Origin of the sequence: Nonomuraea sp. NPDC049269, from assembly GCF_043197155.1 — a bacterium.
Taxonomy (GTDB): domain Bacteria; phylum Actinomycetota; class Actinomycetes; order Streptosporangiales; family Streptosporangiaceae; genus Nonomuraea.
Map to the genome: position 1 here is coordinate 57,068 of NZ_JBICSO010000015.1, position 55,891 is coordinate 112,958.

The window sequence follows — 55,891 nt, forward strand, 5'->3', positions numbered from 1 at the left end:
AGGAGCAGCTGACCGCCTGGGCGGTGGAGCACGACGTGAAGCTGCGCATGTTCCACGGCCGTGGCGGCGCGCTCGGCCGTGGCGGCGGCCCCGCCAACCGCGCGGTGCTCGCCCAGGCGCCCGGCTCGGTCGCCGGCCGCTTCAAGGTCACCGAGCAGGGCGAGGTCATCTTCGCCCGCTACGGCCACATCGCCATCGCCCGCCGCCACCTGGAGCAGGTCACGAACGCGGTGCTGATGGCCTCCTCGCCGTCGATCGGCTCCCGCACCGCCGCCGCGGCCGACCGCTTCCGCCCGCTCGCCGAGAAGGTGGCCACGGCCTCGGAGCAGGCGTACCGCGCGCTCACCGAGGACCCCGGCTTCCCCGAATGGTTCTCCCTGGTCAGCCCGCTGGAGGAGATCGGCTCCCTGCGCCTCGGCTCCCGCCCCGCCCGCCGCGGCCTCGGCGCCCCCCGCTCGCTCGACGACCTGCGCGCCATCCCCTGGGTCTTCGCCTGGGCCCAGACCCGGGTCAACCTGCCCGGCTGGTACGGCCTGGGCACCGGCCTGGCCTCGGTGGGCTCGCTCGACGAGCTGAAGGCCGCCTACGCCGAATGGCCGCTGTTCAACGCCCTGCTCGACAACGCGGAGATGTCGCTGGCCAAGACCGACAGATCGATCGCCGAACGCTACCTGGCACTCGGCGGCCGGGACGACTTCGCCCGCCAGGTCCTGGAGGAGTACGACCGGACCCGCACCCTGGTGCTCCAGGTCACGGGACACACCCGGTTGCTGGAGAACCGCAAGGTCCTGTCCCGCGCCGTCCAGCTCCGCGACCCGTACGTGGACGCCCTGTCCCACCTGCAACTCCGCGCCCTGACGGCCATGCGCACCGGCACCCCGTCCGACCGGGAGCGCGAGCGCCTGTCGACGCTGCTCCTGCTCTCGGTCAACGGGGTGGCGGCGGGCCTGCAGAACACCGGCTGAGGTTCAGCCGAGGCTCTCGAAGAAGGCGCGGATGTCGGCGGTGAGGGCCTCCGTGGCGGTGTGGGCCGTGTAGTGGCCGTGGGCCGGGGCGGGCAGGGTCTTCCAGGAGACGATGCCGGTGTGGTCGCGCTCGGCGAAGGCGCGGATGGACTTGAAGTCGCCCTCCGACATGGCCAGCGCGGTCGGCACGGTGGTCGGCTCCTTGGGGTGCTCGGCGCGGGCGTTCTCCCAGTACAGGCGGAGGGCCGAGCCGGCCGTGCCGGTGAACCAGTGGATCGCCGCGTTGGTCAGCACGAAGTCGTCGTCGAGGTCCTCGTCGAAGAGCTGGGCGAGCCAGCCGACCAGCCCGGCGGGTGAGTCGGTGATCGCGTGGGCGAGCGTCTGCGGCTGCTGGGACTGCAGGACGTTGAAAGCGCCCTTCTCCTTCCAGAACCAGTCGAGTACGGCCAGCCCGGCCTGGTCCTCCTCGCTCAGGTTCGCGAACTCGGCCGGGTCACCGGAGGGGAAGGAGAACACCTGCGTCACATGGACGCCGACGACGCGGTCAGGGGCGAGCCGGCCGATCTCCGGCGAGATCATCGAGCCGGCGTCGTTGCCCACCGCGCCGTAACGCTCGTAGCCGAGGCGGGCCATCAGCTCGATCCACGCCTTGGCGATGCGCTGGTTGTCCCAGCCCAGCTCGGTGGTCGGCCCCGAGAAGCCGTAGCCCGGCAGCGACGGCACGACGAGGTGGAAGTGGCGCGACAGCGGCTCGATGGCGTTGAGGTACTCGACGATCGAGCCCGGCCAGCCGTGCGTGAGGATCAGGGGCAGGGCGTCGGGGTTGTCCGAGCGGACGTGGATGAAGTGGATGTTCTGCCCGTCGATCTCGGTGGTGAACTGCGGGTAGGCGTTGAGCCTGGCCTCCTGCGCCCGCCAGTCGAAGCCGTCGAGCCAGTGGCTGACCAGCCGCAGAACCCGCTCGACGCGCACGCCCTGGTCGGCGCCGCCGATCTCGTCGGTGAAGCGGGTCATGGCGAGGCGGGTCCGCAGGTCGTCGAGGTCGGCCTGGGGGATCTCGATGCGGAAGGGGTGAACGCTCATCGCTGGCTCCTCGTCGGAACGGGTTGTTCTGTTCCAACTATAGCAGAACGGAATGCTTCATTCCACTAGAATCCGCTCCTGTCCCGAGTACACGTTGCACCGCTGCCCCCGCAGGAACCCGACGAGCGTCATGCCGAACTCCCTGGCCAGGTCCACGGCCAGCGACGAGGGGGCCGAGACCGCGCACACCGCCGGCACGCCCGCGACCAGCGCCTTCTGCATGATCTCGTAGCTGGCCCGGCCGCTGACCATCAGCACGTGCTCGGCCAGCGGGAGCCGTTCGCCGAGCGAGGCCCAGCCGACCAGCTTGTCCACCGCGTTGTGCCGGCCCACGTCCTCCCTGAGCGCCACCAGCGTGCCGTCGGGGCGGAACAGCCCGGCCGCGTGCAGGCCGCCGGTCTTGCCGAAGACGCCCTGGCCGGCGCGGAGCGCGTCCGGCAGGCCGTACAGGATGTCGGGGGTGAGTTCGAGCGTGCCGCGGGGGAGCGGCGCGCAGCGGTCGTGCAGGTCGTCGAGGCTGGCCGAGCCGCAGACGCCGCAGGCGCTGGAGGTGAGGAAGTGGCGGTCCAGCGTGGGCAGGTCGGGGATCGGGCCGTGCAGGCGTACGGTGACCGTGTTGTAGCGGGCCTCGGGCGGGAGATCCTCGTCGGTGCAGTAGGCGATGGCCGCGATGCCGCCGGGCCGGACCAGCCCCTCGCCGTGCAGGAACCCGGCCGCCAGCTCGAAGTCGTGGCCGGGGGTGCGCATGGTGATGGCGACGGTCTTGCGGGTCCCGTCCAGGGCGGTGAGGCGGATCTCCAGCGGTTCCTCGGTGGCGAGGTCGTCGCGCCGGTCGCGGACCGTGGAGCCGGACAGCTCGCGGACGCGGATGCGGGTGGTGGGACCCACGCGGGTCAGCCGGTCGCTCATAGCCGCCGCACGGTGACGAGCGCGTTGTAGTCGGGGATCCTGGCCTGGGGTGAGCGCCGGGTCTCGTCGAGGAGGACGTTCCCCTCCGGCCAGTGGATCTGCAGGTTGCCGGGCATCAGCGGCGCCCGCAGGACCTTGCCCTGGTACGACCGCGCGCCCGAACTCAGCTCGACCGCGGTGCCGTCGGGCAGGCCGAGCCGGTCGGCGTCGTAGGGGCTCATCAGCACGGCCTCGCGCATCGCGCCGTTGAAGCCGTCGCGGCGCTCGTGGACCATGCTGTTGAACTGCTTGCCCCGCCGGGTGGCCACCATGAACGTGCCGTCGGGGCGCTCCAGTGCGGGCGGCTCGACGGCGGAGAACACGCCGCGCCCGTCGGGGGTGTTGAAGCGGCCGTCGGCGAACAGGTGGCGCCCGCCGTACTGGACGTTGTCCCCGAACCCCTTGAGGCCCGAGATGCCCTGGTAGAACGGCACGGCCTGCTCGATCTCCTCGCGGATCCGCGGGGTCCCGGTGAAGCGGACTTTTGCCGAAATTTCGGGGTTCGTTTGGGCGGCCAGCTCGCCGAAGATCTTCCACTCCGGCCACGCCTCGCCGATCCGCGGCCCCTCGATCTCGGGCGAGAAGATGATCCGGCGCTCGGTGGAGGTCTCGGTCACCCCGCCGGTCATCTCGTAGCGGGTCTGCGCGGGCAGCAGCAGCACATCACCCTCGGACGGCACCAGCATCTGCGAGGACAGCACGATGTCGATGTGCACGCGGAGCTTGAGCCGGGCCAGCGCCTCCCGGCAGTAGCCGGGGTCGGGCAGCACCTCCAGGAAGTTGCCGCCCGAGGAGATGAGCGCGTCAAGATCGCCCGAGTGGGCCGCGTCGATCATGTCGGTCGCGGTCAGGCCGGGCACCGTCGGCACCTCAAAGCCCCAAATATCAGTAAATTTCGCGGCATTTTCTGGCGTGATCGGCAGGCCGCCGGGCAGGCCGGTCGCGTACGCGCCCATCTCGGCCCCGCCCTGCACCCCGCTGTGCCCACGGATCGGCATCAGCCCGCAGTTGTCGCGGCCCAGGAAGCCGCGCGCCAAGGCCAGGTTCACGATCGACCGGACGTTGTCCTCGCCGAACGCGTGCTGCGTGATGCCCATCGACCAGACCAGCACCGCCGACTTCGCCTCGCCGAGCAGCCGGGCCAGCCGGAGCATGTCGTCGCGGGTCGCCCCCGACAGCGCCTCCAGCTCCTCCCACGACTGCTCCGCCAGCGCCCGCCGGACCTCCTCGAAGCCGGAGGTCCGCTGGTCGACGAACGCCTTGTCCACCCAGTCGTTCTCGATCAGGTGCTTGAGCACGCCGTTGAGGAAGCCGATGTCGCCGCCCACGTTCACGCCGAAGAACTCGTCGGTGATCTTCGTCCCGAACACCGCCGACTCGGCGTTCGACGGCACCCAGTAGCGGTCCATGCCGGGCTCGCGATAGGCGTTGATCATGGCCACGCGGGTGCCGGCCTTCTTGGCGTGGTAGAGGTACTTCATCGCCACGGGCTGGTTGTTGGACGGGTTCGACCCGATGAAGACGATCAGGTCGGAGCCGATCCAGTCCGTGTAGGAGCAGGTGGTGGCCGCCGCGCCGATCGTCTGCTTGAGCGCGACGGTCGAGGGCGAGTGGCAGATGCGCGCCGCGTTGTCCACGCTGTTCGTGCCCAGCGCGCGTACCGCCTTCTGCGCCGCGTAGTAGTTCTCGTTCGGCATGCCGCGGCTGGTCAGGTAGGCGCCGAAGCGCGCGTCACGCAGCCCGTCGGCGGCCACCTTCAGCGCCGCGTCCCACGAGACCCGGCTGAAGCCCGGCTCGCCCGCCCGGCGCAGCATCGGGTACGGCAGCCGCCCCAGCTCCCGCAGCTCGGCGCTCTTCTTGCCGGCCAGCCCGGAGACGTCGCCCAGCAGCGAGACGTCCAACGCCGGCATCGTGTTCAGTGGCAGCAGCCGCAGCCGGATGTTGCACAGGTGGACCTCGTCCATCGTCCAGTCGCGCATGCCCCGCGTGCCCAGCGCGCACCCGTCGCACGTGCCCTGCTTGAGTATCCGCCAGGCGTAACGCCTGTTGCCCTTGACCGATCGAAACGCCTTCAGCAGCTCCAAGTAGTTGTTCGGCTTACGCAGGCCGAGGCCGAACGGCCGCCACGAGGCCCAGTTGCGCGGGTCCAGACGTCTGCTCATCTCCCCATCTTCCCCGCGGGCGGCGTCAGAGGACAGCGGAGGTTCGGCGAAGATGGAGGAATGCCCGACTCGCGCTACTCCGATCTCGACCGACCGCCCCTGTCCGAGGCGGCGCTCAACCGCGCCCTCATACGGCCCGGCAGCCTGTGGACCGGCGTACGTGTCGTCGAGAGCACCGGCTCGACCAACGCCGACCTCGCCCAGGCCGCGAAAGAGGGCGCGGAGGAGGGCCTGGTCCTGGTGGCCGAGTCGCAGCTCGCCGGCCGGGGCCGGCTGACCCGCACCTGGACCGCGCCGCCGCGCTCCGGCCTGACCGTCTCGGTCCTGCTCAGGCCCGAGGTGCCCATCGCCAGGCAGGGGTGGCTGGCGCTGCTGTTCGGTGTGGCGGCCGCCTCGGCCGTCCGCAGGCTGGCGGAGGTGGACGTACGGCTCAAATGGCCGAACGACCTGCTGATCGGCGAGCACAAACTGGCCGGGATCCTGGCCGAGCGGGCCGAGGACGCCGTCGTCATCGGGATGGGCCTGAACGTGTCGCTCAAGCCGGCGGAGCTCCCCGTGGAGACGGCGACCTCGCTGGCCATCGAGCAGGCGGCGTGCGTGGACCGGGATCCGCTTCTCAGAGCCGTGCTCAGAGAGGTCGAGCGGCACTACCGCGACTGGTCCGAGGCGGGCGGTGACGCCGACGCGTGCGGGCTGCGCGCCGCCTACCAGGCGTCGAGCGCCACGATCGGGCGGCAGGTCAGGGTCGAGCTGCCCGGCGACCGGCTGCTGACCGGCATGGCGACCGGCATCGACCAGGCAGGACACCTCCAGCTGATCGCGGACGGCAAGACGCACGCGCTTAGCGCGGGTGACGTCGTCCACGTCCGCGCGTCCTCGTAGCCGCGAACGCGCGGAGGTGGCACCATTTGCCCATGACCCTCCCTGACCACCACTTGACGCAGGGTGAACGGCGCATCAGGTCGTTCCACCCGCACTGGAAGCGGCTCGTGGTGCCCTTCATCGCGCTCGTGCTGATCGTCGCCGCCTCGGGCGTGGCGCTCTTCCTCATCCCCAGCACCTTCGAGTACGCCAACTACGCCAGGCTCGCCGTCGGCGTCGTCGCCGTGCTCCTGCTGACGATCTGGTCGTTCGTGCCCTACCTGCAGTGGAAGAACACCGGCTACGTGCTCACCACCCACCGCTTCACGATCAGCACCGGCGTGCTGAACAAGTCGACGGACGAGATCCCGATGGCCAAGGTCAACACGGTCAGCTCCGACCAGACCTTCTTCGAGCGCATCCTCGGCTGCGGCACGCTCACCGTCGAGTCGGCGGGCGATCGGGGGCAGATCGCCCTGCGCGACATCCCCCACATCCAGGACGTCAGGACCGACCTGTTCCGCCTGCTGGAGGACGCCTCCGACGGAGATATCGACGGCCATTGAACAGACCCACCGCTGAGGAGATCGACCGGCTGCTCGTCGGCATGCCCGCCCGCCACACCAAGTCGGGGGTGTCAGCGGCGGCGGGCGTCTCGCCGGAGCTGGCGGAGCGCATCTGGCGGGCGCTGGGCTTCGCCTCGCTCGCCGACGACGCGGTCGCGTTCTCCGACGGTGATGTCGACGCGCTGCGGCGGGTGAGCCGGATGCTCGACAGCGGCCTGCTCGACGAGCAGACCGTCATCCGGATGGCCCGCGCGCTCGGCCAGACCACGGCCAAGCTGGCCCAGTGGCAGGCCGAGATCATGATCGGCGCGATGCTGCCGCCGGGCGAGCGGCCTTCCGACGACGACCTGGCCCGGGTGCTCGACACGGCCCGGCTGCTGCTGCCCGACTTCGAGCAGGTGCTGATCCACGTCTGGCGGGCCCAGCTGGCCGCCGCGGGCACCCGGCTGCTGTCCGTCGCCGACCTCGACGAGGAGAACATCCCCGCCCGCGTGTCGATCGCGGTGGGTTTCGCGGACCTCGTCTCCTTCACCCGGCGGGCCCGCGAGCTCGACGAGCGGGAGCTGGCCGCGCTGGTCGAGGGGTTCGAGGCGCGGGCCTCCGACGTGGTGGCCGCGCACGGCGGCCGGCTGGTCAAGACGCTCGGCGACGAGGTGCTGTTCACCGCCCACACCCCGGCGGACGCGGCGGCGATCGCGCTCGACCTGGTGGAGGCGGCCGACCTGCGCATCGGCCTGGCCTACGGGCCGGTGCTGCCCATCATGGGCGACGTCTACGGCACCACCGTCAACCTGGCCGCCCGGCTCACCGCCATCGCCCGGCCCGGCACGATCGTCGTCGACGCGGAACTGGCCGACGGACTCGGCGACGGCCCGGGGTTCGAGCTACGCCGGATCCGGCGCCGCCCGGCCCGGGGACTCGGGATGGTGCAGCCCTACGCCTTGCGGCGATCATCCTCCTGACCCAAGATGGCTGCCATGCCGTACGAAGTGCAGGGTGTCATCGCCCGAGGTAAGGGCCAGGAAGTATCGGTCGAGACGGTGATCGTCCCCGACCCGGGACCGGGCGAGGCGGTGGTGGCGGTCAGGGCCTGCGGGGTCTGCCATACCGACCTGCACTACCGGGAGGGCGGCATCAACGACGACTTCCCGTTCCTGCTCGGGCACGAGGCCGCGGGCGTGGTCGAGGCGGTGGGCGAGGGCGTCACCGGGGTCGAGCCCGGCGACTACGTGATCCTCAACTGGCGGGCCGTGTGCGGCCAGTGCCGCGCCTGCCTGCGCGGGCGCCCGTGGTACTGCTTCAACACCCACAACGCCACGCAGAAGATGACGCTGGCCGACGGCACCGAGCTGTCGCCCGCGCTGGGCATCGGCGCGTTCCTGGGCAAGACGCTGGTGGCCGCGGGGCAGTGCACCAAGGTCTCCGCCGACGCGCCCGCCGAGGTGGCCGGGCTGCTCGGCTGTGGCGTCATGGCCGGGCTCGGCGCCGCGCTCAACACGGGCAACGTCACCAGGGGCGACTCGGTCGCCGTCATCGGCTGCGGCGGCGTCGGTGACGCCGCGATCCTCGGCGCGTCGATCGCCGGCGCCACGAAGATCATCGCGGTGGACGTGGACGACCGCAAGCTCGAATGGGCCCGCGGCTTCGGCGCCACCGACACGGTCAACTCGCGGGCGAACGACCCCGTCGAGGCGATCCGCGACCTCACCGGTGGCTTCGGCGCCGACGTGGTCATCGAGGCCGTCGGCCGCCCAGAGACGTACAAGCAGGCCTTCTACGCCCGTGACCTGGCCGGCACCGTCGTGCTCGTGGGCGTGCCGACACCCGAGATGCAGCTGGAGCTGCCGCTGCTCGACGTGTTCGGGCGCGGCGGATCGCTCAAGTCCTCCTGGTACGGCGACTGCCTGCCCTCGCGCGACTTCCCCATGCTGATCGACCTGTTCCGGCAGGGGCGGCTCCCGCTCGACAAGTTCGTGTCGGAGACCATCGGGCTCGACGGGGTCGAGGAGGCGTTCGCCAAGATGCACCGCGGCGAGGTGCTGCGCTCGGTGGTGGTCCTCTAGATGATCGACAGGGTCATCACCTCGGGGACGTTCTCGCTCGACGGCGGCACCTGGGACGTCGACAACAACATCTGGCTGGTCGGCGACGCCCGCGAGGTGGTCGTCATCGACGCGGCGCACGACGCGCGGGCCATCAAGGACCGCGTCGGCGAGCGTACGGTCAAGGCCATCGTCTGCACGCACGCGCACAACGACCACATCAACGCCGCCGGGGAGCTCGCCGAGCTGACCGGGGCGCCGATCCGGCTGCACCCCGCCGACCAGGTCCTCTGGGACCAGGTGTACGGCCAGGCGCTGCCGTACCAACCGCTGGCCGACGGCGAGAAGGTCGGGGTCGGCGGGATCGCGCTGGAGGTGCTCCACACCCCGGGCCACGCGCCGGGCGCGGTCTGCCTGTACGCGCCCGACCTCGGCGTGCTGTTCAGCGGCGACACGCTGTTCAAGGGCGGCCCCGGCGCGACCGGGCGGTCCTTCTCGTCGTTCGACACGATCATCGACTCGATCAGCCGGCGGCTGCTGACCCTGCCCGGCGAGACGGTCGTCCACACCGGCCACGGCGACTCGACGTCGATCGGGGCCGAGGCGCCGCACCTGGAGGAGTGGATCGCCCGGGGACAGTGATCTGTGTCCGACCTAACATAGGCAAGCCTTACCGAAGTGAGCTACTTTAGGTGTGCCTAACCTTGGCTCCCTTCGTCGCGAAAGGCTTGTCCCCGCATGTACGTATGTGTGTGTCGTGCTGTGACCGAGAACGAGGTCCACGACTGCATCGCCGCGGGTGCCAGGAGCGCCAAGCAGATCCGCGACACCACGGGTGCCGGGGGAGACTGCGCGACTTGTGTCAGAAAGATATGTGCGATCCTGAAGAGGTCTGAGGAACTCACGACCGCATAGCACGAGGGGCCCGTTCATGCAGGGCGACATTCAGATCATCGAGCTGCTCAACGAGCAGCTCACCGCTGAGCTCACCGCGATCAACCAATACTTCCTGCACGCCAAGATGCAGCAGAACTGGGGCTACACCAAACTCGCCGAGCACACCCGCGCCGAATCGATCGACGAGATGCGCCACGCCGAGCGCCTCACCGATCGCATCCTCTTCCTCGAAGGGCTGCCCAACTACCAGCGCCTTGGCACGCTGCACATCGGGCAGACCGTCGAGGAGCAGCTCCGGGCCGACCTGGAGGTGGAGGTGTCCGTCGTGGCCCGGCTGCGGCCGGGCATCAAGCTCATGCGGGAGAAGGGCGATGTGACCTCCGCACGGATCTTCGAGGACATCCTCGAGGACGAGGAGCACCACATCGACTATCTGGAGACCGAGTTGGCGCTCATGCGGAGCCTGGGCGAGCAGCTCTATCTCGCCCGCTACGCCGAGCCGCCCTCCGAGGACTGAGCCCCGGATTCGACGCGCCCGCCGGTACTCCCGGCGGGCGCGCGCCTTTCCGCGACACGCCGGACGGCACAGAAGGTTTTGCGATTCAGCAAGATCAGCCACCGCTTTTGTCCCCCGCGAATGCGGTAATTTAAGCGGGATCAACCGACATTTATCTGAGTTTGCCCAGGTCAATGGATAGGTCAACGACGAGTCAAACCGCGCGCTGTGACCGGGAAACGATCGCCTAAGGTCCTACGATCGCTTCATGACCTGCGTACTTCTCGCCGAGGATGACACCTCGATTTCCGAGCCACTCGCGCGTGCGTTGCGCCGTGAGGGCTATCAGGTTGAGGTGAGCCCCGACGGCCCGCAGGCCCTGGAAAGGGCCCTGTCGGGTGGCATCGACCTCATCGTTCTTGACCTCGGCCTGCCAGAAATGGACGGGCTGGAGGTTGCGCGCCGGATCCGCGCCGAAGGGCACGGCACTCCGGTCCTGATACTTACCGCTCGGGTCGACGAAGTCGACACGGTCGTCGGCCTCGACGCCGGCGCCGACGACTACGTCACCAAGCCGTTCCGGCTGGCCGAGCTGCTCGCCAGGGTGCGGGCGCTGCTGCGCCGGGGCACCTCAGAGACACCGGTGGTGCAAGGCGTCCGCATCGACGCCGACTCCCGCCGTGCCTGGATGGGAGAGAAAGAGCTGCATCTTACGACCAAGGAGTTCGACCTGCTCCGCGTGCTGGTCCGCGACGCGGGCAAGGTCGTCACCCGCGAGCAGATCATGCGCGAGGTGTGGGACACCAACTGGTGGGGTTCCACCAAGACACTCGACATGCATATTTCCTGGCTGCGCCGCAAGCTCGGCGACGACGCGGCGAAGCCTCGCTACATCACCACCGTCCGAGGAGTCGGCTTCCGCTTCGAACGCGAGTAGGAATGCGTCGCCGCCTGCTCACATCCACCCTGGTCGTCGCGGTCATCGCGGTGCTGCTGCTGGGGGTCCCCCTGGGCATCGTGGTCAGCCGCCTGATCGTCGACGAGGCGGCCCAGGAGCTCAGGGCGGAGGCCACGCGCCTGGTGGGGGAAGTCGAGTATGCCCGCATCCAGGACACACCTCTCGATCCTCAGCAACTCAAGCAGAAGTACCCCGACCGCTACATCCAGATCTACGAGCGTGCCACCCAGCCCAAGGCGACCATCGTCGGCGTTCCGCCGCCGTCCGGTCACCAGATGACCGAGGACGCCCAGTCCGAGAACGGTATCTACGTCCGGGTGAGCCGCGACAGGGACCAGGTCGAGCAGGACGTGCGAGCACGCCTGCTGCTGATCGTGGCCCTGGCCGTCGCGGCTCTGGCGGTGGCGGTCGGCCTTGCCATCGTCCAGTCACGCCGTCTGACGCTGCCCTTGCAGGACCTGGCGAAGATCGCCGACCGGCTCGGCTCCGGCGACGCCCGGCCCAGCAAGCATCGTTACGGCATTCCGGAGCTCGACCGGGTGGCTCAGGTGCTCGACCGCAGCGCCACCCGCATCTCCGACCTGCTCACCCGCGAACGCGAGTTCGCCACCGACGCCTCCCACCAGCTACGCACCCCGCTGACCGGCCTCACCATGCGCCTGGAGGAGATCGTCGCGGCCAGCGAACACCCGGAGGTCGTCCGCGAGGAGGGCGAGGCGGCCATCGTGCAGGCCGAGCGGCTCACCGCCGTGATCGACGAGCTGCTGGCCGCGGCCCGCCGCCAGCGCCACGCCCAGGCCAAGCCGGTCGGGATCGACGAGGTCCTGGTCCAGCAGGTCACCGAGTGGGAGCCGGTCTTCCGTGGCGAGGGCCGTTCGCTGCTGCTCGAAGGCTCGCGCGGGCTCAGGGCGCTGGCCACCACCGGTGGCTTCGGCCAGGTCATCGCCTCGCTGCTGGAGAACTCCCTGCGGCATGGCGGCGGCACCGTCACCGTCACCACGACCAGCGGCGACAACTATGTGGTGACCGAGGTGTCCGACGAGGGTCCCGGGATCGCCGACGACATCGCACCCAAGGTCTTCGAACGCAACGTCAGCGGAGCCGGAGGCACCGGCCTGGGGCTGACCCTGGCCCGGGCGCTGGCCGCCGCCGACGGCGGTCGGCTGGAGCTGGTGCGGCGGCGTCCGGCGACGTTCGCCATCTTCCTGCGACACGCTGAGGACAACGACCGGACCCGCGTGGTCAGCGGTCCTGCTTGACCCCTGGCAGCTCCGTGGGGATGGGCTCGGTGGCCTCCAGGAACACCCACTTCTTGTACGACCAGTAGCGGAACAGCGTGCCGAGGCCGACGCCCACGAAGTTGGCGAGGTTGAGGCTGAGCGCGTCGTGCAGGTGAAGCGTGTACTTGGTGAAACCGATCACCAGCAGCCCGAACAGCAAGGCGATGCCGTTGAGCAGGAAGAACAGGAAGTATTCGCGACCCAGGCCGGTCTGCTCGCGGTGCCGGAAGGTCCAGAAGCGGTTGCCCAGGTAGGCGGCCGTCGCCGAGATGATCGTGGCCAGCACCTTGGAGGTCAACGGACCCATGTCGAATGCCAGCAGGAACACGTTGTACATGCCGGTGTCGATGACGAAGGCGATGGCGCCGATCGTGCCGAACTTCGTCAGCTCATGCAGGAGAGCTGAGAACCGCTGGTAGAGCCGCTTGGCGAAGTCCACGTCTGCTACTCGGCCCTTCCGGTCGTGGCGCAAATCAGGTCATGACCACTTCAGCGTACCGGCCGTCAGACCAATGGTAGGCCACAGCCTGTGACATCCCATGCCTATCAACAACCCTATAAATATCGTGTTATGACCGACAATTACGAATAGAGAGCGTTACGCTGCGGTGGCAGATCGCCGGTGCGTGCCGGCGATGGGCTCAGACGGACCGCCGTCAGCAGACGGCCACGACCCTCGGGGTTCTCCTGTGCCGCTTCGACTGCTCGTACTCCTCGTCGGCCTGTCCGTCGTGGCGGCCGGTTGCGGCACCGCGGGCGTCGCCACGGTGGCGCCACCCGAGGATCCGACCTCCGCTCCGGCGTCCGCCCACAGCGTCGACACGGCTACGGCCGAACAGGCGTTCAAGCTGGTCGGCAGCCTTGACCAGGCATGGAAGCGGCGAGACTGCGCCGCCGTCGCCGACCTGACCACGTGGGTGGAGAAGACGCTGGGCGGTCGTGCCTGTGAGGCGACCCGGAACGGCCGCCCAGCCCTCTACAGCGATCCCACCTTCTTCCTGCCCGGCGAGGGCGACTGGTTCGCCGCCCTCGCGAGGAAGCCGTCGCCCGCGTACTTCGTGTTCCTGCGCGAGGGCGGGCGCTGGCGGCTCGGCGCGGGACCCATCCCCGCGCGCGGGGCGGCGCCGGAGACGCCGACCAGCATCACCCCCGATGCCGGGCTGGGCGGTCAGGCCCGGGTGGTCGCTCAGCGTCACCTCACCTACCTCACCGACCCCGCCGGGGTGGCGGGCGTGCGCTTCCCGCCAGGGGACCCGGTACGCGGCCTGCGGGACGAGCTCGGCGGGCTGCCCGAGCAGGTACGACCGGACCGGCTCGACGTCGACGTGGAGCTGCCCGAACAGCCCACGATGGCGCTCGTCCTGTCGGCCGACACCATGCTCGCCTTCGACGCGCTGCGCATCGTCTACCGGCAACGCCCGAAGGCGGGCAAGTCATCTCTCGCACATCCGCTGAAGAAGAACGCCGAGATCGTCGTGCTGGCCACGGTGATCAGTGCGGACAAGGGCCTGACCACGGTGGGCGTGCGACGCGGACCCGCCTGAGAGCGTTGGGTAAGCTCACCTGCCGTGAGTGCAAACAGTCCCATCGGGCCGGTCGTCGGCATGGTCGGCGCCGGCCAGTTGGCCAGGATGACGCAGCAGTCCGCCATCGCGCTCGGCGTCGAGTTGCGGGTGCTGGCCAACACACCTGACGAGAGCGCCGCCAGGGTCATCGTCGACACGCGGCTCGGCGACTACCGCGAGCTGGCCGACCTGCGCGAGTTCGCCAGGGGCTGTCACGCGATCACGTTCGACCACGAGCACGTGCCGACCGAGCACATCAGGGCGCTGGCCGCCGACGGGTTCGCGGTGCGTCCGGGGGCCGACGCGCTGGTGCACGCCCAGGACAAGGCCGTCATGCGCGAGCGGCTGACCTCGTTCGGCGCGCCGTGTCCCGCGTGGGCCCGCGCCTCCGGCATCGAGGACGTGTCGGCGTTCGCCGCCGAGCACGGGTGGCCGGTCGTGCTGAAGGCGATCAGGGGCGGGTACGACGGCCGCGGGGTGTGGGTCTGCCGGACCCCTTCGGAGGTCGAGGAGGCGCTCGAGAGCGGCGTGCCGCTGATGGTCGAGGCGTTCGTGCCGTTCGAGCGGGAGCTGGCCGTACTCGTCGCGCGCTCGCCCCACGGCCAGGGCGTCAGCTACCCGGTCGTGGAGACCGTGCAGCAGGACGGGATCTGTGTCGAGGTGCTCGCGCCCGCCCCCGGCCTCGACCCGGAGGAGGCCGCCGAGGCCCAGCGTGTCGCGCTGCAGATCGCGCACGAGCTCGGCGTGACCGGGCTGCTGGCCGTGGAGATGTTCCAGACGAGTGGCGGGCTGGTGGTCAACGAGCTGGCCATGCGGCCGCACAACAGCGGCCACTGGACGATCGACGGCTCGCGTACGTCGCAGTTCGAGCAGCACCTTCGGGCCGTGCTCGACCTGCCGCTCGGCTCGCCGTCGATGAGCGCGCCCGTCGTCGTCATGGCCAATCTGCTCGGCGGCGACGACCCTGACCTGTTCAAGCGGTACGAACACGTCATGGCCCACGATCCCGGCATCAAGCTGCACTTCTACGGCAAAGAGGTCCGGCCCGGCCGCAAGATCGGCCACGTGACCGCCGTCGGCGACGACCTCGACACCGTACGCGCCCGCGCCCGGCACGCCGCCGTCTACCTGACCACTGGGGAGTACACGTGAAGGTCCTGATTTCCGCGCTGTGGGCTGGGGGGTCGGCGTGACGATCGGCATCGTGATGGGCAGCGACTCCGACTGGCCGGTGATGAAGGCCGCGGCGGAGGCGGTGGCGGAGTTCGGCGTCCCGTTCGAGGCCGACGTGGTCTCCGCGCACCGGATGCCGGCCGAGATGATCGAGTACGGCCGGACCGCCGCGTCCCGCGGCGTCAAGGTCATCATCGCCGGAGCCGGCGGCGCGGCCCACCTGCCGGGAATGCTGGCCTCGGTGACACCGCTGCCGGTGATCGGGGTGCCGGTGCCCCTGAAGTACCTGGACGGCATGGACTCGCTGCTGTCGATCGTCCAGATGCCGGCCGGGGTGCCCGTGGCCACCGTGGCCGTCGGCGGGGCGCGCAACGCCGGGCTGCTGGCGGTCCGCATTCTCGGCGTTTCCGACCCTGAGCTGCGGTGGCGCATGGAGGAGTTCCAGGGTGAGCTGAAGGAGCAGGCGCACGCCAAGGGCGAACGCCTGCGCGCCGAAGCGGCCAACCTGCTCCGCTAGTGGCCCCGGCGGCGGCGCGGCAACTCGCCGGCCGCGCCCGCCGCCGGGTCCGGGGTCAGACCCCGGCGCCCGACCCCGCCCTCGACGACTGACGGCGTGCTACCAAGGTGGGTTTTTCAGGGGCGGCCGAGTGCGCGGTAGTGCCAGCCCGCGGAGCGCCAGGTTTCGGTGTTCAGGGCGTTGCGGCCGTCGACGATGCGGCGGGCCGCGACCACCTTGCCGAGCTCCTCCGGGTCCAGGTCGACGAACTCCGGCCATTCCGTCAGCAGCAGCACCACATGTGCCCCTCGGACGGCCTCAAGCGCCGACTCGCCGTAGTGCAGCTCGGGGTGGGCCTTTCGGGCGTTGCCCAGGGCGATCGGGTCGTACACGGTCACCTGGCCGCCCTGGGCGCCGATGGTGGCCGCCACGTCGAGTGCGGGGGAGTCGCGGATGTCGTCGGAGTTCGGCTTGAAGGCGGCGCCGAGCACGCCGACCGTACAGCCGTGGAACGAACCGCCCGCAAGCTCGCGGGCCAGGTCGACCATGCGGGCGCGGCGCCGCATGTTGATCGCGTCGACTTCGCGCAGGAACGTCAGCGCCTGGTCGGCCCCCAGCTCGCCCGCACGCGCCATGAACGCGCGGATGTCCTTGGGCAGGCAGCCGCCGCCGAACCCGAGCCCGGCGTTGAGGAACCGGCCGCCGATGCGGTCGTCGTACGACAGCGCCTTCGACAGCTGTGTGACGTCGGCGTGGGCGGCCTCGCAGACCTCGGCCATCGCGTTGATGAAGGAGATCTTGGTGGCGAGGAACGCGTTGGCGGCCGTCTTGACCAGCTCGGACGTCGCGAAGTCGGTGACCACCATCGGGATGTCCCCGAGCGGCTGGTACACCTCGCGCAGCATCTTCTCCGCCCGCTCGGAACGCACGCCGATCACGATGCGGTCCGGCTTGAGCGTGTCCTCCACGGCGTAGCCCTCGCGCAGGAACTCGGGGTTCCAGGCGAGCTCGACCTCAACGCCGGCCGGGGCGAGCCGGGCCAGCAGGTCGGCGAGCCGTTCCGCGGTGCCCACCGGCACCGTCGACTTGCCGACCACCAGGCACTCGCGGTCGAGGTGCGGGGCCAGCGACTCGATGGCGCTGTCCATGTAGGAGACGTCGGCGGCGTACTCGCCGCGCTTCTGCGGCGTGCCCACGCAGACGAAGTGCACGTCGCCGAAGGCCGCCGCCTCCTCGTACGACGTGGTGAAGCGAAGACGGCCCGAGTCGAGTCCGCGGCGTAGTACGGGTTCGAGCCCCGGTTCGTGGATCGGGAGCTCACCGCTGTTGAGCCGGCGAACTTTGTCGGCGTCTATGTCGAGGCCCAGGACGTCGAATCCGAGATCCGCCATGCAGGACGCATGCGTGATGCCCAGGTATCCGGTCCCGATCACCGTGAGGCGATATGGCACGAGAGAGCTCCTTTCGAGTGCCAGGCATAGTACCGGCCTTCGCTACCTCGTTCTGTGCCACCTGGGCATTTCCGCAAACTGTACCGACTAGTAGCAAGATGGTCGGACGTCCTAGTATTTGCCGCATGGACTTCCCTCTCTACGCGCCCGCCGAAGAGCACGACATGCTCCGGGAGACGATTCGAGCCCTCGCCGACGAGAAGATCGCCCCGCGCGCCGCGGAGACGGACGAGACCGAGGAGTTCCCCTGGGACGTCTACAAGGCGCTCGTGGCGGCTGACCTGCACGCCGTTCATGTGCCGGAGGAGTACGGGGGCGCCGGGGCCGACGCGCTGGCCACGGTGATCGTGATCGAGGAGGTGGCCCGCGCGTGCGCGTCGTCCTCGCTCATCCCTGCGGTGAACAAGCTCGGCACGGTGCCCCTGCTGCTGTCGGCGTCGGCCGATCTCAAGGCTCGCTATCTGGCTCCGGTGGCCCGGGGGGACGCGATGTTCTCGTACGCGCTGTCGGAGGGTGAGGCCGGCTCGGACGCCGCGGCCATGCGGACCCGGGCCGTGCTGGACGGCGACCATTATGTGGTCAATGGCACAAAAATGTGGATCACTAACGCGGGTGTGTCGGAGTACTACACCCTGATGGCGGTAACGGACCCATCGGCCGGCGCCCGCGGCATCTCCGCTTTTGTCGTGGAAAAATCCGACGAAGGCGTTTCTTTCGGTCCGAAGGAGCGGAAGCTCGGGATCAAGGGCTCGCCCACCCGGCAGGTGATCCTGGAGAACGTCCGCATCCCCGCCTCTCGCATGATCGGCGACCCGGGCACCGGCTTCAAGACCGCCCTGGCGACCCTCGACCACACCCGCATCACCATCGCCGCCCAGGCCCTCGGCATCGCCCAGGGAGCGCTGGACTACGCCATCGGGTACATCAAGGAGCGTAAGCAGTTCGGGCGGCCGATCGCGGACTTCCAGGGGCTGCAGTTCATGGTCGCGGACATGGCGATGAAACTGGAGGCGGCCAGGCAACTGACGTACCACGCGGCGGCCAAGTCGGAGCTGGCCATGCACGGGCAGCCGCAGAAGGACCTCACGTTCCTGTCCAGCGCCGCGAAGTGCGCCGCGTCGGACGCGGCGATGGAGATCACCACGGATGCGGTGCAGTTGCTGGGCGGGTACGGGTACACGCGGGACTTCCCGGTGGAGCGGATGATGCGCGACGCCAAGATCACCCAGATCTACGAAGGCACCAACCAGATCCAGCGCATGGTGATGGCCCGGCAGCTTCTCAAGTAGGCCACCGGGCGGTGCCTCACACCATCGTGATCACGAACTCCGGGAGACCGCGGCGAGGAAACCGCCGACGAACGCGTCGCCGAGCCCGATGGTCGTGGGCGTGGCGACGTCGAGGTCGAAGCCGGGCAGGCAACGGACGACCCCGCCCACGTGGGCTTCCAGAGCCGCGGCGAACTCCACCGACTCCGTTCGCCTCGGCCGGTTCCGCATGCGTTCGTAGTGGTGGTCCGTGTAGTCGTCGCCGTGGCAGTAGCGGGTGCTGGCGATCAGGATGCCCTCGTTCAGCGGCTCCGCGTACTCGCCGGCTCTCTCGCCGAATGCCGCCGACCAGTACTTGGTATGCACGACCAGGGTTTTCACGGGTATGAGAGCCCGCAGCGATTCGAGGGCGCGGGCCACCTCCGTCACGGAGAGCAGGTTGACGGCGTCGCCCAGGTGCGACTGCATCTCGTCTTCGTTCAGTCCGTAAACGTCGATGACTTCCAGAAGCGCGTCGTGGACCCGTTGACTGAGGCCCGGCTCGTGGAATCCGGCATCCTCGTAGTAGACGACCGCCTCGGCCGGAAGCTGTCGCATGTGGCTTCGCAGCGTGGACAGACGCAGGTCCAGTGTCCGCTGGTCCCGTACCGCGTTGAATCCCGAGATCAGGAAGACCCGTGCGTCCTGAAGCAACGAGCCCAGTTCGTCACTCAGCAGCATGGACTCGTTCGCCGGGTCGTTGACGTAGATCAATCTGTTCGGAAACGGCGCACGGATGTCGATGTCACCTGCCCGAACCCGCATGTCCTGGTCGTACTGCACGATCAGGTGCGGATAGAGGGTGTCCTGGTCGCCACTGCAGATGTAGTCGCAGCTTGCCGGCAGCAGGCGGCGGACGATGTCGTTGAGGCTGACCAGGTGCAGGGTGGAGGGTACGCCGAGCCGGCTCATCTCCATCGCCGCTCGAACGGAGGTTCCGCCCAGAGTTGTCCGGGTGGGGAACCGCCCCGCGAATGCGCTCAGGCATTCGGAGGAGGCGACGAAGTGCTCGCCTCCTCCCCCCTTTCTGAGGTAGGTGAGAATGGAGATGACCAGCTCGCGCTCGTCGGTCACGGTGACCGACGAAGTCAGCTCGGCATCGTGGATCTGATACTCACCGACGAGCTGCTCCAAGACCGACGAGGACAGCTTGAGTTCGTAGTCGACGCATCCCCCCAAGCCCAGGACCACAGGACTGGTCATGTCAGTACAGGGATGCCTTGCCGGTCGCCTCGAAGAGGTCGATCTTCTGTGCGGCCACCACCTTCATCGCATCGATGCACGGCGGCTGGATGGAGTTCGGCTCGCGCAGGCTCTCATCGGCCAGGACTTCGCGCATCTTCGTGTGGTAGGCCAGCTTGATGTCGCTGGAGATGTTGATCTTGTTGATGCCGAGCTTGACCGACTCCGCGATCTCGTCGTCAGGGTTGCCCGAGCCGCCGTGCAGCACGAGGGGGATCTTGACCCGATCCTTGATCTCCTTCAGCAGGTCGAGCTTGAGCTCCGGCTTCAGGTGCTTCGGGTAGATGCCGTGATAGGTGCCGATGGCCACGGCGAGACTGTCCACCCCCGTTGCCTTCACGAAGGTCACGGCGTCCGCCGGGTCGGTGTAGATGATCGCGTCGCTGCCGTCTTCGGCCTCGTTGTCGGTCTTGCCGATCGTCCCCAGCTCCGCCTCGACCGACAGGCCGACCGCGTGCGCGGTCTCGGTGACCTTCTTGGAGAGCGCGATGTTGTCCTCGAAGGACTTCATCGAGGCATCGATCATCACCGAGGTGAAGCCGATCTTGATCGCGGTCAGCATTTCCTCGTAGGTCGCGCCGTGGTCCCAGTGAATCGCGATCGGTACGGACGAGCGGTGGGCTCGCTGGGCCATCGCGACGATCACGTCCGGTCCGAGGTGCCGCACCTCGTCGGGGTGGATCCCGATGATGAGCGGTGCGTTCTTCTCTTCGCTGATGTCCACGATGCCGTTGAACATGGCGTAGTCGCTGATATTGAAGGCGGGTACGGCGAAGTATTTTTCGTTCGCCACGGCCAGGAGCACCTTGCCGGTCGTCAGCATTACTGTATTTCTCCTTCTGGGTAGAAAATTATCGCTGGGGGGTGAGGTGTCAGGCCTTGACCGCACCGGAGGTGAGGCCGCCAATGAATCGCCGCTGGAAGAGGAGGAACAACACGAGCACCGGGATGGACCCCAGGATGCTCATGGCCATCATCTGATTCCACTCGTAGGAATGCTGGCCCATCAGGAGTTGGATGCCGATGGGCACGGTTCGCATGTCGTCGGTACGAGTGAGGGTCAGCGCGAACAGGTATTCGTTCCAAGAGATCATGAAAGTGTAGACGCCGACGGCGACCAGTCCGGGAACCGAAATGGGCACCAGGATCCGCCAGAGAGCCGTCCAGCTCGACGCCCCGTCCACCTTGACGGATTCATCCAATTCCCGGGGCAGGGTGTTGAAGTACGCGGTCATCATGATGATCGCGTAGGGCAAGGTGAACACCATGTGCGTGAGAATCAACCCCGCATAAGTATTATACAGGCCGAGCCCCACCACGAGACCGAAGTAGGGAATGACGAGTGTGATTGGCGGCACAGCCTGAACGGTGACGATCACGGCGTTGATGGATCGTTTCAGCGGGAAGTTGTAGCGGCTGAATCCATACGCCGCGAGGATCGCCACGAACAATGTCAGTACGGTCACCGACAGCGCGACGATGTAACTGTTGATGAAAAACCTCAACTGGGCCGCGTCGCCCAGGATCTTCGCGTAGGCGTCGAACGAGAAATGCTCGGTGAACAGCCGCGGCGGAACCTGGAAGACCTCCCCATTCGTCTTGAACGACGTCGACAGCATCCACACGACCGGAAGGCCGGCGAAGGCCGCGCCGACGCACAAGCCTGCGAGCACGGCGATCTTCGCGCCGAGGCGCCGCCTTTTGCGGGTGAGCACGGGTGATCACCTCTCCTTTTGCAGGCGAACGTAGAAGAAGGCCAGAATCATCGTGAGCAGCAGGACTATGACAGCGGCGGCGGACGCGGTGGCGAACTCGTAACTGCTGAAGGCTTGCTTGTAGGTGTACGTGCTGAGCATCTCGGTGACATTCAGCGGGCCACCACCGGTGGTCATCCAGATGAGGGCGAACTGCTGAGAGGTCCAGATGAGATCGAGCACGGCCATGCTGAGGAGCACCGGTTTCAGCTGCGGAAGCGTCACATTGCGAAACTGGCGGAAAGGGGTTGCGCCGTCCACGGCGGCCGCCTCGTACAGAACGGGCGAGATTCCCTGCAACCCGGCGAGGATACTGATCATGAAGAAGGGGAAGCCGGCCCAGATGTTGATGAATGTCAGCGCCCAGAGCGCCATGTTCGGGTCGGAGAGCCAGCTCACTTCCCCGCGTATCACGCCGATCGCGGTCAGGACGTAGTTGACCACCCCGGACGGGTCCAGCATGAGCCGCCAGATGACCGCGATCACCGCGACCGTGAACAGCCAGGGCAGGATGTAGACGATGCGGAAGATGGCTTTCGTCACTCCGCCCAGCAACGGCGAGTTGAGCATCGTCGCGAAGACCAGCCCGAGGCCGAGGTGCGCGAGAGTGCTCAGGGAGATGAAGATGAACGTGTTCTTCAGCGCTGCCAGGAAGTCCGGATCGGTGAGCACCGTGGTGTAGTTGGCGAGGCCGGTGAAGACCGGATTCTGCTCGACGATCACATTGTCCTTGAACGAATAGCTGACCACCATCGCGATGGGGATGATCATCAGCACAAAGATCAATATCAGCGTCGGCGAGAGATAGCCGAACGGGACGACCCGCTGTACGGGGAAAGGCCGCGTCCTTCTCCTTCGGTCCGCAGAGGGTGCCGATTTTGCGGTTCCCGGGGAGGCCGCGGGATCGAGTTTCGCGGTTTCCATCGATGTCTCCTTGGTTCGGGGCCGCGCCGCACGGTCGGCGCGGCCCACGAAGTACGGAAGGTCAGAGCACCGGCGTCCAGGCCTGTTGTGCCTTGTTGAGGGCGTCGTCGACGCTCTGCTTGCCGGTGAGCGCGAGCTGCAGCTGCTCATCGAAGCTGCGCATCAGGTCTTCGGACTTCGGCAATCCCACGAACTGGTTGGCGGGATATCCGGCCTTGTAGATGTCGAAGGCGGTCTTGAACAGCGGGTCACTCTTGCTGAAGTCGGGTTCGGCCGTCTTGTTGCCGGGGAAGCCGTTCGCCAGCGTGCTCAGCTCAGAGTTCGCCTGCTTGTCCATCAAGAACTGCACCAGCTTGAACGCCTCGGCCTTGTGCTCCGAGGACTCGGCGACGCCGATGCCCCAGGACGCGTACGGGATGCCGCGCTTGCCGGTGTAGGTGTCCTCGGCCGGGATCGGCACCACCGTGAAGTCCAGCTTCGGATCGTTCTTCTTGATCAGCGTGATGTGCGCCAAGGAGTCGATCATCATGCCGACCTGACCGGTGGAGAACTTCTCGACCTTGTCCTGCTCCTTCATGGTGAGATATCCGGGCGCGATGACGCCCGCGTCGTTCAGGCTCTTGACGTAGTCCACGGTGCTCTTGACGCCGGGGTTGGTGAGGTCGGGCTTCCCGTCCTTGGTGAGCATGCTGCCGCCCGATGCCCACAGCCATGACATCACGTCATTCTGGACGCCGTTGGGAACGGCGGAGTCGAGTGGCAGGGCCCAGCCCTTGACGTTGCCGCCGAGCGCGCTGATCTTCTTGGCCGCGTCCAAGAACTCCGTGCGCGTGCTCGGAGGCTTCTTGACCCCAGCCTTCGAGAGCAGATCCTTGTTGACGAACAGGGGATAGACGAAGTTCACCACGGGGATCATGTAGGTCTTCCCCTTGATCTGGATCTGACTCGCGAGCTGGCTCGAGTCGTACTTCGCGGCTGACATGAGCTCGGACAGGTCGGCGATGGCACCCTGCTTGGCGAAGTCGCTCACCCATGCGCCGTCGAGGCCCACGACATCGGGCAGCGTCCTCGACGCCGCTCCGGAGACCAGCTGCTGCTTCGTGGACGCGTACGGCGCACTCAGCAGTTTGACCTTGATCTTCGGGTTTTGCGCCGTGAATTCCGTCATGAGCTTGTCGAACGATCCCGCCGGCAGCTCCGGCGCCCACCACTGCGCGAACTCCAGCGTGACGGTGCCGTCCGCGCTCGTTCCCGCGCTTGATCCGCCAGAGCCACACCCCACGGCGGTGGCGCTGAGCACTGCCACCGCCATCACCCCGAGTAGTCGCCTCGTCCGGCCCTGCAACCGGGTGCTGCCTCCGGTCATCGCGACCTCCTTGCTGTACAGGTGTTACCGCTCTTTGCTGGTTTCCGCCACATTAACAACGCATGACGCCACATCACAAGGGCTAGTAATGCAAAACCCTGCTAGAAACCGCACAGTTCGGCATCCAGTCAGAAGATGCTGGCTGGAGTGGGAGCTCCCGATGCCGGATTCCTCAGGGAGAGCGGAATCTTGCCGGAAAGAAGCAGAAGTATGCGGTAGTCTGCAGTTCTAGGCCGTATCACTCCTCTGTTGCGCTGATCCGTGGCGCAACTACCGCAGAGATGGGAGGGTCAGTGACCCTTGACGAAGAGGACCGGCAGCGGCGTCTACCTGCAGGTCGCAAAGCCCAACTGGCGGCATACGTCGCCGAGGCCGGGCAGGTCACGGTCACCGCACTAGCAGAGCGCTTCGGCGTCTCCATCGACACGATCCGGCGGGACCTGGACCAGCTCAGCGCCGACGGCGTCCTGGTCCGCACCTATGGCGGAGCGGTCAGCCAGTCGACCATTTCCCGGGTCGACCGGGCGGTGGACGTGCGCCTCAAGATGGAAGAACGCGAGAAGGAGAAGATCGCCACACTTGCCGCGTCGCTGGTGGACGATGGATCAATCGTCATGATCAACGGCGGTACGACCACTCTTGCCGTGGCCCGTAACCTGCGCAACCACCGGGACCTGACGGTGGTGACGAACAGCCTGCTCGTACCCCCGGCGCTACCGCCCTCAGCCGTCCGCGACGTGTACCTCTTCGGCGGCGCGGTCCGCACGCTCACGCTGGCCACCGTCGGCCCCGTCAGCTTCCGGGGGTCCGACGGAAGCGACCTGGACATCAGCTGCGATCTGGCGCTGATCGGGGTCGGCGCCGTTTCGGCTGCCGCCGGGTTCACGACGAGCAACCTCGCCGAGGCGGCGATGATGAGAGAGATGATCTCCCGGGCGGGGCGCGTGGCGATCCTGGCTGACTCGTCCAAGTTCGGCCGCCGGCTCTTCGCCCAGGTGTCCGAGCTCGGGGCCGCCGACTACTTCGTCACGGACTCCACCCCGCCGTCTGATCTTTTGGACGCGCTGAAGGAGAACGAGGTAGAGCTGATCGCGCCGGAGACCCTCGACGGCGCCCAAGATCTGCAGTAGTCCGGCCGACCGGAAATGACCGGATGACTCGCGTGTGATCCCCAACATCACTGGCCGTCCCCCGTGACAGGAGAACGGCCAGGCGATCACGCCGGCGCGTCGGAGGCCTCTGGCGCAAAGGCTCGGCGCACCCGTACCGCCAGCACGATCAGGACGACGGGTAGGAGTGTGTAAAGCACCCACATGAGGGTGACTGGATTGGCCGCCTCTTCTGAGGACTCCGCGCACCCGAGCGCGGGCAGCCAGTTCATCTCCATGTCCCTGACCACCAGAGGCACCACCGTCAGCCAGCCCACCACCCGGCCCAGCGGCAGGTGTCCGGTACGGGCCAGCAGCGCCCACAGCCCGAAGCCCACGGTGACCACGATCGGCTGCGGGATCAGGATCAGAACGGCTGTCGCATGCCCGAACAGGATCTCCTCCATGGCGCCGAAACAACCGCCGTCCATGATCATGATCGAGTACTCGGTCGTCCCGTCGGCGAGGGACGCCAGGAGCATCGCCTGAGGAATGCTCACCAGCACCAGGGCGACGCCCCACATGACCAGCGGCCACCGCCAGCGCAGCGGAAGAAGCTCACGCCGCCACTCCGGGTGAACGGCCCGGCCGAGCGCCACCAGCAGCGCCGCCGCGGAAAGGCAGGCGACGGCGAGCAGCAGCAGGTCGTTGTCGTCCCAGGGCAGGAACCGCAGCGCCTCGACGTTGATGTCGGCCGGTCCGCCACTGGCGTTCCGCATCACGAGATAACGCTGGATCTCCTCCTCGCTCGGCTCGCCGAGCCCGGTGATCGGCGGCATGGTGGCGGCCACGGCCAGCAGAGCCAGCAGCGCGGCGCCCAGCCGCGACGCCCACCGTCGGTGGCGCAGCAGCACGACGGGCACCACCAGCAGCGCGGCGACGACCGCACCGATGACGAGGTTCGCGGTCTTGGGCACGATGACGGCGGGAGCCAGCGGCATCAGGATCGCCACAGCGCATAAGGCAGGCACGGAGATTTTCGACGACACCAGCGACGCACCTATCGCTGGCGACGCGATCATGTCAAACCAGACCGACTCAGTGCTCCACGGGTACGCCGGCGCCGGAGAAGAAGTCGACCACGGCGCGTGGGGAGTCCGGGGCGAAGCACATGTCCAGCCCCCGGGCGGACATCTCGGCCGCGGCCGCGGCACGGGGGAACATGGCCGTCTCGTACTGGGCCAGCGCGGTCTCCACGTCGTCCTCGTGCGCGACGATCGCCAGCGCCAGCTCGGCTCCGTCGAGCAGGGCGAGGTTGGCTCCCTCACCGGCGAACGGCGACATCACATGCGCGGCGTCGCCGACAAGGGTCACACCGGGGACGCGGGGCCAGGAGTGGCCAGTCGGCAGGGCATAGATAAGTCGCGGGATGATCGCGTCATCACATTTGCGGATGAGGTCCGTCAGATCGGGGCTCCAGTCGGCGAACTCCTTGAGCAGGGCCTCACGGGCGGCGAGCGTGTCGGTCCAGTCGACGCCGCGGGTGGCGGCCCAGTCCTGGGGAACCCGTAGCGATGCCCCCAGGTGGATGTCGGTGCCGCCGTGGCCCATCAGGGCCTTGTTGTCGGACAGGGCGAACATGCTGCCAGGGCCCACGAGCGCGGCCAGGTCAGGGTGGCGCACCTCGACGTCGGACAGATGCAGCTCCAGGTAGGAGATTCCGCTGTATCGCGGGGTGACCGCCGAGACCAGGGGACGCACCTTGGACCAGGTGCCGTCCGCGCCGACCAGGAGGTCCACGGTGGTGCGGCCGCCGTCGGCGAAGGTCAGCTCATGCCGGCCGTCATCAAGGGTGCGTGTTGTGGTGACCTTGTGGTTCCAGACGATGCGGCCGGGGTCGAGTGACTCGATGAGCAGGTTGCGCAGTGCGGTCCGGTCGATTTCGGGGCGGCCGCCGTAGCCGCCCTCGGGTTCGTGGTGAAGGAAGACCGTGCCCGCCTTGTCCAGGACGCGCATCGTCTCGCCCTGTGGTTGGGTGAGCCGGCGAAACTGCTCGTAGAGGCCGGCCTCGCGCAGCGCGTACTGTCCGGACTCCTCGTGCATGTCGAGGACGCCGCCCTGACTGCGGGCGTCGGCGGACGCCTCGCCCTCGTACAGGGTGGACTCGATGCCGTTCATCTGCAGGACGCGCGCCAGGACCAGGCCGCTGAGGCCGGCGCCGACGATGGCGATGGAACGTGAGGACATGGTGGGCGAGCTCATGGACGTCAACGTAGCACGAACATGTTCGTTACGATAGCGTTCGTGACGAAGATGTTCGACGAATGCTCAACGTCGCATGTCTGCGCCATTCGTACGAGATACAGAAGTACACTTCCGAGAAGTGCACTTCTGTAAGTTTGGGGAGACTCGGTGATCGGGAAGCCAGAGCGGGTCTTCGGCCGGGAGAGAGAGTGGCAAGGGCTCGTCCGGTTCGTGTCCCGCGGAGATGGCGCCACGCCGTTGGCCGGTGCTGCCCTTGGTGTGGTCAGCGGGCGTCGGCGGCAGGGAAAGAGCTTCCTGCTGCAAGCCTTGGCCGAGGCGACAGGGGGGATGTACTTCGCCGCAACCGAGGCGACCGAAGCCGAATCCCTCCGGTTGTTCGCCGATGCGCTGGTGCGTCACACCCGCGAGATCCCCGATACGCCCTTTCGGGATTGGAATGACGCGATCGCTCACCTGTTCCGGAGCTTCCGTGACCGGCCGGTGCCGGTGGTCATCGATGAATTCCCGTTCCTGTCCAGGACTTCACCGGCGCTGCCGTCGATCATCCAGCGGGAGCTCGGTCCAGGAGGCAGCGGGCGGGACAGTGCGGCGCGATTGGTGCTCTGTGGTTCGGCGATGTCCGTGATGGGCGGCTTGCTGGCGGGGCAGGCGCCATTGCGCGGAAGAGCGGGGCTCGAACTCGTCATTCACCCCTTTCGCTATCGGGACGCCGCAGAGTTCTGGGAGATCTCGGACCCGCGGTTGGCCGTGCTCGTACACGCGATTCTGGGCGGGACGCCGGCTTACCGATACGAGTTCACGCAGGGAGACGTACCGGCAGACCTGGCGGATTTCGATGACTGGGTCCGCCGGACGGTTCTCAATCCGCAGACGCCGCTCTTTCGCGAGGCGCGTTACCTGCTGGCGGAGGAATCGGATATCCGCGACCCCGCTCTTTATCACTCGGTGCTGGCCGCCATCGCCAGTGGCAACACCACAAACGGAGGGATCGCCAATTACGTCGGACGCAAGTCCGATCAGATCACCCACCCACTGAACGTTCTGGAGGATTGTGCGCTGGTGGCGCGCGAGCCGGACCTGTTCAGGTCCGGGCGGTCCCGCTATCGCATCGTGGAGCCGCTGATCACGTTCTATGAGGCCATCATGCGGCGGCGCTGGCCGGAACTGGAGATCCACCGGGCGGAGAATGTGTGGGGATCCGTGCGGCAGACATTCCTCGCCCAGGTGGTGGGCCCCCACTTCGAATCCCTTTGCCGGGACTTCGCGCTGGACGTGGGGGAAACGCTGTATGCCGGTTTTCCGGCTGAGGTCGGGTCAGGAGTGGTGGGCGACTCCGCGAAACGGACCCAGATCGAGATCGACGTGGCGGTTCTCGCCGCGCAAGAGCCTGGGCAGCCCCGGAGAATCCTGTCGCTCGGTGAGGTCAAATGGGGTGAGATAATGAGCCATCATCACATGGAACGCCTGGCCAGGGCTCGTTTGCTGCTCGAGCAGAAGGGCTATGACACCCGTGACACAGTTCTGGCCTGTTACGGGGGATGTGGCTTCACGGAGGAGCTGACGGCGTACGCCGATGACGACTCCCGGACCATGCTCGTCGGGCTGGAGCGTCTGTACCAGGCCTGACCCGTTGTCTACCTGGCGAGGATCCGCACATCCCCGGTGTTGCTCTTCGCCACGATGGTCCGGTCGCTCTCCGTGCTCTTGATCTCCGATCGTTCGGCTCCGTCCTTGCTCTGCGCCGTGACCCGGTAGGCGCCGGCGGGCACGGTCGCCGTCACCCCGCCGTCCTTGGACAGGAGGTCCAGGGTCGATGGGGGGAGGGCGAAGGACAGGTTGATGGCTCCGGTGTTGGAGCGGACGCGGACGGTGGGGGATTTGAGGCGTTCGCCGGTGATGGTGGCGTCGTCGCTCAGGAGGCGGAGCTTGCCGGAGGTGTCGTACGCCTTGATGGAGCCGCCGTTCGAGACGTCCACGTCCTGGGTGAGGTTCTGGAGGATGATGCCGTCGTCCCCGCCGTCGACCGCGAGGCGGATCCCCGCTGGGACCTTGATGTGGTAGCGGGCGCCGCAGTCGCCGAAGACCACGGTGCAGTTGGCGCTCAGGCGGAGGGTGCCGTCTCTCAGCGACCATGATGCGTTGCCGTCATCGGCCGCCTTGCCGCGGAGCCAGCGTTCCACCTGCACGGTTGTGCCGGTGCCGGGCATGATGCGGAGGCCGCCCAGTGAGGATTTGATGGCCAGTTGGGGGCCGGCGTAGGGGAAGGACTGGGCGGTGTGAACCTCCTTGGGGTCCAGTTCCACCGCGCAGCCGGTCAGCCCGATCAGTCCCGCCAGCGCTAAGGCCGTGGTTGTTGCCGCGATTCGCCTCATGTGGCGATCGTGGCCCGGCGCCGGTGCGTCGCCATCGGCCATTCGACTGATTGGGCATCCGCCGTTCGGTCGTCTTCAAGGGCAACACTCCGTTAAACGGTGTATTGTCTGTCGCTATGATCAAGAGATCTACTCTGGCTCTCGTGGGGCTCAGCCTCGTCGCGGGCTGCGCATCGTCCCCGGTGGCGGCCCCGGTCGTCGTGAACAGCGGTAAGGCGGACGACCCCCGGCGCATCCAGACCCTCGTGGCGGACTGCATGAAGCAGCGCGGCTTCAAGTACGTGGCCTGGGTCCCGGAGGCAAAGGTCTCCGACGATGTGGAGAAGGCATATCTGGGCGACTACGAGGCGATGAAGAAGGAGCGCTCGCAGCGGGGTTTCGGGGTCTTCGCCGACTTCGTCTACCCCGAGGAAGGAGAGAAGCGTGTCATCTGGCGCGAGTCGGACAGCCCCAACTTCGCCATCAAGAACCAGCTGTCGCCCGCCCAGCGGACCGCCTACGGCAAGGCTCTGACCGCGTGCAGATCGCTCGCGCTCAAGCAGGTCACCGGCAAGGTCGTCACGTCTGATGAGGACCGGGCCAAGCAGGAGAACGAGATGATCGCCCAGAGGCTGGACCGCGAACTCAACGCGGACCCGAAGCTCGTCGAGCTGGCCACGGCCATGGGTGACTGCCTCAAGGGCAAGGGAGGCCAGGTGGCCTCCCTCAGGCCGGTGGACATGAGCCGGCGCGGCATGCAGGAGTTCGAGGCCCAGAAGCAGAAGATCGCTCTGAACGATGACATTCCCGATAAGGGACTGCCCGACGGGCAGTACTACGAGCCGCGTATCCCGGTGGCCACCGCCCGGCAATACCTGAACAGGGAGGTCAAGGCGGCGCTCGACGACCTGGAGTGTGGCAAGGACTTCTACGCCGCCTATCTGCCGAGGACCGACGAGATCGCGCGCCAGGTGGAGCGGGAGTTCGGCGGTGGTGACGGCTAGAAAGCCTTACAAAGCGGCCAAGAGCTTCGTCACATGTGGCAGCGGTTCCGCGCCGACCGGGCGTACCGCCACCGTGTGCACCCCCGCCGCCCCCAGCTCCCGCACCCGCTCGGCGGCCTCCTCGGCCGAGCCCGTCGCCATGACGACCTCCTCGGGCCGCACCTTGAGGAACTTGGCGTGTTCGACGGCGATGTCCCAGGTCGCCTCACGGGCGTCGGCGCCGATGTACAGGTGGATGAACGCCACCACTTCATGATCGGCCGGCGCCCCGATATGGCCCAGGAGCTCGGGGAACCGCTCGGGGGCGAAGCCTTCCGGAAGGATCGTGCCCTGAGCCACCCGGCCTGACAGGGCGAGGGAGCGGGGGTTGAGGACGCCCGCCAGTACAGGGGGCGGCTCGGCGGGCGGGTGGACCAGGGAAACGCCGTCCAGGTGTACGGAGCGCCCGCGCAGCGTCACCGTCTCGCCGCGGAGCAGGCCGCGGACAGAGGTGATCGTCTCTTCCAGGAGTGCCAGCGGCGACGGGACCGCGGCGCCTACCTGGCGCATCCAGTCCTGGACGCCGTGGCCGATGCCGGCCGCGAGGCGGCCCGGGTGGAGGCGGGCCAGGTTGGCCAGCTCCATGGCCAGGAGCATCGGGTTGCGCAGGGGAGCGGGGGTGATGCCGAGGCCCACGCGCAGGCGGGAGGTGGCCGCCAGGGCCGTGGCGGCCGAGGAGATGGCGCCCGTCCAGCCCAGGTCCTCCACCACCCACAGGTCGTCCACCGCCGTGCCGTCCAGCTCTCTGGCGAAGGGGACCAACTGCTCGGGGGGCAGGTCGCGGTCGAACATGACGCCAAGCCTCATGATGTCCTCCAATAGCGCTAAAAAAGCCTCAAACGGCCCTCCAGTAATAGCGGAAAAGCCGCCCGACCTCCGAGTAGCCCGCCCGCCGGAACGCGTTCGCCGTGGGCGCGTTGCCGACGTCCGTGGCCGCCACGATCCGTTTCACCCCCGTCTCGGCCAGCGTCGCGGTGCCCTTGGCCAGCAGATCGTTGACGTAGCCGTGGCCCCGGTGCTCGGGCACCACGCCGATGTACGCGATGGAATGATCATCCGGCGCCACCAGCCCCACCGGCGAATCGCCCAAATAGCCGACGACGAACCAGTCAGGCTTCCCCTTGCGATTGATCAGGTCGTCGTACATCCACCGCGCCTCGTGCTCGGCGCCGGCCGTGGCCACCTCCACCTGCGTGTCGTAGTCGAGCGACCCCTCCGAGATGCGTACCAGCAGCTCGAGTACGGAGTCGGCGTCGAGGCCGCGGGCGGGGCGGTAGGTCAGCCGGCCCGGATCGACCGGGACGTCGCTTCCGGCCGGCCATTCGAGCATCAGCCGCTCGACCTCCATCGCGAACCCGGCGCCGAGCAGCGCCTGGTGTTCGACGGCTCGGTCGACGACCGGAGTGAGGCCGGGTTTGAGGGAGATGTCGTGGATTATCTTGTCCAGGCCCATCTCCGACAGGCCCCGGCGCAGCAGGCCGGCGGCGAGCGCGGGGTCGGGGCCGGGCTCGAACTGCCAGGTGATGACCGGGTCCGCGCCGCGGAAGGGCGCCCAGAACGCGAGCCGGGCCTGGCCTTCGGTGAAACACCACTCCGGCCGCGTCTTGCCCTCGTCGAAGGCGCCGGCCAGCTGGGATCGAGCAGGTTCGGGGAACTGATCGAACAACGTGAAATGCCTCCGCGGACGAACGAAGCGGGCCGCCCTACGAGACTGCCGTAAGACGCGCCACCGATGTCATGGACATCGTTTAGCACACCTCTCAGGCCGCTGTCCCGAGGGCCGTCCGTGCGGCCGGCAGCGACGGACTCGTCTCGAAGTGCCGGTCGAGGTTCGTGATCGTCAGCAGATGGCTGATCATGCCGGGCACGAGGACCAGGATGAATCTGCCGTGCGCGCGCTGCACGTGGTTGAGGGTGGACACCAGCACGCCCAGCCCCACGGAGTCGCAGAAGGGCACGTCGGTGAGGTCCAGCACGAGTCTCGGCGGATCCACGGAGGCCAGCACCTGATCGAGCGCGGCCTGGAGGCGTGGAGCGCCTGCCACGTCGAGGTCTCCGACGGCGTGCAATACGGTGAGCGGTTCCTCTCGCCACGACCTGACCACCATGGCTGTCACGTGCCCGAACGGCAGAGAGATATGCCTATTTTTTACAGATGTTCTGGGTCGCCGTTTTGGTTGTGGGGGTCACGGTGGGCTGAGCGCTTGGCGTGGTCGCGGTCTTCACTTTACCGATCTTCGGCTGGTCGCTGCCGACGATGACCTCGATGCCGTCGGCGTCGCTCTGGCGGAGCTCGGCCCCGGGAATGGCGGCGGCGACCGTGCGGGCCGAGTCTTCGCGGCCGGGACCGTAACGGACGACCGTCTTCTTGTAGTCCTTCTTCTTGGTGTTGCCCGGCGTGCCCGGCACGTGGAACCCGGCGGCGACCAGCGCGGTCTTGGTGCGCGCGCCGAGACCGGTGATGAGCGTGCCGTTGCTCACCTTGAGCGAGATCCGCTCCGGCGGGATGGTCGGCTTGGCGGAGGCCGACGTGGACGAGCTGGGCTTGGGGCTCGGCTTGGCCAGGTCCTGGTCGGCCTTGATCTTGGCGAACATGTCGCGGGCCGCCTGCTTGTCCCAGAGCACCGCGGACTCGCCGGTCGGCGCCTTGAAGTCGACGTTGGACAGCGGCACGTCGGCGAACTTCACGTTGTCCAGCGAGACGTCTCTGAGCTGGGTGGCCAGGCCGATCAGGTCGTCGTCCGGATCGACCTTGATCGTGCTCAGCGTGGAGTTGACGAACGAGGTGAGCCGGGCCGGGTTGGCCAGCGTGTCGGCGCTGAGCGCGCGGTTCAGCAGCGCCGAGATGACCTGCTGCTGCCGGCCGATCCGGTCGAGGTCGGAGCGGGCGGTGGCGCGGGTGCGGGCGTAGCCGAGCGCCTGGGCGCCCTTCAGCTCGTGGGTGCCGGCCGTGAGGTTGAGCCCGGACTTGGGGTCGTTGATCGGCACGGGCGTGCAGACGGTGACGCCGCCGAGGGAGTCGACGACGTTGATGAAGCCGAGGACGTTGACCTCGATGTAGCGGTTGATCTGCAGCCCGGTGGCCTGCTCGACGGTCTGGCGGGCGAGCTTGGGGCCGCCGAACTGGTACGCAGAGTTGATCTTGTGATCGCCCTTGCCGGGGATGGTCAGCCAGGTGTCGCGGGGCAGGCTCACGACCGTGACCTTGGTGTGGTCCTCCGACAGGTGGATCACCATCATGGTGTCGGTGCGCTGGCCGGCCTCGCGGCCCAGCTTGAGCTCGTTCTGCTGCTTGCGGGTGAGGTCGTCGCGCTTGTCGACGCCGACGAGCAGGATGTTCATGGCGCCGCGGGGGGCCGCTTCGGTGACGCCCGCGTCGATCGTGCCGATCCGCTTCGGCGCCGCCCAGACCACGCCGGTGCCGGCCAGGACGCCCACGGACAGCACTCCCGAGAGGATCAGGTGCCGGCGCCGGCGTTTGGCGCTCTTGAGTGGCCTGCGCGTCCGCCCGCCGACGAGCCTGACGCCGCCGTACGCGTCACCGCCCACGTGCACCCCAGCGTCCTCCCCGCCCGGGTCGCGCATGCCCTGCTCCCCTCGTGCCACCGCGGGATTGCCGTGTTCCCCTGCTCGTACAGTAGCGTGAGCCCCGCCATGAAGCAGTTCCCCGACTCGCCGCACGCGCCAGCGGAGACGCACGGCTGGCCGCCCATCTCCGTCGTCATGCCGGTCCTCAACGAGGAGCGGCATCTACGCGAGGCCGTAGACATGGTCCTCGCCCAGAGCTACCCAGGTGAGATCGAAGTCGTTCTCGCCGTGGGGCCCTCACATGACCGTACCCAAGAGGTCGCCGACGCCATCGCGGCGGCCGATCGGCGAGTGACCGTGGTGCCCAACCCCACGGGCCGCACGCCCAACGCGCTCAACGCCGCCATCGCCGCCTCCCGCAACGGCATCATCGCCAGGGTCGACGGGCACGCCATGCTGCCCGACGACTATCTGCGCGTCGCCGTGGAGACGCTGAGGGAGACCGGCGCCGACAACGTCGGCGGCGTCATGGCGGCCGAGGGCATCACGCCGTTCGAGAAGGCCGTCGCGTGCGCGATGACCTCCAAGATCGGTGTGGGCGCGGCCGCCTTCCACGTGGGCGGCACGGCGGGTCCCGCCGACACCGTCTATCTGGGGGTGTTCAGGCGCGCCGCGCTCGACCGGGTCGGCGGTTATGACGAGCACTTCCAGCGGGCCCAGGACTGGGAGATGAACCACCGGATCCGCCAGACCGGCGGACTGGTCTGGTTCCAGCCGCGCATGCGGGTCTCCTATCGTCCGCGTCCCAACGTGAAGGCGCTGGCCAGACAGTACTTCCACTACGGGCGCTGGCGCCGGGTGGTCTCGCGCACTCACGAAGGCACGATCAACCTGCGCTACCTGGCGCCGCCCGCTGCGGTGCTGGGGATTCTGCTCGGCCTGCTCGTCTCGCCGTTCTTCCCGCTCGCGCTGATCGTGCCCGGCGGCTACGCCCTCGCCATCGTGGCCGGGTCGGCGCTGACGGGCAGCGGACTGCCGGCATCGGCCAAGACCAGGCTGCCGATCGTGTACGCCGCGATGCACATGTCCTGGGGCTGGGGGTTCCTCACGAGCCCGCGCAGACTCGCTCGACCCCCACGCCGAACCTGATCAAACACCTACGTCCATCACCTGCCCGGTCAGATCGGAGATGAGGACGTCGAGTGAGGCCTGGGCGACCGCGCGCCCGGGCTCCTCACCGAGCACGGGTTCGCGCTCGGGGGTGACGCAGTTGACCCGGATGCCGTCGTCGGCCCACTCCTCGGCCAGCGTCCGCGTGAGGTCGGCGACGGCGGCATTCGTCGAGGAGTTGAGGCTGTGGTCGGCCCGGCCTCTGGTACGGAACAGCAGGTGGCCCGCGCTCTCGCGCAGGTGCGGGTAGGCGGCGCGGGCCACGTTGACGGGGCCCAGGTAGTCGACGGCCACGGTCTCGGCGATGGTCTCGTGGGTGACCTCGGCGAGCCTGCCCACGTGTGGCGCGCCCGCGGCGCTGACCACGTAGTCGATCCGGCCCACCTGCGCCAGCGCCTTGACCACCGAGTCGTAGTCCTCCACCCGCACCCCGTTCTGGGCGCGCGAGAAGGAGTGCACGCGGGCGCCGTGGCCGGTGGCGAGCTCGACCAGGTCGGCGCCGCCGTCGAAGACCACCATGGTCCGGCCGTCGAGTGCCTCGCGGTAGTCCCGCGCGTTCGGGCGGGGCGCGCCGGCGCCGGCGAGATGGAGGAGCTTGTCGGCGATGTACACGTCGACCGGGTGCGTGATCTTCATGTTCCGCTCGCTGCCCGGCACGATGTAGATCGGGACGTCGGGCAGATAGCGCAGCAGCACGCCGCAGTCGTCGGTGGCCGGCCGCTGATCGAAGTCGGGGTCGGCGAAGGCCCGCTCGTACGCCTCGCGGATCAGCGACAGGCGGAAGCACTGCGGTGTCTGGGCGCGCCGCAGCCATGATCTGTCGGGAATGTCATGGATGATGTCGCCACCCGGTCCGGGAGCGGCCACCAGGATGGTGTCAGAGCTCGGGATCGCCACCTCGACGGCCGAATACGTCCGCAGGGCCCTGACACACTCCGTGATGATCCGGGGCTCCAGGAGGGGCCGTACAGCGTCGTGCAGGAGCACGTTGCACTCCTGCGGGCCCAGTGCCTTGAGCGCGCGCCACGTGCTCTCCGTACGGCTGGCGCCACCCTCGACGATCTGGCTGACCTTGTCGAAACCGCCCTTCTCCACGATCTCCCTGACCGTGCCGGTGAAGCCCGGGGCCATCAGCACCACGATCTCGTCGACCTCGGGTGAGCCGTTGAACAGGGCCAGAGTGTGCTCCAAAATCGTCCGGCCGGCGATCTTGATGAGCTGCTTCGGCGTGTCGAGCCCGACTCGCCGGCCCACACCCCCTGCCAGGACGACCCCTACGGAGCGCAGCCGTGATTCCATACGGCGAGGGTAACGGTCCGGTTCCGTGATATCGCGTTGCCCTGTCGCTACGCTGTGTCCACGCTCTCCCTCGCGAACGGGAGGAGTCCTGCGCTGTGACCGATTCATTGAAGCCTGTTTCACTCACCCGCGAGAGCACGACCTCGGTGGTGCTGCTCGCCACGACACCGGCCTGCAGGCTCTCCTGCGCCGACGGCACGCTGCTCGACCGGCTCAACGGCCAGCTCGCCGAGCTGTCCGTCCTCGACGTCCAGGTGGTGTCCCCGAGTGACGGGCTCGGCGGGCTGAGCGCCGATCTGCGCGGCATCGCCAAGATCGCGCGCGTCGCGCCGGGCCCGGTGGTCGTGCTGCCCGCCGACCTCGTCGCCCACACCGACGCGCTCGCGCTGCTCCTGGAGCATCCCGCGCGCGACACGAGCGCCCTGGTCTCCTACGACGCCACCGCCGCGCCGATGCGGCCGCCCGTACGGGTGGAGAGCGGCAAGGTCGTCGCGGCCGGCAGCTCCTTCCACCTCGTCCCCGAGGCCAACGCCACCTTCCGCGGCGTGCTCCAGGCGCGCGAGACCGACCTGACCGCGCTGGCCGACGTCGCCGAGGAGCTGGCCGAGCTCGCCGAGATGGGCAAGCTCGGCCCCGTCACCACCGTCGAGGCGGTCGATCTGCTGCTGGTGGGCCTGGTCAGGTCGGGTGTGGCGGTCCGCTCCGCGTCGATCGGGCCGCTCCACTGCGACCGGGTGACCGGCCAGGTCTCGGCCGACAACGCGCTGGGCAGGCTCGCCGACGTCGACGAGTCCCGCGTACGCCTGGACACCGCGGTCAAGTCGAGCGACGGCTTCTTCAGCACCTACTTCGTCTCGTCCTGGACGCGCTATCTCATCCGGCCCGCTGCCGCGATGAAGCTCACGCCCAACGCCGTCACCGGCATCTCGATCGGCCTGGCCGTGCTGTCGTCGATCTGGTTCGCGGCGGGCAACCGCCCGGCGCAGCTCGCCGGGGCCGCGCTGCTCTACCTGTCGTTCTGCCTCGACTGCCTCGACGGCCAGCTGGCCCGCTACACCCGCACCTTCTCGCCGCTCGGCGCCTGGATCGACTCCATGGCCGACCGGCTGAAGGAGTACGTCGTCTACGTGGGGCTGGCCTTCGGCTACGCCGCCGGGCTGCCGTTGAGCGAGGGCGGGCCCGACGGCATCTGGTATCTCGCCGTCGCCGCGATGATCCTCCAGACGGTTCGGCATTCGATCAACTACGCCTTCGGGGCCGCGGCCAAGGACGCGGGCCGTATCGGCGTCCCGGGGGGCAAGCCGGCGACTCCGCTTCACGAGTCGGCCGACGGCGGGCGCTACGGCGTACCACCGCAGGGGGTGCTCCGCCTGGCGCGGCGCATGGAGCGCGAAAAGGTGCTGTGGTGGCTGAAGAAGATGATCGTGTTGCCGATTGGGGAGCGAATGGCGCTGATCGCGATCACCGCCGGCGTGTACAACGCCCGGGTCACGTTCATCGCGCTGCTCGGCTGGGGCGGGGTGGCGGCCCTCTACCTGCTCGCCGGCCGGATCGCGAGGTCGGCGCGATGAACTCGGTCCAGATGACACCCGTGCCGAGCAGCACCGTCGTGGCCTACCGCGACGACGGGCCGCTGTCACGCGGCATGGGAGCGCTCGTGTCGGGGCAGCTCCCGCCGCTGCCGCCGCTGATCGCCGGGGCGTTCGTGACCGGCGTGCTGCTGCTGATCGGGGTGGCCGGGTCCGACGGGCTGGCGGTCTTCGCGCCCGCCGTGACGCTGCTGCTGGCCGGGCCGGGCAGCTCCCATCCGCATGACGGCCGGCTCGACTGGCTGGTGCCGCCGGTCCTGCGGTTGATCGAGTACACCTTCATCGCGGCCATCGGGTTCGCCCACGACGTGCCGCCGGTGCTGATCTTCGCACTGCTCGGCGCGCTGGCCTTCCATCACTACGACCTGATCTACCGGCTGCGCCAGCGCGTCTATCCGCCGCCGTGGCTGAGCACGTTCGGGCTGGGCTGGGACGGGCGGATGATCGTGGTCTCACTGGCGGCGGTCGTGGGCTTCGTCACCGGCGCCTTCGTGCTGCTCGCCCTGTATCTGTGGGTCCTGTTCGGGTGGGAGAGCCTCACCTGCTGGCTCGCCACGGCCCCCTCCAGGGTGGCCGCGGCCGAGACGGAAACGCGAGACTAACGGCCGATTACCCGGGGAGGGCCTAAAGGCAACTAACCTTTGGGTCCTAAGTAGTCATGCCCGACAGAGGAGTGGACGTTGCTGGGAATGGTGCTGGCCGCTGGAGCCGGACGACGCCTGCGACCGTACACCGACACGCTGCCGAAGGCACTGGTGCCGGTCGACGGTGAGACCACGATCATGGACATCTCCCTGCGCAACCTCGCCGAGGTGGACCTGCGCGAGGTCGTGGTCGTCGTCGGTTACGCGGCGCAGGCCGTACATGAGCGAAAGGACGCGCTGGAGAAGCGGCACGGCGTCAAGCTCACTCTCGTGCACAACGACAAGGCCGAGGAGTGGAACAACGCCTACTCCCTGTGGTGCGCGCGCGACTACTTCGCGCAGGGCGCGCTGCTGGTCAACGGCGACACCGTGCACCCCGTCTCGATCGAGAAGACGCTGCTGTCGGCCCCCGAGACCAGCGACATCCTGCTCGCGGTCGACAACGTGAAGCGGCTGGCCGACGAGGAGATGAAGGTCACCCTCGACGGCGCCGACCTGAAGCGGATCACCAAGCTGATGGACCCGGCCACCGCCTACGGCGAGTACATCGGCGCCACGCTCATCCGCCCCGGCGCCGCCGAGCGCCTGGCCGACGCGCTGCGGGCCACCTTCGAGCGCGATCCGCAGCTCTACTACGAGGACGGCTACCAGGAGATGGTCGCGCGCGGCGAGCGCATCCACGTCGCGCCTATCGGGGAGGTCGACTGGGTCGAGGTGGACAACCACGACGACCTGGCCAAGGCTCGCACCATAGCCGTTCGTTACTGAGGAGGCGGGTATGCCGCTTCTAGCGCGGATGCTGCCCGCGCCACTGGCCATCATGGTCAGGCGCGGCGCGGTCGCGGAGCTCGGCGCGCTGCTGGCCGACACCCGGGTGGCGACCTCCGGCCGGGTGGCCGTGGCCGTGGGTCCCGGCCAGGGCGACCACATCGAGGGCCTGATCGCGCCCACGCTCGACGAGGCCGAGGTGTTCAGGGTCGCCGACGGCTCGGTCGACGCGGCCGTCTCGCTCGGCGCCGACCTGCGTAAGGGTGCCTACGAGGTGGTCGTCGGCGTCGGCGGCGGCCGGACCATCGACGCGACCAAGTACGCCGCCTCGCTGGCGGGCATTCCGATGGTCGCCGTGGCCACGAACCTCTCCCACGACGGCATCTGCTCGCCCACGGCCTCGCTGGTGTACGACGGTGGCAAGGGCACGTTCGGCGTGCCGATGCCGCTGGCGGTCCTGGTCGACCTCGACTTCGTGCACAGCGCTCCCGAGTCGCTCGTCCGGTCGGGAGTCGGCGACGTGGTCAGCAACCTGTCGGCCATCGAGGACTGGCAGCTCGGTAACGTGGAGCGCGGCGAGCCCATCGACGGGCTGGCCTGCTCGATGGCCCGCATCGCGGCCGAGGCGCTGATCGGCCGGGTCGACTCCATCGAGTCGGATGCCTTCCTCACCATTCTGGCTGAATCGCTGATCATGTCCGGCATGTCAATGGTGATTGCCGGGTCGTCTCGGCCCGCGAGCGGTGGAGACCATGAGATCCTTCATGCCGTGGATCAGCTCTTCCCCGGCACCTCCAATCACGGCGAGCTCGCCGGGATCGGTGCCGCTTTCTGCTTCTTCCTCAGGGAGGACGCCGCCCGGCTCAAGCAGGTCACCGACTGCCTGCGACAGCACGAGCTGCCCGTCGTCCCGGCCGACATCGGCTTGACCGGCGAGCAGTTCGCCGAGGCCGTCGTGCTGGCGCCGGCCACCCGACCCGGCCGTTACACGATCCTGGAGCACCTGCGCATGCCGGAGTCCGAGGTACGCGATCGGGTGGGGGACTATGTCCGGGCCTTCGGTAGCTGACATCCGGCGGGTGGCCCAGCCCGCCGGACACCTTGAGCGCAGGAACGGCGAGCACTGGGCGGGCGTGCTCTACATGCGCCGGCTGTCCATCTACGTCACCTGGTTGATGACCAAGACGTCCGTCACGCCCAACCAGCTCACCTGGGTGATGACGGTGGCGGGGATCCTGGCCGGCGTCGTGCTGGCCCTGCCGGGGCTGTGGGCCGCCGTGGCCGCCGCCCTGCTCGTACAGGTCTACCTGCTGCTGGACTGCTCCGACGGCGAGCTGGCCCGCTGGACCGGGCAGACGTCGCTGGTCGGCATCTACCTGGACCGTGTCGGCGCCTACTTCACCGAGGCCGCGGTGCTCATCGGGCTGGGCTGGCGGGCGTCGGCCGTCCTGCCCGACTGGTACACCGTGCTGGGCGTCGCCGCCGCGCTCGGCGCGATCCTCATCAAGGTCGAGACCGACCTCGTGGACGTGGCCAGGGCCAAGGGGGGCCTGCCGTCCGCCACCGAGGCGTCCGTGGGGCAGTTCCGATCCGGGCTGCTGGGGCTGGCCAGGAAAGTGGTGGGGGCGACGAAGTTCCACCGGATCGTGCAGCCGATCGAGCTGTCGCTGCTCACGGTCGTGGCCGCTGTCATCGACGCCGTCACCGGCGATCTGCTGGCCTCGCGCGTGCTCCTGGTCGTCTGCTTCGCGGCCGCCGCGCTGCAGACCGTCCTTCATCTGGTCAGCATCCTGGCATCGAGGCGGCTTGCGTGAACGCACATCGGAACCGGCGGGCCCTCCCGCTCGTCGTATTGATCGGACGTCCGCCGTTCGGTGGGGGTTCACGCACGGTTCCGATACGCTTAGCTCCACCAATATCAGGAAATATGCATACCAGCAGACTCGGTGATCATGAAAGAATGCTCCGCCCGTGTTCTCGACGCGTCAGGACGATGACCCGTTGAAGATCTCGTGCGTCATCCTCACCATGGGCAACCGGGTCGCGGAGCTGACCCGGGCGGTCGAGTCCGCGCTCAACCAGATCGACGGCGACGTCGAAGTGGTGATCGTCGGCAACGGTGCCGATGTGCCCGAGGTGTCGGCGACGCCACCCGTGGGCTCGTCCGCGACCGTGAAGACGGTCCGGCTCGAACGCAACACCGGCATCCCGGCCGGCCGCAATCGCGGCGTCGAGGAGTGCTCCGGTGATGTCGTGCTGTTCCTCGACGACGACGGCTGGTACGCCAACCAGAAGGTCGTGTCCCACGTCCGCGACCGCTTCGCCACCGAGCCCGACCTCGCGGTCATCTCCTTCCGGGTGATGGACCCCGACGGCGGCATCGGCCAGCGGCGCCACGTGCCGCGCCTGCGCGCGGGCGACCCGGAACGCTCCTCGCCCGTCACCACCTTTCTCGGCGGCGCCTCGGCGATCCGCCGCTCGGCCTTCCTCCAGGTGGGCGGCCTTCCGGAGCGGTTCTTCTACGCTCACGAGGAGACCGACCTCGCGTGGCGGCTGTTGGGCGAGGGCTACCGGATCGAGTACGACGCCGAGACGGTCATGTACCACCCGCAGGTCCCGCCGACGCGGCACGCCGAGTTCTACCGGCTGAACGCCCGCAACCGGGTGTGGCTGGCGCGGCGCAACCTGCCGTGGCCGCTGGCGGTCCTCTATCTGCTCGACTGGGTGGTGCTGACGCTCATCCGGGAGCGCCGGTCCGGGGTGGCGATCAAGGCGTGGTTCACCGGGTTCTTCGAAGGACTGCGGACACCGGCCGGCGAGCGCCGTCCGATGGCCTGGCGCACCGCCTGGCGCATGATGAAACTGGGTCGTCCGCCCATCGTGTGAGCCAGTCCTCAGACATCTGATGACTCTTGATAGCCTGCCCCGATGGACCCTGTTACCGGTGGGGCTGTGCTCCGTGCTGTCGAGGTCGATGTCGTGCGCGACGGGACTTCCCTGTTGCGGTCGATCTCCCTGACCGTCGCGCCGGGGGAGCACTGGGCACTGCTGGGCCCCAACGGGGCCGGGAAGAGCACGCTGCTGGACCTCCTCGGGGCTGTGAAGCATCCCACGCGCGGGATCGTGGAGGTTCTGGGCCATCGGCTCGGCCGGGTCGACATGCGGGAGCTCCGCTCGTTTCTGGGGCACGTCAATCCGCGGCACTCCTTGGAGTCCAGCCTCCGGGTCCGGGAACTGGTGCTCACCGGGGCCACCAACACCATCGAGCTCGTCCCTCGCTGGCAGCCCACCGCGGAGCAGGAGGAGCAGGCCCTGCGGCTGATCGGGCTGATGGGGATGGCCCGAAAGGCCGAGGCGCGCTGGCCCCACCTGTCACAGGGAGAGCGGGGCCGGGCGCTGATCGCGCGGGCCCTCATGCCGCGGCCGCGGCTGCTGCTGCTCGACGAGCCCGCCACCGGGCTGGACCTGGCCGCCCGTGAGCAGTTGCTCGGCAGCCTCGACGAACTGCGCAAGGAGCACCCCGCGCTGGCCACCGTACTGGTGACCCATCATCTGGAAGAGCTGCCCGCCAGCACCACTCACGCGCTGCTGCTGCGGGAGGGGGAGTGCATGGCGTCGGGTCCGGTGGACGAGGTGCTGACCACCGACCTGGTGAGCAAGTGCTTCGACCACCCGGTGCGGATCAGCCGCATCGACGGACGGTGGAGCGCGCGGGCCTAGATGGCCGCCGCGTCGCCGAAGGTCATGGTGGCGCGGGCGACCGTGGTGGTGAGTAGGGGGCGCTTCGGCAGGCCCAGTTCGCTCAGTTCCTTGGCTATCGGGTGGTTGCCCAGGCGGATCAGCGCGCCGCCGGGCCGTACGCGGACGCCATGGGTCTCCACCGACCACGGGACGCGGCGCGTCACGCCCTCCCGGTGGGTGAAGGCGTCCAGCGGGACCAGTGCGCCCGCGCCCGGCGCGGGCATGCCCGGTTTGAGCAGGAGATCGAGCACCAGCCGCCCGTCCTTGCGCAGGACGCAGCGCTTGTACGGCGAGTCGAGCCGCAGGTCGATGTCGGCCAGCTCCTTCGGAAAGCCCCAGATGCGGCGGCCCGCCTCCAAGGTGAACCCCTGATCGACCGGCAGCCAGTGGATGAACACCCCGGCCCGCCGCAGATCGCCCAGCCCGACCGACTGCGCCACACCCGGCGGGCGCACCAGGAACGCCACGCCGAACTCGTGGTAGGAGTCCAGATCTCCCTCGCGGTAGTCGACGAACACCAGCACGCAGATCGCCTTACCGGGGAACACCTCGGCCGCGTCCAGACCCGAGTAGGCGATCACCGCCCTGGCGGCGTCGGCCCGGACGGGGTACATGACGCTGCAGACCGTGGCGTCTCTCACCTGGACGGGCATGCTCACGGTGCGGCCCTGGATCAGATGCGAAGACATGACTCCAGTACATCAACCGGATAGCCGTGTGACCATTCCTGCCCGGATCCCGTCTGGTCTGTTGTGACATTCGTAAGAACGCGGAGGGCATCATCATCGAGGAGCTGTACCGCGAGCACTGGGCGCTCGTGTGCGGGTTCCTGTTACGCCGCACCCGCGACCCCCATCTCGCCGAAGACCTGGCCCAGGAGACCTTCGTCAAGGCCACCAGGGCGCTGCTCGGCTGGCGCGGCGAGAACGCGGCCGCGTGGCTGCTCTCCATCGCCCGCAACGTTCTGGTCGACCACGTCCGGCGCCACCGCCGCGAGCTGGCCCTGCCCGACCCCGACGAGCTCGGTGTGCCCGCGCTGCACGTCGAGTCGCTGGCCGTGCGCGACGCCCTGGACCGGCTGCCCGAGCAGCACCGCAGGCTGCTCGCCCTGGTCTACTTCGAGGGCTTCTCCATGGTCGAGGTGGCCGCGATGACCGGCAAGAAGCACGCCACGATCAAGACCGCCGTGTGGCGGGCCAGAGCCGCGTTCGCCGATATCTATGGAGTCCCCCATGACTGAAGACGACCTGCTGCCCATGCCCGACTTCGACCCCAAGGCGACCCGCCGGGCCGTCCGGCGGGGTCTCACCCGCACCGCGATCACCGTGCTGGCGGCGCTGGTCGTCCTCGTCCTGGTGGCGACGGTCGGCTCCAGCATGATCCAGCAGCGCGGTGACCGGGACATGCGCATGACGGATGTGCTCGGCACCGCCTTCAAGATCTACAACCCCGCCTACGACATCCAGGTCCAGGATTGGGGGGCCACCACGCCGCTGTCGATGTCGTTCACCGTGGCGGTCAGCCCGATGCGGGCCAACGGGGGCTTCGTCGCAGGTTACGGAGGCGCGGCACACATCATCACCCAGGACTTCTTCGGCCACGTGGGCAGGTTGCCGCTCGGCAACTCCGCCAACACCACGCTGAGCACGGCGATCGCCAACGTGAGCACCGGCAACCAGCCCAAGAAGGACACCCGCAAGGTGCTGGCCAGGCTTCCGGAGAGCCTCAACGCGCTGGCGGTGATCGAGTTCGCCAAGCCGCTCACCACCGAGGAACTGGTCGCCTTCACCACCAGGTACAAGTCATTCGCCGAGAAGGTGGTCTACGAGCGGCGCCCCAGGTCGATCCCCATCACGTGGGGCGGGATGACGTCTTGGGACCGAGCCCCGATGCCCAAAGATGACCATGTGATCGAGCCCGATCAGGCGATCAGGCTGGACCTCGAGAGCTTCCGCCGCTGGGTGGGCATCCTCAAGGACTACGACGACGACAACCTGCACGACTTCGACCTGAGCCTGGCTCGCCTGCGCAAGGCAGCGAACGACGGCTTGGCCTACGCCTACGTGGACTCGCTGGCCACGGTCGGCGAACTACGGAAGATCATCGAAGACCCGCTGGTCCAGACGGTCCGCGTGGCGGACGTCACCTACGACCTCGAACGGCCCTAGACGGCCAGGGAGTGGGCGGGCACCCGGACCCCCGCCCACCTCTCCATCCTGGCCACGAACTCCGCCGAGTGGTCGGGCCAGTGATGACGCAGCCGGGCCTCGGCGTGGCCGCGCGCCCCCAGGGCGGCCCGCCGCTCGGGCTCCTCCTTGAGATCGAGTACGGCGTTCACGAGCGCGTCCACGTCGAGCGGCACCACGACCCCGCACCCGACCCGCTCCACCATCGAGCCGTGCGGTGTGGTGATCACCGGGAGCCCCCGGCCCATGTAGTCGAGGATCTTGGTCGGCGTCCTCGGGCCGGTCTCCGCCGACAGGGACAGGCCGGCCAGGGCGCCCTCGGCCATCCGCAGGGCGTGGCGGTTCGGGACGTACCCGAACCAGTCGAGCAGCCCGACCCGCTGCGCGTCCCGCAGCAGTGGCCGGACCTCACGGTCGGCGGCGCCGAGCAGGTCCATCCGGATGCCGTGCGGGACGAGCCGCTCGGCCAGCCCGATGAGCTCGGAGACGCCGCGCTCGGCGGAGAGCCGCCCGATGTGCACCACCCTGGTGTCGCCGGGCGGGGGCGGTGCCGCCGACACCAGGGTGGCTTCCGGCACCACGGCGGAGGTGACCACGTGGTGACGCCGCTCGGCCCGGGACAACTGCCTGGCGGTGACCTGCTCCCGTATGTCCCAGACGATCGGCGGGTGGTGGAAGGGCAGGGTGTGCAGCAGGCGGTGGTCGTGCAGCACCAGCAGGTCGGCGCCCTTCAGGCCGCGCTTGAGCGCGGCCCGCGCCCGGCCGTAGCCGGCGTTGCGTGGTACGTCGATCGCGGCGACGCCCATCGCGGGTGTCACGTTGTAATAGGTGAAGGGCGCGACGTAGGTCACCTCGTGGCCCGCGTCGAGCAGCGCCCGGATCTGCCGATGCATGATCCGGGCGTCCTCGGGATGGTGGACGGTGGTGGCTACGCATACACGCATGCGGTCGATGCTGCGCCGCTACCCGGTCAATGGCGTAAATGCTGGGGGAATTGCCGCTTAACTTCCTGACGGGCGGCGGTAGAGCCACGTCAGCCGAGGTTCGAGCACCCACTTGAACACCGTGCGCGTCTCGGGCAGGCACAGCACGATCGCCAGGGCGAAGCAGCTCGCACTGATCGCCAGCACCCCGAGCGGGCCGTGCAGCCAGGGCAGCTCCAGCCACCCCTGGTCCTTGGCGATGAGGACGGGGATGCCGTGGAGCAGGTAGCAGTAGAGGGTGCGGGTGCCGAGATCGGTGAACCAGGTCTCGCGCCTGGGCACCAGCGCCAGGACGGCGTAGGACATGGCCAGCCCGCAGATCAGCAACCCGGTGCGCACGCCGAGGCCCATCCACCAGGACAGATCTAAGTCCTGGAAGCTGTGCTTGTAGTAGAAGGGCTTCAGCGGCGCCTTGGGCGCGATGAAGATCGATACCGCGGCGGCGCCGAGCACCACGAACACCGAGACGATCTTGATCCATCGGCGGTCGAGCAGCTCGAAGTGCTCGGGCTGCATCACGAGCCCGATGACGAAGAACGGCATCAGACCGAAGAAGCGGTCCATGCTGAAGTCACCGGAGATCTGCGAGAACCCGGCGAACAGGTAGATCGCGATCGCCACCGGGATCGGGTGTTTCATCCGCTTCCACACGGGTGTGGACAGTCGCCAGAACAGCAGCGCCAGCAGGTACCAGTTGATCCACGCGGGATCGATGATCGTGAGGCTCCACTTCTGGCCCAGGCCGAGCCGGACCAGCGCGTAGCCGACCTCCACGATCACGTACGGCACGACGAACGTGTCGACCAGCTTGTTCGTCTTGGCGTTGGAGTTCCAGAAATTTCTGGACAGATAGCCGCTGATGAGCACGAACAGCGGCATGTGGAAGGTGTAGATGAAGATGTAGAGCGACCTGGCCGAGTCGGTGGACAGCGTCGGCACCAACGAGTGGCCGACGATCACGAATGCGATCAGGACGAACTTGACGTTGTCCAGATATGGGTCGCGCTTGCGCTTGGGGGCCTCGGGCTGGGGCTCGGGGGCCGGCTCTGGCTCCGGTCGCTCCTGGTCCTGGTCCTTGTCCTGCTCCTGGTCCGTCTTGGCCGGGCCGACGCCGTGCGGATCCGTCTTCTCACTCCAGAAAGCCTCCTCCGGCAGCGGCCACTGAGCTCCTGTGCTCGCGGGGCCGGTGGCCTCATCGGCGTCACCCGTGTCGGGGGGCGTCGTGACCGGTGGGGAGTGCTTGGTGTCAGACACTACGGAGTCGCTCAGCTTCACTCGGGGTCGGGGGAACGCGACAGGCAGCCCGCATGCACGCGTCCTTGACGAGTGAGACGAGCCGCGTCGCCGACCCGCTACACACTAGCCCGGCGACGAGGCTCCTGTCTCACTCGCGGTGCGAGAACACCCGGTTACACAGGGAACTTGGAGGTCAGGTGCAGACGTTCTTCTGCTTGTCCGCCGAGATCGTGCTGTTGGTGACGCTGTCGGGCAGTTTGGTGACCTTGACCGACTTGAAGTCCTCGCCGATGATCAGCTGGATCACAGGCGGGTTCGTCGTCGCGGGAGTCGTCGAGGGCACCGGCACCGGAGAGGTGTAGGTCTCGGTGGTCGTCGGCTTGAGCTTGCCCGCCGTCGGAGCCGGCTTGGGCTGCATGGCCTTGACCAGCACGTCGCTGTACGCGGCGCCGTCGGTGGCCTTCTTGGCGTAGCGGACCTGGGTGGTCGGCTGGCTCTTGCCGTCGGCGGCCAGGTAGTTGCCCACGCCCGTGACCTTGAAGCCTTCCTTGCTCAGCAGGTCGGCGACCTCTTTGGCCTTGCCTCGCGTCGTCGTGCCGTTGAGCACCTGGACCTGGACCTGCTCCGGCTTGACGTTGATCTTGGGCGTCGAGGCGGCGGTCGAGGCCGACGCCGCGGGTTCGGGCAGGTCGACGTCGCTCTTGATCGCATTGAACAGATCGTTGGCGTCGGGCTGCCGCCAGATCACCCGGTTCTTGTCCTCCGGGTCGGGCTGCCACGGGATCGTGGTGAACTTGACCCCGCCCGCCGTCATCTTCTGCGCGCTCGTGGCGATCTCGATGAGCTGGGTGGTGTCGTTGGCCAGGTCCGGGTCCATCGTCACAGACTTGGCGGTGGCCTTGATGAAGGCCCTGAGCTTCCCGACGTCGGTGAGCAGTTGACTGCTGGTGGCCTTCTGCACGACCTTGCTCAGGAAGATCTGCTGGCGCTTGATCCGCTGGATGTCGCTGCCGTCACCGTAGTGGCGCAGCCGGACGTAGCCCAGCGCCTGCTCGCCGTTCAGCAGGCTCTTGCCCGCGGGCAGCTTCAGGTGGGAGTTCTTGTCGTCCACGCCGTTCGCCAGGCAGATCTCGATGCCGTCGAGCGCGTCGACGATGTTCTTGAAACCGCTGAAGTCGACCTCGACGAAGTGGTCGACCCGGATGCCGGTGAGGGTTTCCAGCGTGGACATCGTGCAGGCGACGCCGCCCGAGCTGTACGCCGAGTTGATCATGTCGCGGCGCGGCGGCATCTCCTGCTTGGTGGTCTCGTTCTTGCACTTGGGGATCTGCACCATCGAGTCACGCGGGAAGCTGATGAGCCGCGCCTGGTCCCGGTTGGGCGAGATGTGCATCAGGATGATCGTGTCGGTGCGCTTGCCGCCCGCGTCGGCCTTCCTGGCGTCCGCCTGGCCGTACTTCGCGTTGCCCTTGCCCGCGCGGGTGTCGGAGCCGACCAGCAGCACGTTGAGCGCGCCGGTCTCAGGGGGCCGGGGGTTGATGATGTCCTTGTTGACGCTTCGCTGGTTGATGTTGCTGAAGGCGTCGCGGTAGAGCGTGTAGCCGGTCAGCGCGCCGGCGACCATGAGCGAGGTGGTCGCGATGCTGATCCAGGCCAGCACGCGCATCTTGTTGCCACCACCGCCACCGCCGCTGCGATGGCCGCGGGGCGGCAGGTCTTCGGGGGGCGGGGGAGGAGGAGATGCCGCCGCCCGGCGCGACATCCGGCTGCCGGGCTGTGTCGAGGCGACCCTGCGGTCCTGCACGGACACGCCCCACTGGTCACTCATGCGCCCCCTCGCCTGGTCCGGTTGGCTCGGTCATTCTGCGCCACGAGACTAGGTCACGGACGGCGTACCCGCAGCCATGACGAAAAGAATCGACCGTGACCCGGACGTGATGTTACCGCGCAAAAGCATACTCAGACCTGGACATTTAGCGGAATATTCATCGTCAAAGTCTTTACGGAGTGCGGGCTCCGGCACGGGTGGCCAGGGCCGCGGCCAGGCACGCCAGGGGCACGGCCGGCAGGACGTAGCGGTAGTCGAACTCGGCCACGGCCGGCGGTATGATCAGCAGGAGCACCGCCGTTGACCAGGGCAGCAACCACGGGGGCGGCTCGTCGGTCAGGCTCGCGAGCCGTCGCCCGCCGGACAGCCGCCGTCTGATCGCCAGGGCGGGCGGGACGAGCAGGACGGTCAGCAGCACGGTGCCCGGCAGGCGCCCGATGTCCTGGTAGGCGCGCATCCAGCCGGCGTACGGCTCGACGACCTCGGTGCCGATCGGTCCCTGCTCGTAGCGCTTGCCCAGGTCGACGCCGAGCTGCGCGGCGTACCGGCCCGGAGGCTGCGGCGAGACGGCGGGGAACTCGTAGTAGTCGTAGATCTCGTGGTCGGGGTAGACCGGGCGGCCCCAGACGAACGAACGGCCCAGCTCCGAGAGTACGGAGGCCGCGTAGTCGAGCGGCTGCTCACGGATGGCCAGCGAGGCGAACCGGCCCGCCAGCTCGTCGTTCTCCTCGGTGAACGTGATGTCCGGCAACGCGACGAGCGGGGAGTCCTTGGCCCAGATGTACTCCTGCGAGGGCGGACGCCGATCGGGCGGCCGGGGGTCGCAGAGCACCTTGAGGTCCGGTGGGGGCTCCATCTTCGCGCAGTCGGCGAACGACATCGTGCGGGCGTAGAGGAACACGCCGTTCGCCCCGACGATGCCGACGCGGTGGTAGGTGGCGTAGAACCAGCCTCCGTACGCGATGACCGGCGCCAGCGCGGCCACCACCACGAGCCCGGCGAGCCCCACCCGCCTGCGCAGCAGGAACCAGGCCGCCACGACCACGATCAGCGGCTGGCCGACGGTCCTGGTGAGCGTGGCGGCGGCCAGCAGCAGCCCGACGGCGATCACCACGGGCCGGTCGGCCAGGGTGAGCGCGATCGCGGCGACGACCAGGAACATGAAGAGCGCGTCGGAGACGAGCAGGTGCTCCAGCTCGATCTGGTAGGCGTCCAGCAGCACTGGCACCGTGGCCAGCGTCGCCACCCACCTGGGCGCGCGGCGTGCGCACCAGTAGACCAGCACGCCGGTGGCCAGGCCGAGCAGGTGCTGCGCGGCGGTGATCGCGCCGAAGGAGTGGAACGGTTCGAGCGCCTTCATGAAGGCCGAGTAGCCGGCGGGGCGCACCAGGTCGGGGCGGGGGTGGAAGACGGTGACGACGTAGGTGTAGGAGTCGGGGAACCACAGGGCCGGGCGGTAGCCGAGCATCGTGACGACCCGTAGCGCGGTGCCCAGGGTCAGGACCGCCAGGAACCAGCCGTGCCGGCGCGCCAGTGAGACCGCCCGGGCCGGCCTGGGTGTGGGCCTGGGCTCGGGCTCGCCGACGAGCGTCGTCTCCTCCACCCGTGCGTCCTCCCGCTTCACCGCCGTGCGCCCTCCCGCTTCACCGGCACGTCGCGTACGCTACCCGCGTTTCGCGCGATCCTGCGTAACCCCCATCCGAGGCGCCGTCCGGGCCGAGGTCCTTCGGGTTCTTCGCGCCGTCTGGGCTGAGGGTCTCTGGAGTCCGCGCGTCGTCCGGGCTGGGCCCTTCGGGTTCTTCGTGTCGTCCGGGCCGAGGGTCTCTGGAGTCCGCGCGTCGTCCGGGCTGGGCCCTTCGGGTTCTTCGTGTCGTCCGGGCCGAGGGGGCTGCGGCATCGTCGGCGCGGCCGTGTTTTGGATACGCTCGCGATCACCGATGGGAATCGCCTGGCTGGATCGGACGCGTAGGCCGTCGGCGGGTCGGGTGCTCGCCGTGGTCTCGGTGTTGCCTGCCCTGGTCGTGGCCGGTTGGCTGCTCGCCGCGCTGCCGCTGCTGCTGGCCGGGTGGTATCGGCCGGTGCCCGCGCTGGTGCTCGGGGCGGTGGTGATCGGGGGGCTCTGCTGGTTCGCCCTCCGCCGGCCGCTCAAGGTCGTCGAAGGGGCGACCGGGCGGCAGGTCGGCGCGGTCGTCGCGGTCGCGGTCGGGTCCGGTGTGTTCAACGCGATCATGCACAGCGAGCAGCTGATCGTCAGGCGTGACCCCGCCACGTACGCCCAGTACGCCACCTGGCTGGCCGGACACGGCTCGCTGCCGATCCCCGCGCAGGCGGAGGCGTTCGGCGGGGCCGATCCGGCGCTCATGTTCGAGAGCGTCGGGTTCTACGACGTCAGCGGGTCGGTGGTGCCGCAGTTCATGCCGGGACCGCCGCTGCTGTTCGCCGTGGGTGACTGGCTCGGCGGGCTGCTGCTGACACCTGCCGTGCTCGGGGCGCTGGCCGTGCTCACGCTGGCGGGGGTGGTGGGCCGGCTCGCCGGCGGGCGCTGGGCGCCGGTGGCGGCGCTGGCCTTCGCGGTGAGCCTGCCGATCCTCTACACCTCACGGACCACCTTCAGCGAGATTCCCTCTCTGATCCTGCTGTTCGGCGGCTTGGCCCTGGTCCACGACGCCCTCTCCCGCGGGGACATCCAGCGAAGAGCGGGGGCGCTGGCCGGGCTGGTGTTCGGGCTGGCCGTGCTGGTCAGGATCGATGGGCTGCGTGACGTGCTGCCGGTCCTGGCGTTCGCCGGGTCGCTGCTCGCCTGGCGGCGCCTCGGCAGGCCCAAGGGGGCGCTCGGGCCGCCGCTCCTGCTCGGGCTCGCGGTCGGTGCCGGGTTGGGGCTGCTGGCGGCGTACGTGCTGGCGCGACCGTATCTGTCCTATCTGTCCAGGTCGGTCAATCCGCTGCTGCTCATCTGCGCCGCCGTTCTCCTCCTCACCCTGGCCGGTACGCTCGCGGCGCCCCGGCTGGCCCGGATCCGGATGCCCCGGTGGCTCCCGGATGTGGGGGCCGTGCTGGTCGTGCTGGTCATGGTCGGCCTGGCCGTGCGGCCTTGGCTGCAGACCGTGCGACGGGTGGCCACGACGCCGGAGGACGTGCGCACCGCCGAGTTCATCAAACAGACGCAGAAGGCCAACGGCCTGCCCGTCGACGGCACCCGGCTCTACTCGGAGCTGTCCCTGCACTGGGTGAGCTGGTACGTCGGCCTCCCCGTGATCGTCCTCGCCACGGTCGCGGCGGCGGTGCTGGTGCGGAGGCTGCTCAGGAACGGTTCCCCGGCCGAGTGGCTGCTGCCGCTGGCCGTCATCGGCTGGACCACGGTGACCACGCTGCTGCGCCCGGAGATCACCCCCGACCAGCCGTGGGCCGCCCGCCGGCTGGTGCCGGTGGTGATCCCGGGGCTGATCCTGCTGGCGGTGTGGGGGCTGGAGTGGGTGCGTTACCAGGCCATCCTGCGCAAGTACGGCAGCTGGATCACCGCTGCGGGCATCGTGCTCATCCTGGTGCCCCCGGTCATCACGTCGATCGGGATCGCGTTCACCCCGGTGGAGCGGGGGGAGCGGGCGGCGGTCGAGGCGATGTGCGCGAAGATCCCGCCGAACGCCTCGGTGCTGATCGTCGAGCGGGTGACGGGCAACCGGTTCACCCAGCTCGTCCGCGGCATGTGCGGCCGCCCCGCGGCGCAAGTCCGCGCGGTGAGCGGGGATACGGCGGACGAAGCCGACGTGCGCCGCATGATCGCTCGTGTCCGCGCCGCCGGCCACGTCCCGGTCGTGCTGGCCGCCGAGGAGGAGCAGGTGGCAGCTTACGGCCCGAAGACGCAGGTCATGGCCCTGGTGACCCGGCAGGACGAGCGGTCTCTCGTCGACGCGCCGAACGGCACCTGGTCGCTCCAGATCAACGTGTGGATGGCCGTGGGCTGACCCTGTCGCCGGCCGCAGGTGGACTCGGCTCCCGGCTGGGCAGAGTACCCTCGACGCACGTGAGCACGCCTGAGACCCCCCAGAGTGGATACGCCGTGGAAGAAGCGCCATACGTCACGATCGTCTTGCCCTGCTACAACGAGCAGGACCACGTCATCGACGAGGTCGAGCGGATCACCAAGGCGATGGACTCCAGCGGCTATACCTATGAGCTCGTCGCGGTCGACGACTGTTCCACCGACGAGACGCTGGCCAGGCTGCAGGAGGCCGCGCCCCGGTTCGAGCACCTGCGGATCCGGGCGTTCCACCGCAACGGCGGGGCGGGCACCGTGCGCCGCATCGGCACGCAGGAGGCCAGAGGCGAGATCGTCGTCTGGACCGACGCCGACATGACCTACCCCAACGAGCGGATCCCCGAGCTGGTCCAGATCCTGGAGAAGGACGCGACCGTCGACATGGTCGTCGGCGCCCGCACGTCCGAGGAGGGGTCGCACAAGCTGCTGCGCGTCCCGGCCAAGTGGGTGATCCGCAAGGTGGCGGAGCAGCTCGCCGGGCAGAAGATCCCGGACCTCAACTCCGGGCTGCGCGCGTTCCGCAGGACGGTGGCCAAGCCCTACCTGCGGCTGCTGCCGCCCGGGTTCTCCTGCGTCACGACGATCACGCTGTCGTTCCTGTCGAACCAGCACGACGTCTACTACCTGCCGATCGGCTACGCCAAGCGGGCGGGCAAGTCGAAGTTCAGCTTCGTCTCCGACGCCTACCGCTACATCCTGCAGGTGCTGCGGATGATCATGTACTTCAACCCGCTCAAGGTGCTCATGCCGCCCGCGTTGTGGCTGGTGGGGATCGGGTTCGTCAAGGGGGTCTGGGACATGATCCAGCACCCGTTCTACTTCCCGGCCAACACCGTCATGATCTTCCTGTCGGGGCTGCTCATCGGATCCGTGGCACTGCTGGCCGACCTGATCGTGCGCTCGCGGGGCGAATAGCGTGCGCATCGCCATCGTCGGCCCCACCTACCCGTACAAAGGGGGCGGGGCGCAGCACACCACCGAGCTGGCGCACCGGCTGACGGCGCTCGGCCACGACGTGGTGATCGAGTCGTGGCGGGCTCAATACCCGGCGTTCCTCTACCCGGGCCAGCAGACGATCTCCGCGCCCGAGGGCACCCCCTACCCCAAGACGCTGCGCAGGCTCGACTGGCGCAGTCCCGGCGGCTGGGTGGCGTGCGGACGCCGGCTGCGCTCGGCCGACCTGGTGATCCTGGCCGTCCTGAGCCCGGTGCAGGTCCCGGCCTATCTCGGCATCCTGTACGGCCTGGGCAGGAAGGCCAAGACCGTCGCCCTGTGCCACAACGTGCTGCCGCATGAGCGCAAGCCGTACGACAGGCCGCTGATGAAGGCGCTGCTCAACCGGGTCGACGCGGTGCTGACCCACTCCGACGAGCAGGCGGCGCTGGCGGCCTCCCTGAGTGACCGGCCGGTGAGTGTGGCCGGGCTGCCGCCGCACCTGCCGTCCACGACCGGGGAGCGCTCCGCCGAGGTGCACGGGCGGCTGCTGTTCTTCGGCATGGTCCGGCCGTACAAGGGGCTCGATCTGCTGCTGCGCGCCCTGCCGGAAGGGGTCGGGCTGACCGTGGCGGGGGAGTTCTGGGGCGGGCTCGACGGCACCCGGGCGTTGATCGGCGAGCTGGGCATCGCGGACCGGGTGGAGCTGCGGCCCGGTTACGTGGCCGCCGAGGACGTGCCGAAGTTGTTCGCCTCCGCCGACGCGCTCGTCCTGCCGTACCGCACCGCTACCGCCAGCCAGAACGTCTGGCTGGCGCACGAGCACGGCGTGCCGGTGATCGCGACCCGTGTGGGCGCGCTCGCCGACCACGTGACGGACGGCGTCGACGGGCTGCTGGTCGAGCCGGACGACGTCGAGGTGCTCAACCGGGCGATCAAGCGGTTCTACGCGCCGGGCGAGCCCGAACGGTTGCGGTCGGGCGTCAAGGCGGTCGATCCGGAGCCGTTCTGGTCGGCGTACTCCGCGGTGCTCCTCGACGCCTGACGGCCCAGCAGGAACGCGATGCCCGCGGCGACGGCGTCGCCCAGGGTGAACGCCAGCCGCGACACCACCGCGACCGCGTAGGACGGGCCGTCGCCGATCAGCGGCCGGAGCACGAGGATCATGGCGCCCTCACGCACCCCGACCCCGGCGGGCACCACGAACGTCAGCAGCCCGGTGGCCCAGGCGAACGCGTAGGCCCCGGTCGCGACCACGTAGAGGTCCCACCTGCCGGACAGCAGCCAGGTGTGCAGGCCGTACACGAACCAGCCGAGCGCGGTCCAGGCCACCGCGACCAGCACGGTACGGCCGGGCAGCACGCTTTCGAGCGGCTCCTTGCGCGCCAGGTGCAGGGCCAGGTTGAGACCCCAGGTGAGCACCTTGGGATGCAGGCACACGATGATCACGGGGACGAGCAGCAGCAGGTACCACGCCTGGCGCACGGCCTGCTGCGTCGCCAGCGTCGCGGCGGCGATCGAGAGCGCGACCCCCAGGTTGATCACCAGGGACAGCGAGATGCAGGCGAACGTCCGGCGCGGCGGGCTGCCGTGGTCGCGGCCGAGATCCATCATCGCCGCGTACGCCCAGACCGAGCCGGGGATGTACTTGCCGAGCTGGCCCACGA

Annotated in this window: 54 protein-coding genes (2 of these 54 cut by a window edge); 30 read left to right on the top strand and 24 right to left on the bottom strand. The window is 68.6% G+C overall.

Annotated features, from left to right (window positions below; translation table 11 throughout):
* Positions 1-965, top strand: the 3' end of a protein-coding gene (locus ACGFNP_RS57230; protein WP_393333051.1) for a phosphoenolpyruvate carboxylase. Its footprint begins 1,657 nt before the window's first position; the window shows 965 of its 2,622 coding nt (coding positions 1,658-2,622); its start codon lies beyond the left edge, outside the window; its stop codon occupies positions 963-965.
* Positions 966-968: 3 nt separating this feature from the next.
* On the opposite strand, the gene ACGFNP_RS57235 is transcribed toward ACGFNP_RS57230, so the two are convergent.
* Genes ACGFNP_RS57235 through ACGFNP_RS57245 form a run of 3 tightly spaced genes read right to left on the bottom strand, consistent with a single transcriptional unit; the run spans position 969 to position 5,158 of the window.
* On the bottom strand, positions 969-2,048 hold the full coding sequence (locus tag ACGFNP_RS57235; protein WP_358329883.1) for an epoxide hydrolase family protein: 1,080 nt from the start codon (positions 2,046-2,048) through the stop codon (positions 969-971).
* Positions 2,049-2,105: 57 nt separating this feature from the next.
* Positions 2,106-2,957 carry a formate dehydrogenase accessory sulfurtransferase FdhD gene (gene fdhD / locus ACGFNP_RS57240; protein WP_393333054.1) on the bottom strand — a complete coding sequence of 284 codons (852 nt, stop codon included), beginning with the start codon at positions 2,955-2,957 and terminating at the stop codon, positions 2,106-2,108.
* Complete coding sequence (locus tag ACGFNP_RS57245) at positions 2,954-5,158, bottom strand: FdhF/YdeP family oxidoreductase (RefSeq protein ID WP_393333057.1); 2,205 nt, start codon at positions 5,156-5,158, stop codon at positions 2,954-2,956. Before ACGFNP_RS57245 ends, fdhD begins: the two co-directional genes overlap by 4 nt.
* Positions 5,159-5,218: 60 nt before the next feature.
* Here ACGFNP_RS57245 and ACGFNP_RS57250 point away from each other — a divergent pair, with 60 nt between their 5' ends.
* From ACGFNP_RS57250 to ACGFNP_RS57290, 9 genes are all read left to right on the top strand, one after another.
* Positions 5,219-6,040: a biotin--[acetyl-CoA-carboxylase] ligase gene (locus ACGFNP_RS57250; RefSeq protein WP_358329875.1), complete on the top strand. Its 822-nt coding sequence runs from the start codon at positions 5,219-5,221 to the stop codon at positions 6,038-6,040.
* Between the two features lie 32 nt (positions 6,041-6,072).
* Complete coding sequence (locus ACGFNP_RS57255; RefSeq protein ID WP_358329872.1) at positions 6,073-6,585, top strand: PH domain-containing protein; 513 nt, start codon at positions 6,073-6,075, stop codon at positions 6,583-6,585.
* A complete protein-coding gene (locus ACGFNP_RS57260; RefSeq protein WP_358329870.1) occupies positions 6,582-7,547 on the top strand; it encodes an adenylate/guanylate cyclase domain-containing protein in 966 nt (321 codons plus the stop codon). Before ACGFNP_RS57255 ends, ACGFNP_RS57260 begins: the two co-directional genes overlap by 4 nt.
* Positions 7,548-7,562: 15 nt before the next feature.
* A complete protein-coding gene (locus ACGFNP_RS57265; RefSeq protein WP_219537375.1) occupies positions 7,563-8,648 on the top strand; it encodes an S-(hydroxymethyl)mycothiol dehydrogenase in 1,086 nt (361 codons plus the stop codon).
* Positions 8,649-9,269 (top strand): MBL fold metallo-hydrolase, encoded by a 621-nt coding sequence (locus ACGFNP_RS57270; RefSeq protein WP_393333064.1) that lies wholly within the window; start codon positions 8,649-8,651, stop codon positions 9,267-9,269.
* Positions 9,270-9,365: 96 nt separating this feature from the next.
* Positions 9,366-9,542, top strand: a complete 177-nt coding sequence (locus tag ACGFNP_RS57275; RefSeq protein WP_214633455.1) for a bacterioferritin-associated ferredoxin — start codon at positions 9,366-9,368, stop codon at positions 9,540-9,542.
* A 16-nt stretch (positions 9,543-9,558) separates the two neighbouring features.
* A complete protein-coding gene (gene bfr, locus ACGFNP_RS57280; protein WP_214633456.1) occupies positions 9,559-10,041 on the top strand; it encodes a bacterioferritin in 483 nt (160 codons plus the stop codon).
* Positions 10,042-10,288: 247 nt separating this feature from the next.
* Positions 10,289-10,957 carry a response regulator transcription factor gene (locus tag ACGFNP_RS57285; RefSeq protein ID WP_043620820.1) on the top strand — a complete coding sequence of 223 codons (669 nt, stop codon included), beginning with the start codon at positions 10,289-10,291 and terminating at the stop codon, positions 10,955-10,957.
* A 2-nt stretch (positions 10,958-10,959) separates the two neighbouring features.
* On the top strand, positions 10,960-12,237 hold the full coding sequence (locus ACGFNP_RS57290) for an ATP-binding protein (RefSeq protein ID WP_214633457.1): 1,278 nt from the start codon (positions 10,960-10,962) through the stop codon (positions 12,235-12,237).
* Here the strand turns inward: ACGFNP_RS57290 and ACGFNP_RS57295 are convergent.
* A complete protein-coding gene (locus tag ACGFNP_RS57295; RefSeq protein WP_358329858.1) occupies positions 12,221-12,697 on the bottom strand; it encodes a GtrA family protein in 477 nt (158 codons plus the stop codon). The genes ACGFNP_RS57290 and ACGFNP_RS57295 overlap by 17 nt on opposite strands.
* Positions 12,698-12,947: 250 nt before the next feature.
* Here ACGFNP_RS57295 and ACGFNP_RS57300 point away from each other — a divergent pair, with 250 nt between their 5' ends.
* From ACGFNP_RS57300 to purE, 3 genes are read left to right on the top strand one after another with little or no spacing between them, the layout of a single operon-like run.
* The gene (locus tag ACGFNP_RS57300) at positions 12,948-13,802 is read left to right on the top strand and encodes a hypothetical protein (protein WP_358329855.1); all 855 of its coding nucleotides are present in this window, start codon (positions 12,948-12,950) and stop codon (positions 13,800-13,802) included.
* A gap of 24 nt (positions 13,803-13,826) precedes the next feature.
* Positions 13,827-14,975 carry a 5-(carboxyamino)imidazole ribonucleotide synthase gene (locus tag ACGFNP_RS57305; protein ID WP_358329852.1) on the top strand — a complete coding sequence of 383 codons (1,149 nt, stop codon included), beginning with the start codon at positions 13,827-13,829 and terminating at the stop codon, positions 14,973-14,975.
* A gap of 55 nt (positions 14,976-15,030) precedes the next feature.
* Positions 15,031-15,513 (top strand): 5-(carboxyamino)imidazole ribonucleotide mutase, encoded by a 483-nt coding sequence (gene purE, locus ACGFNP_RS57310; protein ID WP_358330647.1) that lies wholly within the window; start codon positions 15,031-15,033, stop codon positions 15,511-15,513.
* Between the two features lie 116 nt (positions 15,514-15,629).
* Here the strand turns inward: purE and ACGFNP_RS57315 are convergent, their stop codons facing one another.
* On the bottom strand, positions 15,630-16,943 hold the full coding sequence (locus tag ACGFNP_RS57315; protein WP_358329849.1) for a UDP-glucose/GDP-mannose dehydrogenase family protein: 1,314 nt from the start codon (positions 16,941-16,943) through the stop codon (positions 15,630-15,632).
* Positions 16,944-17,068: 125 nt separating this feature from the next.
* Here ACGFNP_RS57315 and ACGFNP_RS57320 point away from each other — a divergent pair, with 125 nt between their 5' ends.
* On the top strand, positions 17,069-18,232 hold the full coding sequence (locus ACGFNP_RS57320) for an acyl-CoA dehydrogenase family protein (protein ID WP_358329846.1): 1,164 nt from the start codon (positions 17,069-17,071) through the stop codon (positions 18,230-18,232).
* Between the two features lie 30 nt (positions 18,233-18,262).
* Here ACGFNP_RS57320 and ACGFNP_RS57325 read toward each other — a convergent pair whose 3' ends face one another.
* The 5 genes from ACGFNP_RS57325 to ACGFNP_RS57345 all read right to left on the bottom strand — a co-directional run bounded on the left by ACGFNP_RS57325 (position 18,263) and on the right by ACGFNP_RS57345 (position 23,536).
* A complete protein-coding gene (locus tag ACGFNP_RS57325; RefSeq protein WP_393333070.1) occupies positions 18,263-19,453 on the bottom strand; it encodes an ADP-dependent glucokinase/phosphofructokinase in 1,191 nt (396 codons plus the stop codon).
* 1 nt (position 19,454) lies between these two features.
* The gene (locus ACGFNP_RS57330) at positions 19,455-20,315 is read right to left on the bottom strand and encodes a ketose-bisphosphate aldolase (RefSeq protein ID WP_358335585.1); all 861 of its coding nucleotides are present in this window, start codon (positions 20,313-20,315) and stop codon (positions 19,455-19,457) included.
* Between the two features lie 49 nt (positions 20,316-20,364).
* Positions 20,365-21,207: a carbohydrate ABC transporter permease gene (locus tag ACGFNP_RS57335; protein WP_358335587.1), complete on the bottom strand. Its 843-nt coding sequence runs from the start codon at positions 21,205-21,207 to the stop codon at positions 20,365-20,367.
* 6 nt (positions 21,208-21,213) lie between these two features.
* Positions 21,214-22,170, bottom strand: a complete 957-nt coding sequence (locus ACGFNP_RS57340) for a carbohydrate ABC transporter permease (RefSeq protein WP_393333075.1) — start codon at positions 22,168-22,170, stop codon at positions 21,214-21,216.
* Between the two features lie 61 nt (positions 22,171-22,231).
* The gene (locus ACGFNP_RS57345; RefSeq protein ID WP_358335593.1) at positions 22,232-23,536 is read right to left on the bottom strand and encodes a sugar ABC transporter substrate-binding protein; all 1,305 of its coding nucleotides are present in this window, start codon (positions 23,534-23,536) and stop codon (positions 22,232-22,234) included.
* Positions 23,537-23,829: 293 nt separating this feature from the next.
* Here ACGFNP_RS57345 and ACGFNP_RS57350 point away from each other — a divergent pair, with 293 nt between their 5' ends.
* On the top strand, positions 23,830-24,666 hold the full coding sequence (locus ACGFNP_RS57350) for a DeoR/GlpR family DNA-binding transcription regulator (RefSeq protein ID WP_393333079.1): 837 nt from the start codon (positions 23,830-23,832) through the stop codon (positions 24,664-24,666).
* An 86-nt stretch (positions 24,667-24,752) separates the two neighbouring features.
* On the opposite strand, the gene ACGFNP_RS57355 is transcribed toward ACGFNP_RS57350, so the two are convergent.
* Positions 24,753-25,637 carry a hypothetical protein gene (locus ACGFNP_RS57355; protein ID WP_393333082.1) on the bottom strand — a complete coding sequence of 295 codons (885 nt, stop codon included), beginning with the start codon at positions 25,635-25,637 and terminating at the stop codon, positions 24,753-24,755.
* Positions 25,638-25,722: 85 nt separating this feature from the next.
* Positions 25,723-26,886, bottom strand: a complete 1,164-nt coding sequence (locus tag ACGFNP_RS57360; RefSeq protein WP_393333085.1) for an FAD-dependent oxidoreductase — start codon at positions 26,884-26,886, stop codon at positions 25,723-25,725.
* 150 nt (positions 26,887-27,036) lie between these two features.
* Here ACGFNP_RS57360 and ACGFNP_RS57365 point away from each other — a divergent pair, with 150 nt between their 5' ends.
* Complete coding sequence (locus ACGFNP_RS57365; RefSeq protein WP_393333087.1) at positions 27,037-28,515, top strand: ATP-binding protein; 1,479 nt, start codon at positions 27,037-27,039, stop codon at positions 28,513-28,515.
* An 8-nt stretch (positions 28,516-28,523) separates the two neighbouring features.
* Here ACGFNP_RS57365 and ACGFNP_RS57370 read toward each other — a convergent pair whose 3' ends face one another.
* Positions 28,524-29,261 carry a hypothetical protein gene (locus ACGFNP_RS57370; RefSeq protein ID WP_393333090.1) on the bottom strand — a complete coding sequence of 246 codons (738 nt, stop codon included), beginning with the start codon at positions 29,259-29,261 and terminating at the stop codon, positions 28,524-28,526.
* Between the two features lie 116 nt (positions 29,262-29,377).
* Between ACGFNP_RS57370 and ACGFNP_RS57375 the strand changes: the two genes are divergently transcribed.
* Entirely contained in the window at positions 29,378-30,244 is an 867-nt protein-coding gene (locus ACGFNP_RS57375) for a hypothetical protein (protein WP_393333093.1), read from the top strand.
* Positions 30,245-30,250: 6 nt separating this feature from the next.
* On the opposite strand, the gene ACGFNP_RS57380 is transcribed toward ACGFNP_RS57375, so the two are convergent.
* The 4 genes from ACGFNP_RS57380 to ACGFNP_RS57395 all read right to left on the bottom strand — a co-directional run bounded on the left by ACGFNP_RS57380 (position 30,251) and on the right by ACGFNP_RS57395 (position 33,868).
* Complete coding sequence (locus tag ACGFNP_RS57380; RefSeq protein WP_393333096.1) at positions 30,251-31,090, bottom strand: LLM class flavin-dependent oxidoreductase; 840 nt, start codon at positions 31,088-31,090, stop codon at positions 30,251-30,253.
* A 28-nt stretch (positions 31,091-31,118) separates the two neighbouring features.
* Entirely contained in the window at positions 31,119-31,949 is an 831-nt protein-coding gene (locus ACGFNP_RS57385) for a GNAT family N-acetyltransferase (protein ID WP_393333099.1), read from the bottom strand.
* A gap of 94 nt (positions 31,950-32,043) precedes the next feature.
* Positions 32,044-32,391 carry an STAS domain-containing protein gene (locus ACGFNP_RS57390; protein WP_358336077.1) on the bottom strand — a complete coding sequence of 116 codons (348 nt, stop codon included), beginning with the start codon at positions 32,389-32,391 and terminating at the stop codon, positions 32,044-32,046.
* Positions 32,392-32,425: 34 nt separating this feature from the next.
* Entirely contained in the window at positions 32,426-33,868 is a 1,443-nt protein-coding gene (locus ACGFNP_RS57395; RefSeq protein WP_358335618.1) for an LCP family protein, read from the bottom strand.
* Positions 33,869-33,937: 69 nt separating this feature from the next.
* Between ACGFNP_RS57395 and ACGFNP_RS57400 the strand changes: the two genes are divergently transcribed.
* Positions 33,938-34,960 (top strand): glycosyltransferase family 2 protein, encoded by a 1,023-nt coding sequence (locus ACGFNP_RS57400; protein ID WP_358335621.1) that lies wholly within the window; start codon positions 33,938-33,940, stop codon positions 34,958-34,960.
* On the opposite strand, the gene ACGFNP_RS57405 is transcribed toward ACGFNP_RS57400, so the two are convergent.
* Entirely contained in the window at positions 34,961-36,280 is a 1,320-nt protein-coding gene (locus ACGFNP_RS57405; RefSeq protein WP_393333104.1) for an SDR family oxidoreductase, read from the bottom strand.
* A gap of 95 nt (positions 36,281-36,375) precedes the next feature.
* Between ACGFNP_RS57405 and ACGFNP_RS57410 the strand changes: the two genes are divergently transcribed.
* From ACGFNP_RS57410 to ACGFNP_RS57440, 7 genes are all read left to right on the top strand, one after another.
* Positions 36,376-37,851, top strand: a complete 1,476-nt coding sequence (locus tag ACGFNP_RS57410) for a CDP-alcohol phosphatidyltransferase family protein (RefSeq protein ID WP_393333107.1) — start codon at positions 36,376-36,378, stop codon at positions 37,849-37,851.
* Complete coding sequence (locus ACGFNP_RS57415) at positions 37,848-38,471, top strand: DUF5941 domain-containing protein (RefSeq protein WP_358335631.1); 624 nt, start codon at positions 37,848-37,850, stop codon at positions 38,469-38,471. The genes ACGFNP_RS57410 and ACGFNP_RS57415 overlap by 4 nt, the downstream gene beginning before the upstream one ends.
* Before the next feature lie 78 nt (positions 38,472-38,549).
* Complete coding sequence (locus tag ACGFNP_RS57420; protein ID WP_358335634.1) at positions 38,550-39,281, top strand: phosphocholine cytidylyltransferase family protein; 732 nt, start codon at positions 38,550-38,552, stop codon at positions 39,279-39,281.
* 28 nt (positions 39,282-39,309) lie between these two features.
* Positions 39,310-40,350, top strand: coding sequence for an iron-containing alcohol dehydrogenase family protein (locus ACGFNP_RS57425; RefSeq protein ID WP_358336080.1), 1,041 nt, complete (start codon positions 39,310-39,312; stop codon positions 40,348-40,350).
* On the top strand, positions 40,328-41,095 hold the full coding sequence (locus ACGFNP_RS57430) for a CDP-alcohol phosphatidyltransferase family protein (protein WP_358335637.1): 768 nt from the start codon (positions 40,328-40,330) through the stop codon (positions 41,093-41,095). The genes ACGFNP_RS57425 and ACGFNP_RS57430 overlap by 23 nt, the downstream gene beginning before the upstream one ends.
* A gap of 187 nt (positions 41,096-41,282) precedes the next feature.
* On the top strand, positions 41,283-42,167 hold the full coding sequence (locus ACGFNP_RS57435) for a glycosyltransferase (RefSeq protein ID WP_358336083.1): 885 nt from the start codon (positions 41,283-41,285) through the stop codon (positions 42,165-42,167).
* Positions 42,168-42,209: 42 nt separating this feature from the next.
* A complete protein-coding gene (locus ACGFNP_RS57440; protein ID WP_393333112.1) occupies positions 42,210-43,001 on the top strand; it encodes an ABC transporter ATP-binding protein in 792 nt (263 codons plus the stop codon).
* On the opposite strand, the gene ACGFNP_RS57445 is transcribed toward ACGFNP_RS57440, so the two are convergent.
* Positions 42,998-43,711 carry an acetoacetate decarboxylase family protein gene (locus ACGFNP_RS57445; RefSeq protein WP_358335642.1) on the bottom strand — a complete coding sequence of 238 codons (714 nt, stop codon included), beginning with the start codon at positions 43,709-43,711 and terminating at the stop codon, positions 42,998-43,000. The two genes, ACGFNP_RS57440 and ACGFNP_RS57445, sit on opposite strands and share 4 nt — an antisense overlap.
* 104 nt (positions 43,712-43,815) lie before the next feature.
* Between ACGFNP_RS57445 and ACGFNP_RS57450 the strand changes: the two genes are divergently transcribed.
* Together ACGFNP_RS57450 and ACGFNP_RS57455 are read left to right on the top strand one after the other, a co-directional pair.
* The gene (locus ACGFNP_RS57450) at positions 43,816-44,262 is read left to right on the top strand and encodes a sigma-70 family RNA polymerase sigma factor (RefSeq protein WP_358336085.1); all 447 of its coding nucleotides are present in this window, start codon (positions 43,816-43,818) and stop codon (positions 44,260-44,262) included.
* Positions 44,255-45,190, top strand: coding sequence for a hypothetical protein (locus tag ACGFNP_RS57455; RefSeq protein ID WP_393333116.1), 936 nt, complete (start codon positions 44,255-44,257; stop codon positions 45,188-45,190). The genes ACGFNP_RS57450 and ACGFNP_RS57455 overlap by 8 nt, the downstream gene beginning before the upstream one ends.
* Here ACGFNP_RS57455 and ACGFNP_RS57460 read toward each other — a convergent pair.
* The 4 genes from ACGFNP_RS57460 to ACGFNP_RS57475 all read right to left on the bottom strand — a co-directional run bounded on the left by ACGFNP_RS57460 (position 45,187) and on the right by ACGFNP_RS57475 (position 50,879).
* Positions 45,187-46,152, bottom strand: coding sequence for a glycosyltransferase (locus tag ACGFNP_RS57460; RefSeq protein ID WP_393333119.1), 966 nt, complete (start codon positions 46,150-46,152; stop codon positions 45,187-45,189). The genes ACGFNP_RS57455 and ACGFNP_RS57460 overlap by 4 nt on opposite strands.
* Before the next feature lie 57 nt (positions 46,153-46,209).
* Positions 46,210-47,445 (bottom strand): acyltransferase family protein, encoded by a 1,236-nt coding sequence (locus tag ACGFNP_RS57465; RefSeq protein WP_393333121.1) that lies wholly within the window; start codon positions 47,443-47,445, stop codon positions 46,210-46,212.
* A 175-nt stretch (positions 47,446-47,620) separates the two neighbouring features.
* Positions 47,621-49,255, bottom strand: coding sequence for an LCP family protein (locus ACGFNP_RS57470; protein WP_393333124.1), 1,635 nt, complete (start codon positions 49,253-49,255; stop codon positions 47,621-47,623).
* A gap of 172 nt (positions 49,256-49,427) precedes the next feature.
* Positions 49,428-50,879, bottom strand: a complete 1,452-nt coding sequence (locus ACGFNP_RS57475; RefSeq protein WP_393333127.1) for a hypothetical protein — start codon at positions 50,877-50,879, stop codon at positions 49,428-49,430.
* A gap of 313 nt (positions 50,880-51,192) precedes the next feature.
* On the opposite strand from ACGFNP_RS57475, the gene ACGFNP_RS57480 reads away from it, so the two are divergent.
* The 3 genes from ACGFNP_RS57480 (at position 51,193) to ACGFNP_RS57490 (ending at position 55,269) form a co-directional block, all read left to right on the top strand.
* Positions 51,193-53,217, top strand: a complete 2,025-nt coding sequence (locus ACGFNP_RS57480) for a hypothetical protein (RefSeq protein ID WP_393333130.1) — start codon at positions 51,193-51,195, stop codon at positions 53,215-53,217.
* 95 nt (positions 53,218-53,312) lie between these two features.
* Positions 53,313-54,206: a glycosyltransferase family 2 protein gene (locus ACGFNP_RS57485; RefSeq protein WP_358335662.1), complete on the top strand. Its 894-nt coding sequence runs from the start codon at positions 53,313-53,315 to the stop codon at positions 54,204-54,206.
* A 1-nt stretch (position 54,207) separates the two neighbouring features.
* Complete coding sequence (locus ACGFNP_RS57490; protein ID WP_393333134.1) at positions 54,208-55,269, top strand: glycosyltransferase family 4 protein; 1,062 nt, start codon at positions 54,208-54,210, stop codon at positions 55,267-55,269.
* On the opposite strand, the gene ACGFNP_RS57495 is transcribed toward ACGFNP_RS57490, so the two are convergent.
* Positions 55,170-55,891: the 3' portion of a lysylphosphatidylglycerol synthase domain-containing protein gene (locus ACGFNP_RS57495; protein WP_393333137.1), read on the bottom strand. 238 nt of this gene lie beyond the right edge of the window; 722 of the gene's 960 nt are visible here — the last part of the coding sequence; its start codon lies off the right edge, out of view; it ends in the stop codon at positions 55,170-55,172. The genes ACGFNP_RS57490 and ACGFNP_RS57495 overlap by 100 nt on opposite strands.

Excerpts from the sequence above, each read along its gene's own strand:
- ACGFNP_RS57415 (WP_358335631.1), top strand. The coding sequence starts at position 37,848 with ATGAACTCGGTCCAGATGACACCCGTGCCGAGCAGCACCGTCGTGGCC.
- ACGFNP_RS57455 (WP_393333116.1), top strand. The coding sequence starts at position 44,255 with ATGACTGAAGACGACCTGCTGCCCATGCCCGACTTCGACCCCAAGGCG.
- ACGFNP_RS57400 (WP_358335621.1), top strand. The coding sequence starts at position 33,938 with ATGAAGCAGTTCCCCGACTCGCCGCACGCGCCAGCGGAGACGCACGGC.
- ACGFNP_RS57370 (WP_393333090.1), bottom strand. The coding sequence starts at position 29,261 with ATGAGGCGAATCGCGGCAACAACCACGGCCTTAGCGCTGGCGGGACTG.
- ACGFNP_RS57440 (WP_393333112.1), top strand. The coding sequence starts at position 42,210 with ATGGACCCTGTTACCGGTGGGGCTGTGCTCCGTGCTGTCGAGGTCGAT.
- ACGFNP_RS57345 (WP_358335593.1), bottom strand. The coding sequence starts at position 23,536 with ATGACCGGAGGCAGCACCCGGTTGCAGGGCCGGACGAGGCGACTACTC.
- ACGFNP_RS57235 (WP_358329883.1), bottom strand. The coding sequence starts at position 2,048 with ATGAGCGTTCACCCCTTCCGCATCGAGATCCCCCAGGCCGACCTCGAC.
- ACGFNP_RS57460 (WP_393333119.1), bottom strand. The coding sequence starts at position 46,152 with ATGCGTGTATGCGTAGCCACCACCGTCCACCATCCCGAGGACGCCCGG.
- ACGFNP_RS57360 (WP_393333085.1), bottom strand. The coding sequence starts at position 26,886 with ATGAGCTCGCCCACCATGTCCTCACGTTCCATCGCCATCGTCGGCGCC.
- ACGFNP_RS57250 (WP_358329875.1), top strand. The coding sequence starts at position 5,219 with ATGCCCGACTCGCGCTACTCCGATCTCGACCGACCGCCCCTGTCCGAG.
- ACGFNP_RS57470 (WP_393333124.1), bottom strand. The coding sequence starts at position 49,255 with ATGAGTGACCAGTGGGGCGTGTCCGTGCAGGACCGCAGGGTCGCCTCG.
- ACGFNP_RS57320 (WP_358329846.1), top strand. The coding sequence starts at position 17,069 with ATGGACTTCCCTCTCTACGCGCCCGCCGAAGAGCACGACATGCTCCGG.
- purE (WP_358330647.1), top strand. The coding sequence starts at position 15,031 with ATGGGCAGCGACTCCGACTGGCCGGTGATGAAGGCCGCGGCGGAGGCG.
- bfr (WP_214633456.1), top strand. The coding sequence starts at position 9,559 with ATGCAGGGCGACATTCAGATCATCGAGCTGCTCAACGAGCAGCTCACC.
- ACGFNP_RS57395 (WP_358335618.1), bottom strand. The coding sequence starts at position 33,868 with ATGCGCGACCCGGGCGGGGAGGACGCTGGGGTGCACGTGGGCGGTGAC.
- ACGFNP_RS57480 (WP_393333130.1), top strand. The coding sequence starts at position 51,193 with ATGGGAATCGCCTGGCTGGATCGGACGCGTAGGCCGTCGGCGGGTCGG.
- ACGFNP_RS57285 (WP_043620820.1), top strand. The coding sequence starts at position 10,289 with ATGACCTGCGTACTTCTCGCCGAGGATGACACCTCGATTTCCGAGCCA.
- ACGFNP_RS57425 (WP_358336080.1), top strand. The coding sequence starts at position 39,310 with ATGCTGCCCGCGCCACTGGCCATCATGGTCAGGCGCGGCGCGGTCGCG.
- ACGFNP_RS57380 (WP_393333096.1), bottom strand. The coding sequence starts at position 31,090 with ATGAGGCTTGGCGTCATGTTCGACCGCGACCTGCCCCCCGAGCAGTTG.
- ACGFNP_RS57265 (WP_219537375.1), top strand. The coding sequence starts at position 7,563 with ATGCCGTACGAAGTGCAGGGTGTCATCGCCCGAGGTAAGGGCCAGGAA.
- ACGFNP_RS57340 (WP_393333075.1), bottom strand. The coding sequence starts at position 22,170 with ATGGAAACCGCGAAACTCGATCCCGCGGCCTCCCCGGGAACCGCAAAA.
- fdhD (WP_393333054.1), bottom strand. The coding sequence starts at position 2,957 with ATGAGCGACCGGCTGACCCGCGTGGGTCCCACCACCCGCATCCGCGTC.
- ACGFNP_RS57405 (WP_393333104.1), bottom strand. The coding sequence starts at position 36,280 with ATGGAATCACGGCTGCGCTCCGTAGGGGTCGTCCTGGCAGGGGGTGTG.
- ACGFNP_RS57325 (WP_393333070.1), bottom strand. The coding sequence starts at position 19,453 with ATGACCAGTCCTGTGGTCCTGGGCTTGGGGGGATGCGTCGACTACGAA.
- ACGFNP_RS57245 (WP_393333057.1), bottom strand. The coding sequence starts at position 5,158 with ATGAGCAGACGTCTGGACCCGCGCAACTGGGCCTCGTGGCGGCCGTTC.
- ACGFNP_RS57330 (WP_358335585.1), bottom strand. The coding sequence starts at position 20,315 with ATGCTGACGACCGGCAAGGTGCTCCTGGCCGTGGCGAACGAAAAATAC.
- ACGFNP_RS57445 (WP_358335642.1), bottom strand. The coding sequence starts at position 43,711 with ATGTCTTCGCATCTGATCCAGGGCCGCACCGTGAGCATGCCCGTCCAG.
- ACGFNP_RS57375 (WP_393333093.1), top strand. The coding sequence starts at position 29,378 with ATGATCAAGAGATCTACTCTGGCTCTCGTGGGGCTCAGCCTCGTCGCG.
- ACGFNP_RS57270 (WP_393333064.1), top strand. The coding sequence starts at position 8,649 with ATGATCGACAGGGTCATCACCTCGGGGACGTTCTCGCTCGACGGCGGC.
- ACGFNP_RS57290 (WP_214633457.1), top strand. The coding sequence starts at position 10,960 with ATGCGTCGCCGCCTGCTCACATCCACCCTGGTCGTCGCGGTCATCGCG.
- ACGFNP_RS57390 (WP_358336077.1), bottom strand. The coding sequence starts at position 32,391 with ATGGTGGTCAGGTCGTGGCGAGAGGAACCGCTCACCGTATTGCACGCC.
- ACGFNP_RS57255 (WP_358329872.1), top strand. The coding sequence starts at position 6,073 with ATGACCCTCCCTGACCACCACTTGACGCAGGGTGAACGGCGCATCAGG.
- ACGFNP_RS57430 (WP_358335637.1), top strand. The coding sequence starts at position 40,328 with ATGTCCGGGCCTTCGGTAGCTGACATCCGGCGGGTGGCCCAGCCCGCC.
- ACGFNP_RS57275 (WP_214633455.1), top strand. The coding sequence starts at position 9,366 with ATGTACGTATGTGTGTGTCGTGCTGTGACCGAGAACGAGGTCCACGAC.